The organism is Antarcticimicrobium luteum (genome assembly GCF_004358185.1).
In the GTDB taxonomy this organism is placed as follows: domain Bacteria; phylum Pseudomonadota; class Alphaproteobacteria; order Rhodobacterales; family Rhodobacteraceae; genus Antarcticimicrobium; species Antarcticimicrobium luteum.
In genome coordinates this window covers 1-57249 of sequence record NZ_SMUV01000055.1, presented here as the reverse complement: position 1 = coordinate 57249, position 57249 = coordinate 1, and the positions used below count along the sequence as shown (strand labels likewise).

Genomic DNA, 57249 nt, shown 5'->3' with positions numbered 1-57249 from the left:
GACACCCCGGCATGATCTCGGCCGAGGTGCCCGACCGCGGCCATGTCCCCTTTCTCGACGAACCGCAATCGCTGGCGCTGATCCGCCGCCTACTGGAAGACGCAAGATGAGTAACATCGACATGATCGAGGCCGCCGCCGGGCGGCTGGCCGGCCACGCGCGGCGCACGCCGCTTCTGTCCTCGCCGTTTCTGGACGAGATCGCCGGCCGCCGGGTGCTGGTGAAACCCGAATGCCTGCAACACACCGGCAGCTTCAAGTTCCGCGGCGGCTGGTCGGCAATCTCGGCGCTGGCGCCCGAGGTGCGGGCGCGCGGCGTCATCGCCTTTTCCAGCGGCAACCATGCCCAGGGCGTGGCCTACGCGGCCAGGCTGCACGGGGTTTCGGCGGTGATCATCATGCCGTCCGACGCGCCGAAGATGAAGATCGACAACACCCGCGCGCTGGGGGCCGAGGTGGTGCTCTACGACCGCGCCAACGAGGACCGCGATGCGCTGGGGGCGAAACTGGCGACCGAGCGCGGGCTGACGCTGATCAAGCCCTTTGACGAGCCGCTGGTGATCGCGGGCCAGGGCACCACCGGTCTGGAGATCGCCGAACAGGCCGCCGACGAGGGCGTGAGCCAGGCCGATGTTCTGGTGCCCTGCGGCGGCGGCGGGCTGACCGCCGGCATCGCGCTGGCGCTGGAGGCCCGCGCGCCGGGCCTGCGTGTGCGCCCGGCCGAGCCCGAGGGGTTCGACGACACCGCCCGCTCCCTCGCCTCCGGCAAGATCGAGCGCAACAAACGGCTGTCGGGATCACTCTGCGATGCGATCATCACGCCGCAACCGGGCGAGATCACCTTTCCTATCAACAAGCGTCTGTGCGGCCCCGGCCTCGTGGTGACAGAGGACGAGGCGCTGCATGCCATGGCACTGGCTTTCGCCCGGCTCAAGATCGTGATCGAACCGGGCGGCGCGGTGGCGCTCGCCGCCGCCCTGTTCCGTCCCGACCGGATCGCCGGCGATGCGGTGATCGCGGTGGCCTCGGGCGGCAATGTCGATGCCGGCGTGTTCCGCGCCGCGTTGGAACGCTTCTCCGAGCAGGGCGCGCCCTGAGCGAATGATGCGGCCTGCATTCCACTTGTTGAAACCGTTTGATTCCGATCAAGGCGCGTACAGTCCCCCCCATTCATGATGAGCGCGCCAGGAAAAACCGGGCAGATCCGAGGGAGTACTGAGAGAAATGGTTGATTTTACCGTAAACGGGCCTGTTCTGGAAACGGTCATAGGAACCGCAGGCGAAGACCGCCTGACCTATAGACTCGTCTCCGGCCCCGGGGGTGTGATCCTGGATTCGCTGACGCTCAGCGCCGGCGGCGGTTATGACGGCAATTTCCAACCGACCGACGGCGATGCCACGTCCTTTACCGGGATCGAGCATTTCACCTTTATCGACAAGGTTGGCGGCGACGACGTCATAACCACCGGCGACGGCATCGACATCCTGAGGGGCCAAGGCGGCAAGGATGTTCTGAACGGCGCCGGAGGCAGCGACGAGCTCTCCGGCGGAAAAGGGCGGGACAAGCTCTATGGCGGCACCGACGGTGACACGCTCGAGGGCGGCAACGCAAATGACCGGCTGTTCGGCGAGGCCGGCCATGACTCGCTTTACGGCGATGCCGGCAATGACCGGGTCTATGGCGGCGCCGGCAACGATTTCATTGTCGGGGGGGCCGGCGACGACCGGCTGTTCGGCGGCGCTGGCGACGACTTCATCATCGCCGACGACGGGGCGGATGTGGTGGATGCCGGCCTGGGCAACGATCAGGTCGAAATTGCCTTCGACGCCCTCAAAAGGCTGGAAGGTGCCGCAGGCCGTGACATGCTGATGGCCTTTTATGACGGCACAGCGACCGACGCCCTGACCTTCAACATGGCGACCGGGCAGTTCAAATCGACGGACGCCAATATCGACGACAGCACCGCGCTCCGCTTCGAGGATTTCGCCTTCAACGGCGACATCGACGCAAAGGTGATCGGGACCGACGGCCGCAACGAGATCATCGGCGGCTTTGGCGACGACACCCTGTCGGGCAAGGGCGGCAAGGATACGCTCTTTGGGGACGAGGGCGACGATACCCTGCTGGGCAACAAGAAGGCCGACGTGCTGGACGGCGGGCTGGGTGACGATCTGCTGACCGGAGGCGGCGGCGCGGATTTCTTCGACTTCAGCGGCGGCTCCGACACCATCACGGATTTCACCGATGGCATCGACACGGTCAGAATCTACAGCAGCCTGCTGGACGAGGGCACCACGGTCTCTGACCTGATCGACAGCGCCGCCGTCGTCGGCGGCGATACCGTGCTCGCACTGGGGGGCGGAAATGTTCTGACCATCAAGGGGCTGAGCGATCCCGCGCTGCTGACCGGCGATCTTCTGATCGTCTGAGGCCGGAAAGGCAGACCGCCCCGCCGCGCAACCTGTCGCCCGGCGGCGCGGATCCTGCCGACCTTTTCCGCCCCCTTTGCCCCGCCCCGACAAGCGGCTAAAAGGCAGGGACGCAAACAAGGGGGGCGAGGATGCAATTAGCCGATCTGGGCGACGTCCGGCTGCATTACCGGATCGACGGCGACCCCGCCGGCGCGCCGGTGGTGTTCTCCAATTCGCTGGGCACCGATCTGCGGCTGTGGGATGCTGTGCTGCCGCTGCTGCCGCAGGGGCTGAAATTCATCCGCTACGACATGCGCGGCCACGGGCTGTCCTCGATGCCCGAGGGGCCTTATGCGATGGGCGCGCTGGTGCGCGACGCCGAACGGCTGCTCGACCATCTGGAGGTGCGCGACTGCGTCTTTGTCGGCCTCTCCATCGGCGGCATGATCGCCCAGGGGCTGGCGGTCAAGCGGCTGGACCAGATCCGCGCGCTGGTGCTGTCGAACACCGGCGCCAAGATCGGCACCAAGCAGATGTGGGACGAGCGGATCGCCCAGATCCGCGCCCACGGGCTGGACAGCGCCGCCGACGCCACCATGGAGCGCTGGTTCGGCAAGGCATTCCGCGAAAGCGCCGAGATCGCGCTGTGGCGCAACATGCTGACGCGCCAGCCCTTGGATGGCTATCTGGGCTGCGCCGCCGCCATCGGTGGCACCGATTTCTATACCCCCACCAGCGGGCTGCGCCTGCCCGCCCTGGGCATCGCCGGCGATGCCGACGGCGCCACCCCGCCCGATCTGGTGCGCGAGACCGTCGATCTGATCCCCGGCTCGACCTTCCACCTGATCCGCGGCGCCGGGCACCTGCCCTGCGTCGATCAGCCCGTGGCCTATGCCGGGGCGCTCACCGGTTTTCTCACCCAGATCGGTCACGTCTGACCGGAAAGGATCCAAGCAATATGGCCGATTTCCTTCTGATCCACGGCTCCTGCCACGGCGCATGGTGCTGGCGCGACGTGATCCCCGCGCTCGAGGCTCTTGGCCATACCGCGCGGGCGATCGACATGCCCAGCCATGGCGACGATCCCACCCCGATCGAGGAAGTCACGCTGGAGGGGTGCCGCGACGCCATCCTGGCCGCCAGCACGCCCGAAACCATCGTGGTCGGCCATTCCTGGGGCGGCTACCCGATCAGCGCGGCGGGCGAGGCGGCGCCGGACAGGATGCGCGCGCTGATCTACCTCTGCGCCTATGTGCCGGTCTCGGGGCTGTCGATGATCGACATGCGCAAGCGCGGCCCGCGCCAGCCGCTGATGCCCGCGGTACGCCGGGCCGAGGACGGGCTGTCCTATACCTTCGATGCCGACCGGGTGCCGGAGCTGTTCTATCACGACTGCCCCGACGAGGCGGTCGCCTATGCGATGCCCCGGCTCTGCCCGCAGGCGACGCGCCCGCAGACCACGCCGCTGACCCTGAGCGCGCGGTGGGAGGGCCTGCCCAAGGCCTATATCCGCTGCGCCAACGATCAGGCGATCCCGCCGGAATATCAGGCCGAGATGGTGCAGGACTGGCCGCGCGACCGGGTCGCCTCGCTGCCCACCTCGCATTCGCCGTTTTTCGCGGACCCCGCCGGGCTGGCCGCGCTGATCGACCGGCTCGCCGCCGGGTTCTGATCCGCGCTATCCCAACCGGTGCGGCGCAAAGGCCGGGACCGGGGCGGAATAGCCCTTCAGCGGGATCGGCTCCAGGGTGTCGAACCCGACCCCCTCCAGCCCCTCGGCGGCCTGCCGGGTGGCCTGATCGACCAGAACCTGCCCCGGCGCCGCCTTGGAACAGAGCCGCGCCGAGAGGTTCACAGTGGACCCCAGCACGGTGAAATCCATCCGCGCTTTGGCCCCCATCGCCCCCATCACCACCTCGCCCGAGGCGATCCCGATGCCGACATGCAGGTTGTAATCCGGATATTCCTCGAGCAGGCGCGCCATCGCGGCGGTGATCTCCACCGCGCAGCCGACCGCGCGCCGTTCCATCTCATCGCCCTCGAACACCGCCACCAGCGCATCGCCGACGAATTTGTCCACATCACCGCCAAAGGCCTCGACGATCCCGGTCTGCACGTCGAAATAGCTGTTCAGCGCCTCAATCACCACCTCGGGCGAGACCCGTTCGGAAAACTCGGTATAGCCCCGGATGTCGGTAAAGATGACCGACACCCGCCGCCGTTCGCCGCCCCTGTGCATGCCCTTTTCCTGCGCGCTCTGAATCGCCGAAACGGTTCCGCGCGAGACGAACTTCATCAGCTCCAGCCGCTCGCCCAGCTCGCCGATCATGCGGTTGAACCGGTCGGCCAGGTCGCCGATCTCGTCGCGGGCGCGCACCCCCTCGACGCGGGCGGCGAAATCGCCCTCCCCCACACGCTCGGCCACCGCGCCGATCTTGAGGATCGGCCGGGTCAGCTGGCGGGCAAAGATCAGCGCGCCCAGCCCCGCGATCACAAAGCCCACCAGCCCCACGATCAGGATCTGCCGGGTGATCGCGTTGACCACCGCATAGGCGCTGTCCTCGCTCAACTCGGTGATCACCGCCCAGGGAAACCAGTCGGGAAAGGCATAGGCCGCCAGCATCGCGGTGCCGTCAGGGCGCACATAGGGCTCCAGCGCATCCGCCCGGGCGCCGGCCACGATCAGCGGCTGCGCCGAGGCGACAATCTGACGGACGGTCAGCAGATCCTGCCGCTCGCCCAGCGCCCGCCGCCCGGCTTGGTCGATCACGGTGATCTCGCCGCGCTGGGCAAAGGGATGCCGCCGCACCATTTCGCCCAGAACCGACAGTTCGATCTTGGCCGCCATGGTCACCTGCCGCCCGGCGATCGTCGTCTCCAGCGGCAGCGCCAGCGTGGCGATCCAGTCCCCGGTCTCCTCCAGCCGGCCAACCACCGGGCGGCCGAACTGGCCGGTCTCGCCGATCGCCTTGATCAGATCGGCGGACGTGGACAGCGTTTTCACCGGGTTCAGCCCCGCCGCAGCCAGCTTGGCCGCGAACCCCTCGTTGGTTACCAGGATCGGCAGGTCGGAACCCTGCACGGAGAGCTGGAGCGCCACCACCTGCGGCAACTCCTCCAGCCCCAGCGTCAGCAGCGACACCTTTTGCTGCACCCCCAGCTCGGCGCTGTCGATGCCGTTGCGGATCACCATCAGCGGCGTCAGCCACCGCCCCCGGAAGGTGTTGTCGAAGGCCCCGCGCAGCTCGGTCGCGACCGTGGTCAGATCCTCGTTCGCCGCGCTCTTGAGCTCGTCGCGGGTCAGCTGCGTCAGGTTCTGCCCCACCATCACCAGCGGCGCCACCGCCAGCAATGCGGAAAAGGCAAAGAACTTGAGGCGCAGCGGGAACCGCATCGGCGCGCTACTCGTCGCGTGGCCGCGCGGTGATCAACGCCGTGTCGCGCGCCACCCCGCAGACCAGACCGGTGGTGTCCCGCGCCTCGACCGTCACGGTATAGTCGCCCGGCGCAGCGTAGCCGTGCCGCGCCACCGCGCCCGAGGCCCCGGCGCCATCGCCGAACTGCCAGCTCACCCGCACGCCCTGCCCGTCCGGATCGCGCGTGCCGCTGGCGTCAAAGCGCACCACATCGTGCGCCGCGCCCACCGGCACCGTGCGGTCCGGCCCGGCGTCGACGCTCGGTGGCGCATTGACCAGGATGCGCGCGGTATCGCTGCCGGTATCGCAGGCGGCCGCGCCGCTGTCGTCGCGCACGGTCAGCCGCACCTCCAGCGCGCCCGAGGCGTCAAAGCTGCGCTCAACCTGCGCCCCCTCCAGCGTCACACCGTCGCTGAACGTCCACTCATAACCGATGAGCTGGCCATCCAGATCGGTCGAGGGGCCGGCGTCAAACACCACCGCCTCGCCCGGGCAGACCACCCGGTCCGGCCCCGCCAGCGCCGAGGGCGCGGCGTTGACGCGGGCATAGACCTCTTCCGAGCGGCGGCTGCTCAGCAGGCCGGCGCCATCGTCCAGCGTCACCTGCACCGGGAACAGCCCGGGGCGGTCGAACTGGTGGCGCACCTCGGCCCCCTCGGCCGCCCGGCCGTCGCCGAACACCCAGCGCACCTGCGTCTGCGGCGCGGCATCGACCTGCCAGATCACCGGCTCGGCCGGGCAGATCGGCGGCGGCGCATCCAGATTGGCCACCGGCACCGGCCGCACCGTGATCTGCTTGGTCAGGGTCGCGCTGCTGTTCCCGACGCCGGCATCGTCGCGCACCGTCAGCCGCAGATCATAGGTGCCCGGCTGCGCATAGCTGTGCGCCGCCTGTACGCCGCTGGCCACCGCGTTGTCGCCGAAATCCCAGTCATAGGACAGGATCGCCCCGTCGCTGTCGGCCGACAGGCTGGCGTCGAACCGCGCCTCCTGCCCCACCGCCAGCACCGCCGGACCGTCGATCAGCGGCTCCGGCGCGGCATTGGCGACAATGCGATGCACCGCCTCGAGCGCGCCGCAGCCTTCGCCGCCGCCCTCAAGATCGCTGCGCAGCATCACCCGGTAGCTGCCCGGCTCGGCCCAGACATGGCTGACCTCGATCCCCTCCGCCGTGGTGCCATCGCCAAACTCCCAGGTGAAGTTCTTCGGCGTGCCGCCCCCGGACTCGGAAACCTGCGCCCTGAGCGTCACGGACGTGCCGACCGCGGCCCTCTCCGGCCCCGCCACCAGCAGTTCCGGCGCCGGGATCACCTCGACCAGCGCCGTGTCGGTATCCAGCGGGCTGCAGGCGCCCTGCGCCTCGCCGGTGATGGTCAGCGTCACCGTGTAGCTGCCCGGCCGGGTAAAGATGTGTTCCGGCGTGTCGCCGCTGCCGGTGCCGCCATCGCCGAAGGTCCAGCTGAATGCGTTCACCGCCCCGTCCGCATCGGTCGAACCCGAGCCGTCGAACCGCACCTTGGCATTGGCGCAGACCTTCAGATCGGCCCCCGCGTTCGCGATCGGCCCCTCGCGCACCAGCGCCGCGATCCGGTCCAGATCGGTGCCGTAGTCTGTGCCGGTCTCGTTGCGTACCCGCAGCGTCACCGGATAGACCCCCGGCAGTTCATAGGTCTTGGTCGGATTTATCAGGTCCGAGGCGCTGCCGTCGCCGAAATCCCAGGAATAGAGCAGCAGACCGCCATCGGGATCGACACTGTCCGAGGCGTCGAACAGGATCGGCTCGCCCGAGCAGACATCGCGGTTTCCGCCGGCCTCGGCCAGCGGACGGGCCCGGATCGTCACCGCGGTGGCGTCGATCGCCCGCGCATTGGCCAGCCCGGTGCCGTCATCCACCCGCAACGTCACCGGATAGACCCCCGGGTGCGGATAGACATGGGTGACCCGCGCGCCAAAGACCGGGGGCGATCCGTCGCCGAAATCCCAGCGATGGATCAGCGCATCGCCATCGGCGTCAGAGGAGCCGGTGCCGTCGAACTCGACATAGAGCCGCTCGGAGGTCACCGGCGGGCCGGCCTCGGCCAGCGGCGCATTGTTGACGCGGATCGTCACATCGTCGCGCGCGGTGCCATTGCCCACACCGCTGTCGTCGGTGACGATCAGCTGCGCCGACCAGACCCCGGGCGTGACATAGGCCCGCTCGACCGTCGGCGCGTCCAGCGGACTGCCCAGATCGTCGAATTCCCAGCGATAGGCCACTAGCCGCCCGTCCGGGTCAAAGGACTGGCCCGCGTCGAACATCACGCTGTCGCCCGGCGCGATCAGCATGTCCGGCCCGGCCACCGCCACCGGGGCGGCATTGACGGTGATCAGCACCTCGGAATCGTCCTGCGCCGCGCCGCCGCGGAAATCGTCCGCCACGGTCAGCCCGACCCGCTGCAACCCGGGGGCATCAAACACATGCGCCACCCGCGGGCCTTCTTTCCCGGTCCCGTCCGGGAAGCTCCAGCGATAGACCGCGATCTCTCCGTCGGGATCGAGCGAGGCGCGCCCGGACAACACCACATCTTCGCCCGGGGCCACCACCTGCGGCGGGCCGGCATCGGCGATCGGCGTCGCGTTCACCACCACCCGCATGGTGTCACGGTCCACGTTCAGCGGCGCGCCGCTGTCGTCGCGCACAACCAAGGCCACCTCATAGGTGCCGGGCCGCTCATAGGCATGTTCGGCGGTCTGGCCGGTGGCAGAGGCGCCATCGCCGAAATCCCACGTCCAGCTGGCCACACTGCCGTCGCTGTCGGTGGATCCGCCGCCGTCGAACTGGACCACGCTGGTGGTCACGAACTGATCCGGTCCGGCCTCGGCCACCGGCGCGGCATCGACCCGCACCACCTGCGAGGCGGTCTGCACCGCCGAGGCGGTGCCGCTGTCATCGATCACCGTCAGCGTCACGGTAAAGGCGCCCGGCCGGGTCCAGGCATAGTTGACAACCTGCCCCTCGCCCGTGGCCCCGTCACCGAAATCCCAGATATAGGACAGGATCTGCCCGTCCGCGTCGGTCGAGGCCGAGCCGTCCAGCACCGCCAGTTCCGACACCGAGACCGGGCGATCGGGGATCGCAAAGCGCGGCTCGGGCGGGGCATTCACCACGACTGTCATCCGGTCCTGCGCGCTGCCGTTCACCACGCCGCTGTCATCGGTGACCCGCAGCACCACGGAAAAGGTGCCCGACGCGGTAAAGGTATGGGTGACGGTTTCGCCCTCCAGGCGGGCGCCGTCGCCCATCTCCCAGACATAGCTGTCGACCAGCCCGTCGATGTCATAGCTCGCCCCGGCGCTCAGGATCACCGGCTGACCGACCACCGCCTGCCGATCGGCGCCCGCCTCGGCCACTGGGGGGAAGTTGACCGCCACCCGCCGCGTCTCGACCCCGAAGTTGCAGGGATGATCGATACCGTCCTCCACCCGCAGCACGGCGCGGTACTGTCCCGGTGCGGCATAGGCGTGGCTGGCGCGCGCGCCCTCGGCCGTGACGCCATCGCCAAAGCTCCAGCGATAGCGGGTGATCGGGCTGTCCGAGGGCTGCGAGCCGCTGCCGTCAAAGCTGACCGGCTGGCCGGGGGCCACAACGATATCGGGGCCCGGCACCGCCACCGGCGCGTCGCGCACATGCACCGGCAGCGCCAGCGCCGCGCCGCGACCCGGCCGGGTGCCGTCCTCGACCACCTCCAGCCGCGCGGTATAGCGGCCCGGGGCCTCATAGCGATAGGCGATCACCGCCTCGTCCGAGGTGTTGCCATCGCCGAAATCCCACAGGTGGGACACCAGCCCGCCCGCCGTCGATCCGCTGCCGTCAAAGGCGACAGACCGGCAATCGGCCAGCGGCCGGGCGCTGGCCTGAACCGTGGGGCGCGCGGAGTCGGGCGCGCGAACCGGCGGCATCTGCAAGGGCAGCGGATTGCCCTCGGCATCGAACACCGCGAGCGTCACGTCATTGGGCGTTTCGAACCCGCCGCGCAGGCTGAGCGCCAGATTGCTGTCGCCGGTTTCGACACTGTCCGAGGTCCAGAAATCCTGACCCGAAACCCGCAACGGCAGATCGGTGAAATCGCTGACGATCGCCAGCTCGCCATTGGCGCCATCGAAACTCTGCACGGTGAGCGACCCGCCCGCATGGGAGAGATGCACCCAGGTTGCCGGGTTCGAGGCGGCCCAGCGCACCGTCGGACGATAGGAAAAGATCTCCAGCCCCTCGGGCGGGCGGTCACGGTCGCGCACCAGGCTGACGCCCAGCGAATAGCTGTTGCCGTCGTTGCCTTCGGTCCCCTGCACATCGAGGCGGAAATAGGCGCGCTCCCCCACCACTTCGCCCTGACGGGCGCGCAGCGCGGTCAGCGTGACCCAGCGCCCGTCCGCCTCCGGCTCGTTGCGCCAGCTTGTCTCTTTCAGCAACTCGCCCGGTCCGGTCACCGGCGCAAAGTCGATCCGCTCCGCCCGGCCTCCGTCCGCCGCCGGTTCGGGGCGCTCGGCCGCGGTAAAGGCACCTTCGCCGCCGAACAGCCGATAGGTGGTCTCGGAATCGGCGCTGCCGCCATAGGTGAAATCGCCGGTGCCGCCGGTCTCGGGATCGTAAAGTCGCAGATAGACGCGGTCACGCAGATCGGCGGGCAGGCTGAAGAAGATCTGCTCGCGGTGGTCGACATCGCCCTCGCGGCTGGCCGCGCGGCGGCCGTAGACCACCAAGAGTCCCTCTTCCGCGGCGACCGCCTGGGCCTGGGCCATCCCTGCCTCGGCCAGCATCGCCAGTCCCAGCAGCACCCCCGTCCACATCCGTGCGATCCGCATTCTTCACCCTCCGTTACCGGTCCGCGCGCGGCGGCCGGCCAGTCCTTACTCGAACGCCGCGTTCCCGGCGTAATCCTCGATACTCAGTTCGATCAGTTCCAGCGCGCCCGGCTCGGGCGGCAGGCTGGCGCGGCAGATGCCGCTGGCGCTGTCGCAGCGCAGAAAGCCCTCGACCTCCGCGCCGCCGATGGAGATCAGGAACGGCGCCGCCTGGCGCAGCCCGCTGGCGTCGCGCGCCTCGGCGACGATCTCGATCGGTCCGTCCGGCCCCTGGCTGCGCCCCAGATCGACGCGCAGGATCTCCGGCGGCTCGATATCGTACAGCGTGCGCAGCGGCGTCACCGCCACATTGCCCACCGCGTCGCTGGCCACCAGCTCAAAGGCGTTCTCGCCCGGCTTCAGCATCAGCGTCAGGTCAAAGGCGCCATCGGTCAACGGCACCTCGGTCCCGTCCAGCTGCAGCCGCACCGCGTCGCCGGCGCGCCCGCTGACCTGAACCAGATCCTCGCCGGTTGCGCGCGGCAGCGGCAGGTCCAGGGAAATCTCCGGCGGCAACCGGTCACTCAGCGCGGCGAAATCCAGCGTGCCCTCGACGGCGCCGCCCGGCGCCAGCACCTCGATCCGGTACCCGCGCGGCGCCTCGTCCACCGGCACCGTGAAACTGACGCTGCGATCCGCCGTCAGCCGGGTGCGCAGAACCTCCGCCCCGGCCTCGTCCCGCAGCACCACCTCGGCGCCGGGCTCGCCGGTGCTCTGCCCCATCACCGACAGCTTGTCCGAGCGCGCGGCGAGCGCGCCCGCCACCCGCGGGATACTGTCCGACAGGGTGATCTCAACCGCCGCCGCCGGCCGATAGACCACGTTCAGGCTGCGGGTGCTGACATTGCCTGCGGGGTCGGTCGCGGCAACGGTGATCGCGTTCACCCCCGGCGCCAGCGCCAGAGCGGCCAGAAAGCTGCCGTCGCCCGCCACCTGCAGCGGCGCGCCGTTCAGCGTCAGCCGCGCGTCCGGCTCCGAGGCGCCCAGCACCTCCACCTGCGGCGCGGTCAGGATCGTGTCCCCCGCCGGCGACAGCAGCGTCAGGAACGGCGGCGTCTCATCCACCCGCAGGGTGAAATCGCGCGGCGTGCTCCACGCGCCGGGCAGGCCCAGCTTGTCCAGCGCCGCCACCCGCCAGTGATAGCGCGCCGGCGCCAGCCCTTCGGCCAGGAAACCACTGTCGCGGATTCCCCATTCAGTGACTTTCATCTGGTTGAACCCCGGGTCTGCCGCGACCTCCAGCCAATAGCCCTCGGCGCCCTCCTCCGGCTCCCAGTCCAATGTGGCGGCGGCGGTATAGATCACCTCGCCCACCGCCGGCGCCGCCAGGAGCGGACTGTCCAGAACCTGCGCCCGCTGCGCCCCGGCGCCGGTCAGAACGACACCCTCGTTCTGGCCCACAACGATGGTGTCGCCGTCGCGGGCAATCTCCAGCCCGGGGCTGTCGTAATTGACGAACCGGGCGCCGCTGGCATCGTTCTTGATCCAGAAATCGGCCGAATTGGTGGTCGTCTCCACCCCCGGCACCTCGATCTCGAACGCGGTCTTGTCCGAAAGCTGGTTCAGCAGCGCATAGAAATCCCCCTCGGCCAGCGACACCTTGGTCACCTCGCCGCCGGTCAGCGGGTCGGACCGCATGCGCTGGATGGTGGCGTTGGAATTGGGGTTCAGCCGCAGCCGGCTGAGATCGCGGAACGTCACCTGGGTGGTCGAGTTGGACAGGGTGCGCAGCCGCTCGAACTCCACCAGAATGTCATCGAGCGCGCGGTTGGACCAGGTCGGCTCGGCCGGTGCACGCCCCTCGACCCGCCCCTGCACGTCCGAGACCACCGCCTCGGCCGCGCGGTCGCGCTGCGCGATCGAGATATCCAGCGCCTCCTCGGCATAGCCGGTCGCCGCCCCGGCAAAACTGACCACCTGCCGCCATGCCCCCTCCTCGCGGTGGGACATTGCCGTGTCGCGGCTCTCGATGGCGCTGCCGATCTCGGTCGGCGCAAAGATCCGCGCCCCCTCGGCGGTGGCCCTCTGGATCGCCTGCAACGAGGTCAGAAGCGCGCTGTCGGCGGCAAACACCTGGCGCACCGGCAGCGCCAGATTGATCCCCGGCACCAGATCGGCGGGCGAGGCGATATTGTTCAACGCCAGCACCACCGGCCATAGATCGGGATCGCGCAGATATTCCCCAACGATGCCGCGGATGGTGTCGCCGTCGGAAAACCGGACCATCTCGGGCGGGGCGTCGATCGGGTCTGTCTCGGCCGCGGCGGGCAGCGACAGGGCGATCCCCGCCGCGCAAAGCGCAATCATCGCCGGAACCCGGCGGCACCCGAACCATAAAGAGACCCTGCGCAATTTCAAGTCTCTGCCCCCCCAATGCGGGCCAAACTATGGAAAATAATCTGTACTTTGCGCACATCTTCACGCAACGGCAGTCGCTGAGGCAAGCAAATTCGGTTAACAATGGCCTAGCATCGTCCCACACCGCCTGAGCCTCCACAACAGCCAAAGCAAGCGGGGATCGTTTTCACCCTGGAAACAATACCTACCGGGAAACCGGCCGATTCCGCTTGATCGTGCGCAGCACCACATTGGTCTGCGCACTGCTTACCGCCGGCAGGCGGAACAGGAACCCCTCCAGAAACCGGTTGTAGGCCTCCAGATCGCGGCACAGCACCCGCAGGTGATAGTCGGCCTGCCCGGTGGTGGCATAGCATTCCTGCACCTCCGGGCTCGCCTCCACAGCGCGGATGAACTCGACGATCCTGTCCGGGTCGTGCCGGGTCAGATGCACATGCACGATAGCCTCGAACCCCAGCCCCATTTCACCGGGGTTCACCACCGCGCCATAGCGCTCGATCACCCCGGCCTCTTCCAGCGCGCGCACCCGCCGCCAGAGGGCCGAGGCCGACATGCCCACCGCCTCGGCCAGGTCGGCATTTGATCTGCGGCAATCCTCCTGCAACAGCCTGAGAAGGTGGAGATCCCGTTTATCCAGCTCCATGCGCGTGACACCCTATTTCAGAAATCCGTAAATTTTGGGAAGTCTAACCGATAAATCACCAAAACCCATGAAATATGAAACATTTTTCCGGCTCCGGCGGGCCATGATCCCTTTCTAGCCGAATCCGCCGAGGAAAATCCGCCATGACCCGCCCCGAAACCGCGTTTCGCACCTATCAGCTCGACGACCGCTACGACTTCACCTCCGGCCGCGTTTTCCTCACCGGCACCCAAGCGCTGGCGCGGATCATGATGGACCAGGCCCGCCGCGACCGCGACGCCGGGCTCAACACCGCCGGATTCGTCTCCGGCTACCGCGGCTCACCGCTGGGGGGCCTCGATCTGGAACTCTGGCGTGCCCGCAAACGGCTGGAGGCCGACCGCATCACCTTCATGCCCGCCGTGAACGAGGATCTGGGCGCCACCGCCGTTCTCGGCGCGCAGCAGGCCAGCCTCGATCCCGATTGCGAATACGACGGCGTGTTTTCCATGTGGTACGGCAAGGGCCCGGGGGTGGACCGCTCCGGCGACGCGCTGAAGCATGGCAACGCCTATGGCTCGGCGCCAAAGGGCGGTGTGCTGGTGGTGGCGGGCGACGATCACGGCTGCGTCTCCTCCTCCATGCCGCACCAGTCGGACGTCGCCTTCATGGCCTGGTTCATGCCGACGCTGAACCCGGCTTCGGTCGAGGAATATCTTGAATACGGCGAATACGGGCTGGCGCTGTCGCGCTTCTCCGGCACCTGGGTGGGGTTCAAGGCGATCTCGGAAACCGTGGAATCCGCTCGCTCGGTCACCCTGCAACCCGACCGCGCCTTTACCCTGCCCCAGATCGACCTGCCCCCCGGGGGCCTGCACGTCCGCGCCGCCGACCTGCCCAGCGCCGAGATTGAGACCCGCATCCACGCCAAGCTCCACGCTGTCGAGGCCTTTGTCGAGGCCAACCCGATCGACCGTGCGGTCTACGACATCCCCGACGCGCGCTTCGGCTTCGTCACCACCGGCAAGGGGCATCTGGACCTGATGGAGGCGCTGCGCCTTCTCGGCCTGGACGAGCCCGCCTGCCGCCGGCTCGGCATCGACATCTACAAGGTCGGCATGGTCTGGCCGCTGGCCCGCCGCGACGCGCTGAACTTCGTGCGGGAGAAGCGCGAAGTGCTGGTGGTCGAGGAGAAACGCGGCATCATCGAGAGCCAGTTCAAGGAATATTTCTACGACTGGCCCGGCCACAAGCCCGAGAAGATGGTCGGAAAATACGACAGCCAGGGCACCCCGCTGATCCCCTGGACCGGAGAGCTCGACCCGCTGATGCTGGTCCCGATCGTGGCCGCGCGCCTCGACCGTTTCTTCCCCGAAGAGGGCCTGCCGGCCAAGGCCAAGGCGCTCACCGACACCCCGCCCACGCTGCTGAACGTCAAAGGCGCCACCCGCACCCCCTATTTCTGCTCAGGTTGCCCGCACAACACCTCGACCAAAGTGCCCGACGGCTCACGCGCCGCCAGCGGCATCGGCTGCCACGTCATGGCAAGCTGGATGAACCGCGACACCTACGGTTTTGCCCAGATGGGCGGCGAGGGCGTGCCGCATGTGGCGGCCAGCAAGTTCACCGGCGGCAAGCATATCTTCCAGAACCTGGGCGAGGGCACCTGGTATCACTCCGGCAGCCTCGCCATCCGCCAGGCGGTGGCGGCGCGCACCAACATCACCTACAAGATCCTCTATAACGACGCCGTCGCCATGACCGGCGGCCAGCCCGTCGACGGGCCGGTCAGCGTGCATGGCATCGCCCAGACCTGCCGCGCCGAGGGGGTGAGCCGGATCGCGCTGATCTCCGACGACATCGGCAAGTTCAGCCGCGCCGATTTCCCAGCCGGCACCAGCTTTCACGACCGCGCCGAGCTGGACGCCGTGCAGCGCGATCTGCGCGAGATCCCGGGCGTCACCGTGCTGATCTTTGAGCAGACCTGCGCCACCGAGAAACGCCGCCGGCGCAAACGCGGCACGATGGACGACCCAAAGCGGTTCGCCTGGATCAACGATCTGGTCTGCGAGGGCTGCGGCGATTGCTCCATCGCCTCCAACTGCCTCAGCGTCGAGCCGCGCGAAACCCCGCTGGGCCGCAAGCGCAAGATCAACCTGAATTCCTGCAACAAGGATTTTTCCTGCCTGAACGGCTTCTGCCCCAGCTTCGTCACCGTCGAGGGCGCCACCCGGCGCAAGCGCGCGGCGGCCGATCTGGATTTCCTTGGGCTGGAGGGCAGCCTGCCCGCCCCCGACCTGCCCGCGCTCGACACCCCGTTTGATCTGCTGGTCACCGGGGTCGGCGGCACCGGCGTCGTCACCGTCGGCGCACTGATCACCATGGCCGCGCATCTTGAGGGCAAGGGCAGCTCGGTGCTCGACTTCACCGGGTTCGCACAGAAATTCGGCACCGTGCTCAGCTACATCCGCCTGGGCAAGAGCCCCGAGGCGATCAACCAGGTGCGCATCGGGCCGGGCGCGGCGGATGCGGTGATCGGCTGTGACATCGTCGTCAGTTCCGCCTCCAAGGCCAGTGCGCATTACCGCAAGGGCACGAAAATGGCGCTGAACCGGGCCGAGATGCCAACCGGCGATCTGGTGCTGCACCGCGACGCGCAGCTCAAGGTGGACCGCCGCGAAGAGGTGATCGCGGGCGTCGTGGGTGCGCACAACCTCTCCACCCTCGACGCCAACGCGGCCGCCGAAAAGCTGCTGGGCGAGTCCGTCTTCGCCAATGTGATGATGCTGGGTTTTGCCTGGCAAAACGGGCTGGTGCCGGTCAGCGCCGAGGCTCTGAACCAGGCGATCGGGCTGAACGGCGTACAAATCGAGGCCAACCGCACCGCCTTTGCCATCGGCCGAATTCTGGCCGCGGCGCCCGACAAGCTGGCGGCGGCCTATCACGAGGACAGGCCCGAACCGGAAACGCTCGCGCAGATGATCGACCGGCGGTCAGGGTTTCTGGAGGAATACCAGAACGCCGCCTATGCCACCCGCTACCGTACAAAACTGGACAAATTCCGCACCGAATGCCCCGGTGCGCCGGAGGATATGCTGCGCGCCGCGGCCAAATCCCTGTTCAAACTGATGGCCTACAAGGACGAGTTCGAGGTCGCCCGCCTGATGGCCGACCCGAAATTCGCGGCCGAGCTGAACCAGCAGTTCGACGGCGATTTCAAGGTGCACTACCATCTCGCCCCGCCGCTGCTGTCCCGCGGCAAGGACGCCCGCGGACGCCCGCTGAAACGCCGGTTCGGGCCGTGGATGGGCAAGGGTTTCCGCCTGCTGGCCCGGATGAAGGGCCTGCGCGGCAGCGCACTCAACCCTTTCGGCCACCACGCCGAGGCGCGGCTGCACCGCGAATTGCTGGCCTGGTACGAGGGCGCGCTCGACCGGGTCGCCGCCGCCTATGCGCCCGAGCGCGCAGAGGCATGCACCGCCATCCTCAACGCCCCGATGGACATCCGCGGCTATGGCCCGGTGCGGATGCAGGCGGCGCAACAGGCGCGTCGCGACGCCGAGGCAGCGCTCCAGCGCCTGCGCTAAGGCCCCGGAAAACGGGCGCGGTCAGAGCGCCGCGCTCGGCCGCGCCCTGATCCGCTCGAACCAGTCCAGCGTCGCCGCGTTGCCCTCCGGAATCCGTGTTCGGATCACCCGGGCGAAATCGACGAAGACAAATCCGGTGATATCGGCCAGCGAAAAGGTGTCCCCCGCCAGATAGGGGCTTTGCTGCAACCGCTCCTCCAGCTGGTCAAAGAAAAAGCCGACGCGCGCGCGGCCCCGCTCGGCCAATTCGGGGATCTGTTCGAAATCCAGCGGTCCGGGGATGGCGCGGCCCTTCATGTGCGGGCTGGTGTTGCGCAGCACCTCGGCGATCGGCAGCCCGCCCTGCTGCTCGACAATGGCGTTCCACATCATCACCATCCCCTTTTCCTCGGGGCTGACACCCATCAGCGGCGGCTCGGGGAAAGCGGCCTCCAGATAGGCGGCGATGCCGAGGTTCTCGGCCAGAACCGTGCCGTCGTCGGTGACCAGCACCGGGATCGTGCCGCGCGCATTGACCTTGAGGAACTCCTCCGACAACTGCTCGCCCTTGGCGATCGAGATGTCGCGGGTCTCGATCGCCAGCCCCTTTTCGGCGATGAACATGCGGGCCCGGCGCGGGTTGGGCGCGGTGGAACAATCATAGAAAATCATGCGCGTCTCCTCCTGTTCGGGGCAGGATAGACGCGCGGCGACGCCGGGATAAGCCCTTCATGCGAAGGTGACGGGACGTCCCTTCACCCTGCCAGCGCGCGGCTCACCGCACGGGCGATCACCTGTTCCTCGTCGGTGGGGATCACCAGCACCTCGACCGGGCCGGTGCCGATGCGGGTGGCATCGCTGGCATTGGCCCCGGTATCGAGATCCAGCCCGAGAAACCCCATCCCCTCGATCACCCGGGCGCGGATTGGCGCGGCATGTTCGCCGATGCCGCCGGTAAAGACGACGCCGTCGAGCCCGCCCAGAACCGCCGCCATCGCCCCCAGCTCGCGCCGGATGCGAAAGACATAGTATTCCACCGCCTCGGCCGCGCGCGGATCGTCGCTGGCCAGCAGGGTGCGCATATCGTGGCTGATCTCGGACAGCCCCTTGAGGCCGCTGTCGTGATAAAGGATGCGCTCGATTTCGGCCGCGCCCATGCCCTGCGCCATCAGGTACAGCAGCACCCCCGGGTCGAGCTGGCCGCAGCGGGTGCCCATCGGCAGCCCGTCCAGCGCCGAGAACCCCATGGTCGAGCCGACGCTGTGGCCATCCCGGATGGCGCACATCGAGGCGCCATTGCCCAGATGCGCCACCACCACCCGGCCCTTTGCCAGCCCGGGCCAGTCCCGCTTCAGGCAGGAGGTGATGTAATCATAGCTCAGCCCGTGAAACCCGTAACGCCGCACGCCCTGATCGTAGAACCGGCGCGGCAGCGCGAAGGCGTCGTTGACGAACGGGTGGCCGCGATGAAAGGCGGTATCGAAACACCCCACTTGCAGCGCCTCGGGAAAGGCCGTGCGCGCCGCGTCCACGGCGGCCAGGTTATGCGGCTGATGCAGCGGCGCCAGCGGCTCAAGCGCCCGCAACTGGTCGATCACCCCGGATGTCAGCTCCACCGGGTCGCCAAAGCTCTTGCCGCCATGCACGATCCGGTGACCGACGCTCCGCACCTCACGTCCCTCCAGCACCGGCGTCACCGCCCGCAGGATCGCCTGCAACGCCACGCCGTGATCAGCCGGCCCGATCTCCTGCACCGGCGCGCCGGCGAGGCTCAGCCGCGCCAGCGGCCCCAGGTTCTCGACCTGCCCCGAGGTCAGCAACGGCGGCTCGTCGCCGGTCTCATGCACCCCGAACTTGATCGAGGAACTGCCCGCGTTCAGCGTCAGGATCACGCTCATCCGCCCGCCCTCGCCGCGAACTCCGCCGCCAGCGCCGCCACCGCGCAACTGGCCAGCCGCGCCTTGTCGTCATCGGCCCGGCTGGTCAGGATGATCGGACATTTGGCGCCCATCACCACGCCGCCGGCCTCGGCATGGGCGAGAAAGGTCAGCTCCTTGGCCAGCATGTTGCCCGATTCCATATTGGGCGCGACCAGGATATTGGCCCGTCCCGCCACCAGCGAGCGGATGCCCTTGGTCGCCGCCGCGCCCAGATTGATCGCGTTGTCCATCGCCAGCGGCCCGTCCACCAGCCCGCCGGTGATCTGGCCGCGCTCGGCCATCTTCGACAATGCCGCGGCGTCCAGCGTCGAGGGGATCGCGGGATTGACCGTCTCGATCGCCGACAGCACGCCGACCCGGGGCTCTTCGATGCCCAGCGCCAGGGCCAGATCAATGGCGTTCTGCACGATATCGGCCTTGGTGGCGAGGTCGGGGGCGATGTTGATCGCCGCGTCGGTGACCATCAGCAGGTAGTCGAGCCCCGGCACATCCATCACGAAGACATGGCTCAGCCGCCGGCCGCCCTTGCGCAGCCCACCGTCGCGCTTGACCACCTCGCTCAGCAGGATGTCGGTGTGCAGATGCCCCTTCATCAGCGCCGCCGCCTCATGCGCCAGCACCATGCGCACCGCCTCCTGCGCCGCCAGCCGGTGATCGCGCACATCGACGATGCGATAGGGCGTCAGGTCGATCCCCCCTTCTGCGGCCGCCTCGGCGATGCGCTCGGCATGGCCGATCAGGATCGGATCGATCAGCGTATGTTCGGCGGCCAGGATCGCACCGGCCAGCGCATCGGGTTTTTCCGGGGCGACCACCGCGGTGGGAATCGCCGGCAGCGGCTCGGCCATCGCCAGCAGCCGGTCGAAATGCACATGCCGCTGCAGCGTCAGCCCCGGCAGATCCCCGGCGGAAAAGCTCAGCGCCTTTTCCGGGGCAAAGACCTGCGCCTCGCCCTCCAGGATGCGGACGCCGGTCTCATTCTCGATCCAGGTGTCGAATGTCACCAGCCGGTCGGGCGCCATTGCGGTCAGCCGCACCCGGACGGTCAGCGTGTCGCCCGCATGGGCCCGGCCGACAAACCGCAGCGTCTGACTGTGATAGAGCGTGCCCGGCCCCGGCAAATCGCACCCCAGCACCGCCGAGATCAGCGAGGCGACCCACATCCCCGGCGCAACCGCCTCGGGCTTGCCGTCGCCGTCGCCGTCCTCGTCGGGAAGGTGCATCGGGTTCACATTGCCCGAACTGCTGGCAAAGATGAACAGATCCTCGGCCCGCAGGGTGCGGGTCCGCGCCGCCTCCATGCCGATTTCGAGCTGGTCGAAGGGCACATTATGAATGGGCGTTGCCGTCATCGCCTCGGCCTCCTTGTCCTGTCCTCACCCCGGCTACCGTGCGCGAGTGACAGTTCCGTTAAACCGGCCCCGGGACGATCCGGCAAGGGCGCGCGCGCCGCCGGGGTGGCGACAGGGTGCACGACGATGCGGCGCCGGGCGTTCTGCCGCCTATTTCCGATAGATGAAACAGCGCCCCGGCACCGCGCCCGGCGGCAGCGGCCGGTCCTCCAGCGCATCGAAATACATCCGGTCCGACGAGACCATCAGCCCGCCCTTGGCCAGCAGAGGCTCGATCAGCGGCGAGACCTTGCGGGCAAAGGCATCGTTCTTGGCCAGGTTATGCCCGCCCAGGTCGGCATGGATCAGGCTGGCGGTGGGGCCGAAGCGCGCCAGCGTCTGCGGCAGCGTCGCCATCACATCGCCGAGAATGGCGAAGGCCTCGTCCGGCGTCGAATCGGGGTGCGAGGCGATGGCGCGCTCGAACACGTAGATGTCGCGTCCCGCCACCTTTTCGCGCAGGTGATGATAGGTGCGTCCGTTGCCCAGGCCCAGCTCGAACACCGGCCCGGGCAGCGCGGCGGTCTCGGCGATGGCGAAATCCAGGCAGGCGCGCTGCGACACCATGCGGTCGATGAAAACATCCAGTCGGCTCATCCGGGGGGCTCCTTGCGGCGATGACTGCCCCCTCATGCCAAATGCGCGGCCCAATGTGTAGCCCGGTATCGTCATCCTGTGTCCCGCAGGCGGCGGGCATTGGTGACAGCCGGGCGAAACCGGCAATTGGGGTTTGACTAGTTGGCCGCCGTCACGCGAAGGTACGCCAAAGGCACCTGCAGGGGGTAAGAGATTGCGGCTGAACAAAGATAATCCGGGCGGGCGGCGCTGAATGCCCCCCCTGCTGTCAGTCGAGAATCTGAGCATCGGCTTTGGCAAGGGCGAGGCGGTCGTCCGCGACGTCAGCTTTGCGCTGAACCCCGGCGAGACGCTGGCGCTGGTTGGCGAATCCGGATCGGGCAAGACGGTGACCTGCCGTGCCGTACTGCGAATCCTGCCGCGCGTCGCGCAGATCCGCAGCGGCCGCATCAGCCTGCATACCGGCGGCAAGACGCTGGATCTGACCGGGCTGAGCGAACGGCGCATGCGCGATGTGCGCGGTAACCAGGTCTCGATGATCTTTCAGGAGCCGATGCGCTCGCTCTCGCCGCTGCACCGGATCGGCAACCAGGTGAGCGAGGTGCTCTGGCTGCATCGCGGCGCCTCGGACAGCGACGCCAAACGCCAGGTGCTCGATACCTTCGAACGGGTCGGCTTCCCCGACCCCGAGCGCGCCTTCCGCTCCTACCCGTTCGAGCTCTCCGGCGGTATGCGCCAGCGGGCGATGATCGCCATGGCGATGGTGGCCAAGCCCGATCTGCTGATCGCGGACGAACCCACGACTGCGCTCGACGTGACCACCCAGGCGCAGGTTCTGGGGCTGATCAAGGATCTGCAGCGGGAAACCGGCATGGGGCTGATCCTGGTCACCCACGATCTTGGCGTGGTCGCCAACATGGCCGAACAGGTGGTTGTGATGCATCGCGGCGCGGTGATGGAGTCCGGCGCCGCCGAGGCGGTGCTGCGGGCGCCCGCGCACCCCTATACCAAACAGCTGTTCAACGCCGCGCCCTCGATCCCGGCCGAGGCGTCGCCGGCCCCGCCGCTGGACAAAGAGGATCTGATCCTCGAACTGAAACATGTCTCCAAGACCTATACGATGCGCGCCGGCTCGGCCTGGCGACCCGACATCCAGATCCACGCCTGCCGCGGCATCGATCTGAAGCTGCCGCGCGGCAAGACCCTCGCCATCGTCGGCGAAAGCGGCTCGGGCAAGACCACGGCGGCGCGCATCGCGCTGGGGGCCGAACCGCCCGATCCGGGGGGCGAGGTTCTGTTCCGTCCCGATCCGAACCGCGACGCGGTCACGGTGCACGCCATGACCCGCGCCCAGCGCACCGCCTTCCAGCGCGAGGCGCAGATGGTGTTCCAGGATCCCTATTCCTCGCTCTCGCCGCGGATGCGGGTGCTCGACGCGCTCACCGAACCGCTCGAGATTCATGGCATCGGCACCCGGGCCGAGCGGCGCGACCGCGCCGCCGCGATGCTGCAACAGGTCGGGCTGAGCGGCGACATGCTGCAACGTTACCCGCATGCCTTTTCCGGCGGCCAGCGCCAGCGCCTGTCGATCGCGCGGGCGATGATGCTCGACCCCTCGCTGATCGTCTGCGACGAGCCGACCTCGGCGCTGGATGTCTCGGTGCAGGAACAGATCCTGACGCTGCTCGAGGACATCCGCGACCGCATGGGCCTGTCCTATCTGTTCATCAGCCACGATCTGGCGGTGGTCGCCCGCATCGCCGACGAGGTCGCGGTGATGCGCCAGGGTCTGGTGGTCGAACAGGCCCCCCCCGATACGCTGTTCTACAACCCCAAACACCCCTATACCAAGGCGCTGATCGCCGCCCAGCCAACCCCGGACATCGACCGGCCCATCGACCTGAAGCTGGTCGCGCTCGGCGCCGGCGCCCCCGAGAGCTGGCCCGACGCCTTTCGTTTTTCCCAGACCGTGATACCGTCGCTTACCGAATTGGAACCCGGCCACAAGGTACGTTGCAATGTTTGACTGCCCCCGCAGGTTCGTCCTGTTCTCTGCCGCCGCGCTGGCCGCCGCGCTGGTCCCGCTGGCCGCCGCCGCCCTGCCCCCCTTGCAGGAAAGCGTCTTCTGGCAGGAGGAGGTCACCGCCGGCGATCTGCCCCCGGTCCAAGAGCGGATCCCGCAAACGCCGCTGGTGGTGGACCTGGAGGCAAGGGGCCGCGCGCTGGGAACCCCCGGCGGCACCCTGCGCACCATGGTCACGCGCAGCAAGGACATCCGCCAGATGGTGGTCTACGGCTATGCCCGGCTGGTGGGGTATGACGAGAATTACAACCTTGCCCCGGACCTGCTGGAAAGCTTCGAGAACGAAGGCAACCGCACCTTTACCCTGCATCTGCGCCCTGGGCACAAATGGTCGGACGGCGCCCCCTTCACCTCGGCCGATTTCGCCTATTGGTGGGACGACGTCGCCAACAACTCCGCGCTCAGCCCCGCCGGTCCGCCCGATTTCCTGCGCGTGGAAGGCCAGCTGCCGCAGGTCAGCTTCCCCGACGAGACCACAGTGGTTTTCCGGTGGAGCGCGCCCAACCCAAGTTTCCTGCAGACGCTGGCCCAGGCGCGGCCGCCGTTCATTTTCCGGCCGGCGCATTTCCTGAAACAATATCATGTGAAATACGCCGACCCCAAAACGCTGAAAGAAGCGGTCAAGGACGCCCGGGTGAAAAGCTGGGCCGCGCTGCACAACAAGCTCGACAATATGTACAAGTTCGACAACAGCGCGCTGCCCACCCTGCACCCCTGGATGAACGCCACCTCGGGCAAGAAGATCCGCCACCTGTTCGTGCGCAACCCGTTCTATCACCGCATCGACGCCAACGGCGTGCAGCTGCCCTATATCGACGTGGTCGAGATGGAGATCGTCGCCGGCGGCCTGGTCGCGGCCAAGGCCAACGCCGGCGAGGCCGATCTGCAGGGCCGCGGTCTGGATTTCCGCGACATCTCGATCCTGCGCAAGGGCGAGGCCGATGGCGGCACCTACCGCACGCTGCTCTGGCCCACCGGCGTGGCGTCGCAGATCGCCATCTATCCCAACCTGAATTACAACGATCCGGTCTGGCGCGCGGTGCTGCGCGACGTCCGGGTGCGCCGGGCGCTGTCGCTGGGCATCGACCGCGGCACGATCAACCGCGCGCTCTATTTCAAGCTGGCCAAACCCGGCGCGATGACGGTGCTGCCGAACAGCCCGTTCTTCGACGAGGCGCTGCGCGCGGCCTGGGCCGCCTATGATCCCGATCAGGCCAACGCGCTGCTGGACGCCGCCGGGCTCGACCAGCGCCAGGGCGACGGAACCCGCCTGCTGCCCGACGGGCGCCGGATGGAGCTGGTGATCGAAACCGCCGGCGAGCGGCAGGAGGTCGAGAACGCGCTGCAGATCATCACCGATACCTGGCGCGAAATCGGGGTCAAGCTGGTGATGCGCCCGCTCGACCGCGACATCCTGCGCAATCGGGTCTTCGCCGGCACCTCGATGGCCTCGGTCTGGTATGGCTGGGACAATGGCATCCCGCAGCCCTATACCTCGCCCGACTATCTGGCGCCGCGGCAGCAGGAGTTTCTGGCCTGGCCGAAATGGGGCCAATACTACCAGACCGGCGGCGAGGCGGGCGAGCCGCCCGACATGGAACCGGCGCAACGGCTGATGGAACTGGCGCATGACTGGGAACAGGCCAGCACCGACGAAGAGCGCAGCGCAGCCTGGCGCGAGATGCTGGAAATCCATGCCGAGCAGGTCTATGGCATCGGTATTCTGGCCGAGGCACCGCAGCCCATCGTGGTGAGCAAACGGCTGCGCAACGTCCCGGAAAAGGGCCTCTGGGCCTGGGATCCGGGGGCACATTTCGGCATCCACCGGCCGGATGAATTCTTTTTCGCCGACGGCGGCTGACGAGGGCGGCGAATGCTTATCCTGCGCTATGCGATCTATCGGTTTGCCACCATGCTGTTGACCCTGCTGGTGGTCTCGGTGCTGGTGTTCGTGATCATCAACCTGCCGCCGGGCGATTACCTCAGCAACCAGATCGCCGAGCTGCGGGCCAGCGGCCAGGAGGCCGGCGTCGCCAAGGCGGAGTTCCTGCGCAAGGAATACGCGCTCGACCGCGCGCTTTGGGAACAATACATGATCTGGGTCGGCTTCATGCCCGGCCCCAACGGGTTTTCCGGCCTGATCCAGGGCAATTTCGGTTGGTCCTTCGAATTTGACCAGCCGGTGTCCGAAATCGTCGGCGAAAGCCTGTGGCTGACCGTGCTGGTCAACCTCGCCGCCGTGCTCTTCGTCTATATAGTGGCGTTGCCGCTGGGGGTTCTGGCGGCGGCCAAATCGAAAACCTGGATCGATTACACCTCGGCCTTCGTCGGGTATCTGGGGCTGGCCACGCCGAACTTCCTGCTGGCGCTGATCCTGTTCTATTACGGGCACAAGTATTTCAACCTGCCGATCGGCGGGCTGATGGACCCCGCCTACGAGGGGCAGCCGATGGGCTGGGACAAGGCCAGGTCGATCCTGATCCACCTGATCGTGCCGACCTTTGTCATCGGCACCTCGGGCGCCTCGGCGATGATGCAGCGGCTGCGCGCCAACATGCTGGACGAGCTGGGCAAACCCTATGTCGAGACCGCCATCGCCAAGGGCATGAGCCCCAGCCGGATGCTGGCGAAATACCCGCTGCGGGTGGCCTTCAACCCGTTCGTCGCCGACATCGGCAACCTGCTGCCGGCGATGGTCTCGGGCTCGGTCCTGGTCTCGGTGGTGCTGGGGCTGCAGACCATCGGCCCGACGCTGCTGACCGCGCTGAAAACCCAGGACCAGTTCCTGTCCGCCTTCGTGCTGATGTTCGTCGCCCTGCTGACACTGATGGGCACGATGATTTCCGACGTGCTGCTGGTCCTGCTCGATCCGCGCATCCGATACGAGGGGCGCGACGCATGACCCAACTCCCCGACGGACGCTATGTCGACGACGCCCCCTATGATCCGCAGGCCAGCATCCAGCAGCTCGAGCGGCGCGATCTCGACGCGCCCAACTGGCTGCTGATCTGGCGCAAGTTCCGCCAGCACAAACTGGGGCTCTATTCCGGCATCTTCCTGCTGCTCAGCTACCTGATGCTGCCCTTTGCCGGGTTCATCGCGCCCTATACCCCGAACGAGCGGCTGTCCGAGCATCTCTATGCGCCGCCGCAGAGCGTGAATTTCTTTCACGAGGGCGCCTTTATCGGCCCCTTCGTCTATCCCATCGTGGCCGAGGCGGATCTGGAAACCTTTCAGTGGAAATTCCTGGCCGACGAAACCCGCCCGATGCCGCTGGAGTTCTTCTGTGCCGGCGGCAGCTATCGGCTGGCCGGGCTGATCGAGAGCGACACGCATCTGTTTTGCGCGCCGGAGGGGGCGACGCTGTTCCTCTGGGGGGCCGACCGCCTGGGGCGTGACGTGTTCAGCCGCATCCTCTATGGCGCGCAACTGTCGCTGACCGTGGGTCTGATCGGCATCACCGTCTCCTTCGTGCTGGGCATCAGCTTCGGCTCTGTCGCGGGCTATTTCGGGGGGCGGATCGACTGGGTGATCAACCGGGTGATCGAGATTCTGCGCTCTCTGCCCGAACTGCCGCTCTGGCTGGCGCTGTCGGCGGCGGTGCCGTCGAACTGGGGGCCGGTCGCGGTGTTCTTCATCATCTCGGTGATCCTCGGCATTCTCGACTGGCCGGGGCTGGCCCGTTCGGTACGGGCCAAATTCCTGTCGCTGAGAGAAGAGGAATATGTCCGCGCGGCCGAAATGATGGGGGCCAGCTCCGGCCGGGTGATCCGCAAGCACCTGCTGCCCAACTTCATGTCGCACCTGATCGCCTCGGCGACGCTGTCGATCCCGGCGATGATCCTGGGGGAAACCGCGCTGTCCTTCCTCGGGCTCGGGCTGCGGGCGCCGGCGGTGAGCTGGGGGGTGATGCTGAACGACGCCCAGAACCTCGCCTCGATCGAGATCTATCCCTGGACCGCGATCCCGATGCTGCCGATCATCGTGGTGGTGCTGGCCTTCAACTTCCTCGGCGACGGGCTGCGGGATTCGCTGGACCCCTACGAGAGCTGAGCGACGCCCCGCCCTGCACCACGGGCGGGCACTGGCTATGGGTATAAGACCCCTGCGCGGAACAAGGCCGCAGGGCGCCTCTCGTGCATTGCATGCAATCGCCGAGAGACGCGCTAGCGCCGGACTTCACCGTCCCTGCAACGCCGCCCTGACCTCATCGTTCAACGCCGCCACCTCTTCGGCTTTTGGCACCACGCCGGTCAGGCAATAAAGGTAATCCCGGCTCCGGCTCAGCCGCGTCTGCCAATCCTCGCGCCGGTCCAGCGCGTCATATCCGAACTGATGGAAATACAGGATCTGGCCGCGCACCTCCGCCTCCGCCGCCGGATAGCCGAACCGCGCGAACATCCCCGCAATCGCCGCGATCCGCGCCGCATCCGAGGCCTGCACCGCCCGCCGCACCCGCGCCGACCGCCGCGACCAGTCGCGCACCGCCAGATCCAGCGGGGTGTCGAATTGCCCCGGCCCCACCCAGCGCGCCATCAGATGCGCCACCGCGAAATTTATCGTCTCCGCCGGGGCCCCGGCGCTCTCCACCAACGCCCGCGTGTTGGTCGACTGCCAATGCGCAAGCAGCGCGTCGAGCAGCGCATCGCGATTCTCGAAATACCAGTAGAAACTGGAGCGCGCGCAATCGAGCTTGCGCGCCAGATCCAGCACCCGCACCCCGTCGATCCCGTCCGTGACCAGCACCTCCAGCGCCACCCGCAGCCAGTCCTCCCGCGTGGTGCGCCCGGGCCCCCGCCCGCGTTTCCTGCCGCCGTCGCTCACCACGCCCCCCCTTTTTCTCGCAATTATGTACACAGTTGAACGTAATCGAGCACCCGCCTATGCTCAACCCGGATCGGGAGAGACTCGACCGGGCGACCACGGGGACACCATGAGCAAGCGATATTCCGCCCTGACCCTGCTGCGCGAGGGGCTGCGCGGCCATCGCGGCTGGGCCCCGGCCTGGCACATGCCCGATCCGAAACCGCGCTATGACGTGATCGTCATCGGCGGCGGCGGACACGGGCTGGCCACCGCCTATTACCTGGCGAAAAATCACGGCGTGACCAATGTGGCGGTGCTGGAAAAGGGCTGGCTCGGCGGCGGCAACACCGGGCGCAACACCACGGTGATCCGCTCGAACTACTACTATCCGGCCAGCACGGCACTGTACGATCTGTCGGTCAGACTCTACGAAACCCTGTCGCGCGAGCTGAACTTCAACATCATGTTCTCGCAGCGCGGAATGCTGGTGCTGGCCCATTCCGAGCCGGAGATGGAAATGGCCGCCCGCCAGGTCAACGCGATGCAGCTCAACGGCACCGATGCCGAGCTTCTGAACGCCGATCAGGTCCGCAAGCGCGCGCCGCTGCTGAACTTCGCCCCCGACGCCCGCTACCCGATCCACGGCGCCACCTGGCAGGGCCGTGCGGGGACCGCGCGCCACGATGCGGTGGCCTGGGGTCTGGCGCGCGGCGCCGACCAGCTCGGCGTCGACATCATCCAGAACTGCGAGGTGACGGATGTGATCACCGAGGCCGGCCGCGCCGTGGGTGTCGCCACCACCAGGGGAGAGGTCCGCGCGGATCGCATCGGCGCGGCGGTGGCGGGCCATTCCTCGGTGCTGGCGAAACTGGCGGGCTACACATTGCCGATCCAGTCCTACGCGCTGCAGGCCTTCGTCTCCGAACCGCTGAAGCCGGTGATCGACACCGTCGCCTTCTCTCCCGCCTATGGCACCTATTTCAGCCAGTCGGACAAGGGCGGGCTGGTGATCGGCGGCGGACTCGACCGCATCCCCTCTTACGGACAGCGCGGCAACCTGCCGGTGCAGGAGGATGTGCTGGGCGGCCTGATCGAGATGGCGCCGATGCTGGCCAAGGTGAAGCTGTTGCGCCACTGGGCCGGGATCGTCGATGTCACCCCCGACAGCTCCCCCATCATCGGGCCATCGGAGGTCGAGGGGCTTTACGTCAACTGCGGCTGGGGCACCGGCGGGTTCAAGGCGATTCCGGCGGGCGGTTACCTTTTTGCCCATCTGCTCGCCACCGGCGCGCACCACGAAATCTCCCGCCCCTTCGACAAGGCCCGCTTTGCCGGCGGCCACCTGATCGACGAGGGCGCGGCATCCGGCATCGCGCATTAGGAGGATAAGATGCAGCTGTTCCCCTGCCCCTTCTGCGGCCCGCGCGACGAGCGGGAATTTCACTTCGCGGCCGAGGCCGGCAAGACCCGGCCCGACACCACGGGCGCGGTCAGTGAAGCCGATTGGGCCGCCTACCTCTATGACCGGCGCAACGACAAGGGCCGGGTGCGCGAGGTCTGGATGCACCTGCCCTGCCGCGAAGTCTTCGTGATGGAGCGCGACAGCGTGAGCATGGAGGTGCTCGGCACCACCGCGTTCCGAAAGGCGGGCGCATGACCGGGCGGCGAACAGAGAGCGGCGGGCTGATCGACCGGGGCACCACCCTGCGTTTCCGCTTCGACGGGCGCGCCTATACCGGCCATCCCGGCGACACGCTGGCCTCGGCGCTGCTGGCGAACGGGGTGAGGGTGCTGGGGCGCAGCTTCAAGTACCACCGCCCACGCGGCGTCTGGGGGGCGTGGTTCGACGACCCGAACGCGATCTTCGATGTGGCGCTCGAAGGCAACGAAATCCCAAATTGTCCCGCCACCACAACGCCGCTGGTCGAGGGCATGGAGGCCCGCGTGGTCAACGCCTGGCCCAGCGCTCGGCGCGACGTGAAAGGCGGGCTCGACCTGCTGCACCGCTGGCTTGGGGCAGGGTTCTATTACAAGACCTTCATCTGGCCCGACTGGCACCTGTTCGAGCCTTCGATCCGGCGCATGGCGGGCCTTGGCGCGCTCGACGGCAAGGAAATCCCCGATTACGTCGCCGATCAGATCCATGACGCCTGCGATCTTCTGGTGGTCGGCGGCGGCGCGGCCGGTCTGGCGGCGGCGCGCGCAGCCGCAGAGGCCGGGCAGGACGTTGTTCTGGTCGAGGATCATCCCGAGCTGGGCGGCGGGCTTTACCGCAGCGGCGAGTCGGTCGAGGGCAAAGCCCGGGCGGAGTGGGTCACCGAGCAAGGAGCCACCATTGCCAAAAATGGTGGCCGCATCCTGACGGGCACCACCGCCTTCGGTGTCTACGATCACGGACTTGTCGGGCTGGCCACCGAGCGCGGTTTCGCCCGCGCGCCGCGCCTCACCCGGATGCGGGCGCGGCGCGTGGTGATGGCCACCGGCGCGCTCGACCGCCCCATGACCTTTGCCGACAACGACCGCCCCGGGGTCATGTCCCTTCAAGCCGCCGCCGAGTATCTGACCCGCTATGGCGTGCTGGTGGGCCGGCGCATCGCGGTGCTGTCCAACAACAGCGCGGGGGAGGCGGCAATCGAGGCCCTGCGCGCGGCAGGCGCCGAGGTGACCGAGGCCGACCCGGGCGCAGGCCCGATCCGCGCCCTCGGCGGCAAGCGTCTGAGCGGGGTGCGGATGGGCGAGAAGCGCCTCGAGTGCGACACGCTGCTGGTCTCCAGCGGGCTGACCCCGGTGGTGCACCTGTGGCGCCACGCGGGCGGCAAGCTGGACTGGAGCGACGAAAAATCCGCCTTCGTCCCCGGCGCTGCTCCGCAAGGGATGATGGCCATCGGCGCAGCGAACGGCACATTCGATCTGGAGCCTGCGCTGGCGGAGGCCCGCGCGGCGGCTCTGGGCAAGCCCGCTGCGCCCACTGGCAACAGCTATTCCATCCGTCCGCTCTGGCCCGAGCCGGGGACGAAGGGGCGGCAATGGATCGACTTCCAGCACGACGTCACGCTGAAGGACGTCGAACTGGCGGCGCGGGAAAACTACATCTCGGTCGAGCATCTGAAGCGCTACACCACCCTCGGCATGGCCGGCGATCAGGGCAAGACCTCGAACATGGCCGGTCTGGCGGCGATGGCAGCCATTCAGGGCAAACCGATTCCAGAGGTGGGCACCACCACCTTCCGCCCGCCCTTCGTGCCGGTTCCGCTGGAGCTTTATCACGGGGCGCGGCGCGGGCAGCTTCTGAACCCGCTGAAACGGCTGGTTCTGGAGCCGCAGCACCGGCAGGCGGGCGCGGCGCTGGGCGAATACGGCGGCTGGCTGCGGCCCGGCTGGTACGGGCCGAAACCGGCCGATCAGGCGGTGCGGGATGAGGTTCTGATGGCGCGGAAAACCGCGGGGATCTTCGACGGCTCGCCGCTCGGAAAAATCGAGGTGATGGGGCCGGATGCGGAGGCTTTCGTCAATTTCATCTATTACAACACCATCGCCACGCTGCAGCCGGGCCATATCCGCTATGGCTTCATGCTGACCGAAAGCGGCGCGATCTATGACGACGGGGTGATCGCCCGGCTGGGGCCGGAGCGGTTCGTGATCTCCTGCTCGTCCGCCCATGTCGATGGCGTCGAGGCGATGCTGGAGAGCTGGCGGCAGGACGGCAACGATCCGGACCGCCTCTTTGTCCATGACGCGACGCAACATTGGGCGACGGTCACGGTGACCGGCCCCAAGGCGCGGGAGATCGTCGGCGCGCTGGGGCTGCCACTGGACCTGACCCGTGCGGCCTTCCCGCATATGACCCTGCGCGAGAGCGACTTCGCGGGCAGCCCGCTGCGCGTGGCGCGGGTGAGCTTCACCGGCGATGTGAGTTTCGAGCTGTCGCTGCGCGCCACGAAAGCCGCCGATCTCTGGACCGCGCTGATCGACGCCGGGGCGCAGCATGACGCCGGGCCAATCGGGATCGAGGCGCTCTCGGTGCTGCGGGCGGAAAAGGGCTTTATCGTCGTCGGCAAGGATACCGATGGCGAGACCATGCCGCAGGATCTGGGCTTTGGCATTCCGCGACTGAAGAAAAAGAGCGCCTTCGTCGGCGACCGGGGCCTGCATACCGAGGCGGCCAATGACCCGAACCGTCGGCAACTGGTCGGGCTGACTGCGCCCGAAGGCTCGCCAACCCTGCCGACCGGCGCGCATCTGGTGACCGGCGACAGGCCGCGATCGGAGGGGATCATCACCAGCAGTTATTTCAGCCCGACGCTGGACCGCCCCATCGCGCTGGCGCTGCTGGAACGCGGCGCGGCGCGGCAGGGCGAAACCGTCACCGTCTGGCATATGGGGCAGGTCCGCACCGCGACCGTCGCGCCGCCCTGCGCGCTGGACCCGGAAGGAGGGCGGCTCGATGCGTGACGACAGCCGGAAATGGGACGCGCCGCCGGATGACAGCCAGCCGCTGACCGGCATGGGCATGACCGTGGCGCGGGTGTGGCCGACGCGGCAACTGCTGATCAGCGCGCCGGATGTGCTGGCGCGGATGCCGGGGGCAGGCTGGCCGGATGTGGTGACGGGCGCGCCCTATACCCTCTGCCTGCGCCGCGACCGGGTGCTGGAGGTGGACGGCCCCGCTCGGGAAGAGGGCTGGGACGGAGTGCAGGCGGTGACCGATGTGAGCGACGCCTATGCGGTGTTCCGGATCGAGGGACCGCAGGCTCTGGCGCTCTGCCGGAGGGGGACGGAGGTGTCGCTGGCGCGGCCCTCCCGCTCGGTGGCGAGACAGATGTTCGGGCTTTCGGCCTTTCTCTACCCCTGGGAAAATGAGGAGCGCTTCTGTCTGCATGTCCCCCGCGCCCATGCGCAGGCGCTGTGGCAGATGCTGGCGGCGCATATGGGACAGATGCAGCGGTCCGCATAAGCCTCTGAGCCGCCCTCCAAGCTAAGCACCCCAGCGCGGAATCAAGCCCGCAGGGCGCCTCTCGTGCATCGCAGAGCAATGCACTGTCGGCAGGCGATTGCATTGCACGCAATCGCCGAGAGACGCGCAAGCGCCCCCGCGCCCCTACCGGTCGTCGCCGTGGCCGCCGTCCTCGTCCAGCATGTCCTCGTCTATCGCGGCCTGCACCGCGCCCACGGCGGCCTTCTTCTGCTCCGGCGTCGCCTCTCCGGTCTGATCCCCGGCCAGCCTTACGGTCACCTCGCGGTGGGCGAACCTGATGCCCTCGCGGGCGAACAGCTCACGAATATCCTCATAGACCTTCTTGCGCACCAGCCATTGATCGCCCGGCTTGGTCATGAATTTCACCCGGATGATCATGGCGCTGTCCTGCATCTCGATCACGCCCTGGGATTTCAGCGGCTGGATGAAATTGTCGCCGATCACCGGATCGCTCAGCAACTCCTGCCCCAGCTTCTTGATCAGTTTGCGGACCTTTTCCACGTCGGTGTCATAGGTCACCCGCAGCGGCAGCTTCATGATCACCCAGTCGCGGGAATAGTTGCTCAGCACCTTGATCTCGCCGAACGGGATGGTGTGCAGAGCGCCCAGATGGTGGCGCAGCTGGAACGAGCGGACCGAGATCTTTTCCACCGTCCCCTTCACCTCGCCCAGATCGATGTATTCGCCCTTGCGAAAGGCATCGTCGAACAGAAAGAACGCGCCGGAAAAGATGTCGCGTACCAGCGTCTGCGCGCCAAAGCCCACGGCCAGGCCCACCACGCCTGCGCCGGCGAACAGCGGGCTGACGTTGATGCCCAGCTCCATCAGCGCGATCAGCGCGACCGAAACCACCACGACGGCCAGGATCGCGCCGCGGAACAGCGGCAGCAGCGTCGCCAGCCGGCTCGCCCCCGTCGCGCCGCCCTCATCGCCCAGCTCGGCGGCCGCGTCATCGCCGCTTTCCTCGGCGATGCGGCTGTCGATCCAGATACGAAACAGGTGATAGGCGATGTAACCGATGAACAGGATCACGGTCACATCCAGCAGGTTGCCCACCACCGGGTTAGACATCACGCGGTTGTCGCTGTCCCAGAGCAGCACCAGCGCATAGACCCCGGCGACAAAGGCCAGAATGCCCGAGACCCGGCGCGCCAGCGCCTCATAGGTGGCGATGGCGTGGCGCGGACGCTCCGGCGCCGGCATGCCGCCGTCGGCCTCGCGCGCCTCGGCCTCGGCCAGTCCCTCATTCAGCGCCTCGCGGCTGCGCGCGCGGGCGAAATAATGCTCGATCCCGTAGTTGATCACACCATAGACCACGATGATGGCGACAAAGCTGGAATAGGCCGCCACGATCGGCGGGATGCCGGTGGGCTGTTCCAGCACCAGATCAAAGGACAGCTGCAACCAGCCAACGATGAAATAGCCGATCATCACCGGCGCCCAGGCATAGGAAACGCTGCGCGTCAGCCAGGGAATGTCGGCCGGTGCGCGGCCGCCGCGGATCGCACTGGTGATCGCCCGCCCGTTCCACAGCAGCATCAGCACATTGCCCAGCGTCGCCACCAGCGTCAGCGCCCCATAAAGCAGCGCGTAGACGTTATAGTTCAGGCCGAAATCGGCGATCCAGGTGCTGAACACGATCGAGGTCACGTTGAAGGCGATCAGCACCGTCGCCCAGTAATAGAGGTGCCGCGCGTCCCGGTCAGGGAAATGCGGCATCCGGTACTGGCCAAGGAACGGCGACAGGATCATCCGCCACAGATCCGACACGCTGCGGGCGATAAAAAAACTGGCAAGGATCGCCGTCGTGGTGAACTGGATCGACAGATCGTCTGGGTATCGGATGATCAGCGCCCCCAGGATCAGCGCGATCAGCAGAACGAACAGCGATCCGATCACCCCCGCGGAAAAGCGGAACACCAGGAAGGGCATCTTTTCCAGGTACCCTTGCGGGGCCTCCTTCACCCGCGGAATGACGAACCGGCCAGCGATCTTCGGCCCATAGACAAAGCGTGCGAACAGGTAACCGATCCCGAGGAACAGGAGGTTCCAGAGCAGCACCTCCACATAGGTCATGATGCGCCCGTCGGGACTGGTGGCGCGCAGGATATAGCGCACCTCGTTCAGGGAATTGGGCAGCGCGTCGAGCCGCTCGCGCAGGGTTTGGCGGAAGGTCTTGACCCGGGCCTGCGCCTTCATCAGCGACGAGGCGCCCTCCATCATCGCCTCGCCCGCGGCGGGCTCCACCGGCGGGGCCTGGTCCGGCACGGTGCCGACCAGGGCGCCGCCGGCATCCACCACCACGACGCCGACCCCCGCCTCGGCCGCCTGTTTCAGCGCCTCGGCCAGCTTGTCGGTGTCCTGCCCGGAAGAGGACGCGGCGCCTGTTCCCAGCGAAAGGACCGATTGCGCGGGCGCCGGAACCGGCGTCAGAACCAGCACCGACAGGACCAGTAGCAGGCGAAACAGCGTCTTGGTCATGGCTTTGGTCCCGGCCCGATGCGTCTGGCGCAGGCTACAAGAGCGCAATTGCCAAGGCAAACGCGCAAAGGCCCCGGCGCCAAAGGATTTCATGCCCGGCAGAAACCTGTTTGCATTCGGGTGCGATTTCACTAGTAGGGGCATGGCCGCAAAGGCCATATGGTACTTGCGGACCAGCGGCCCGCGCGGGCGGACGGAATAGAGACGGGCGATGGCCAAGCAAGGCAATCAGGACAAGATCGCGGTGCTGGGTCTGGGCTATGTCGGACTGCCGCTTGCTGTGGCGCTGGCCCGAGCCGGCCACAACACGCTTGGCTTCGATACCGACAGCGCCCATATCGCGGCGCTGCGCCACGGCCAGGACCGCAACGGCGAGGTGTCGGAGACATCGCTGGCCGCGGCCGGGGCGCGGTTTTCCGACGATACCGCGGATCTGGCCGGGTGCACCGCCTTCATCGTCGCCGTGCCCACCCCCATCACCGATGCCAAGACCCCGGATCTGGAGCCGCTGCGCGCGGCCTGCCGGGCGATCGCGCCGCATCTTGTGCCCGGCGCGCTGGTGGTGGTGGAAAGCACCGTCTATCCCGGTGTGACCGAAGAGGTCTGCGGCCCGGTGCTGGCCGCCGGCAGCGGCCTGACCCTCTATCGGGACATCAAGCTTGCCTATTCGCCCGAGCGGGTGAACCCCGGCGACGCCGAACATTCGCTGGAGAACGTGGTCAAGATCATCTCGGCCCAGGACGACGAGACGCTCGACCGGGTGGCGGCGCTCTATGCGCCGGTGGTCCGGGGCGGGCTGCACCGGGCCGGCTCGATCATGACCGCCGAGGCCGCCAAGGTGATCGAGAATACCCAGCGCGATCTGAACATCGCGCTGGTGAACGAGTTTTCGCTGATCTTCTCGCGCCTCGGACTCGACACGCTGGAGGTGCTGGAAGCGGCAGGGACCAAGTGGAATTTCCTGCCCTTCAAACCCGGGCTGGTGGGCGGCCACTGCATCGGCGTCGATCCCTATTATCTGACCTACCGCGCCGAACAGCTTGGCTATCACCCCGAGGTGATCCTGGCCGGGCGCCGGATCAACGACCAGATGGGCAAGCACGTCACCCATGAATTGATCAAGGCGCTGCTGGCGCGCGGCGCCAATCTGGCGCAGGCGCGGGTGCTGGTGATGGGCTTCACCTTCAAGGAGAACTGCGCCGACACCCGCAACACCCGCGTCGCCGATATCGTGTCCGAGTTGGAGGCCTATTCGCTGCAACCGGACGTCTACGACCCCTGGGTCAATGCGCAATCGGTCGCGGAGGAGTACGGCATTTCCCCCGTGACGACCCCGGATTGCGGTGCCTATGATGCCGTCATCGTCGCCGTTGCGCACAGGGAGTTCGTCGAGATGGGCAGCGCGGCAATTCGAGCCTTGGGCAAACCGGGCGCGGTTCTGTATGATATCAAGGGTATTTTCGGCAAATCGGGCGCGGACCTGAGGCTTTGACAGCATGATGAGCGGCATGACATTCCAGAGCCAGGCGCAGCGCACCGACCGTGCGCCGCGTGTCATGCTCTACAGTCATGACACCTACGGGCTGGGCCATCTGCGCCGCTCGCGCGCGCTGGCCGGCGCGATCACCCGGGCAAATCCCGCCGCCTCGGCGCTGATCCTGACCGGCTCGCCGGTCGCCGGGCGTTTTGCCTTTCCGCGCCGCGTCGATCATATCCGCCTGCCCGGCGTGACCAAGCGCAGCGACGGATCCTATGTCGCCCAGACCCTGGGCATGGACATCGAAGAGATCACCGAATTGCGCGCGGCGCTGATCGAAACCTCGGCGCGCCAGTACGATCCCGACATCCTGATCGTCGACAAGGAACCCTCGGGCTTTCGCGGCGAGCTGCTGCCGACGCTGGACTGCCTGCAGACGGCGGGCCGCGCGCGGCTGGTGCTGGGGCTGCGCGACGTGCTCGACGACCCCGAATTGCTGGCCGCCGAATGGGCGCGCAAGGGCGCGGTCGAGGCCATGCGGACCTATTACGACGAGATCTGGGTTTATGGGCAGCGCGATTTCTACGATCCGGTGGCCGGACTCGACCTCGGCCCCGAGGTGCGCGCGCGGATGCACTGGACCGGCTATCTGCGGCGCGAGCTTGGCCCCTCCGGCCCGCCGCCCGAGGAAGGCCCCTATATCCTGATCACGCCCGGCGGCGGCGGTGACGGCGAATTCATGGTCGACCTCGTGCTCTCGGCCTATGAGCGCGACGCGACCCTGGCGCCGCGGGCGGTGATCGTCTACGGCCCGTTCCTGTCGGGCGAAACCCGCGCCGATTTCGAGGCGCGCGTGGCGCGGCTGAAGGGGCGGGTGAGCACGGTGGGCTTCGAATCGCAGATCGAGTCGCTCTTTGCCCTTGCCCGGGGCGTGGTCTGCATGGGCGGCTACAACACTTTTTGCGAGGTGCTGTCCTTTGACCAGCGCGCGGTGATCGTGCCGCGCACCCTGCCAAGACTGGAACAGTGGATCCGCGCCAGCCGCGCCGAGGAGCTGGGTCTGGTGCGGATGCTGGAGAACGGCCGCGACGGGCTGACGCCCGAGGCGATGATCCGCGCCATCCGCGACCTGCCGAACCAGCCGCTGCCGTCACAGGCGATGCACGAGGGGCTTCTGGGCGGGCTCGACTACGTGACCGGGCGTGTCGCCGTACTTCTGGCCGAACGGCGCGGACAGGCCGCGGAATGAGCGCCGCGCCATCGCTGGCGGTGCTGGTGAAAGGCTGGCCGCGGCTGTCGGAAACCTTCATCGCGCAGGAGCTTGTCGCGCTGGAACAGGCCGGACTGCATTTCGACATCTGGTCGCTGCGTCACCCCACCGACACCAAGCGCCACCCGCTGCATGACCGGCTTCGGGGAAAGGTGCATTACCTGCCCGAATACCTGTTCGACGAACCCGCGCGGCTCAATCGCGCCCGCACCGCCGCCCGCGCCCTGCCGGGCTACGCCGAGGCCTACAAGGTCTGGCGCGCCGATCTGCGCCGCGACGGCACCCGCAACCGGGTGCGCCGGTTCGGTCAGGCCTGCGTGCTGGCGACCGAACTGCCGCAGGAGACCCGCGGGCTCTATTCCCATTTCCTGCACACGCCCTCCTCCGTCGCGCGCTATGCCGCGATCATGCGCGGCCTGCCGTGGAGCTTTGCCGCCCACGCCAAGGACATCTGGACCTCGCCCGAGTGGGAAAAGCGCGAAAAACTCGCCGGCCCCCATGCGGCCGTGTTCGGCGCCACCTGCACCGCCTATGGTGCCCGCCACCTGCGCGAGCTGGCCGACGATCCGGCCCGCGTCGACCTGATTTATCACGGGCTGGACCTCGGCCGGTTTCCTGCCCCGCCCGCGCGCCCGCCGCGCGCGCCGGGCGATCCGCTGCACATGCTCTCCGTCGGACGGCTGGTGGAGAAAAAGGGGTTCGACCGGCTGATCGCCGCGCTGGCGCTTCTGCCCGAGGATCTGAACTGGCGCTGGACCCATATCGGCGGCGGCACCCTGCACGGCGCGCTGGAGGCACAGGCGCAGGCGGCGGGCATCGCCGCACGGATCGACTGGCGCGGGCCCTGCGACCAGCCCGAGGTGATCGCCGCGATGCGCGCCGCCGACCTTTTCGTGCTGCCCAGCCGGATCGCTGCGGACGGCGACCGCGACGGGCTGCCCAATGTGCTGATGGAGGCGGCCTCGCAACTGCTGCCGATCATCTCCACCGCCGTGGCGGCGATCCCGGAATTCATCGAGAGCGGCACCCATGGCCTGCTGGCCGGGGACGATCCCGAAGAGCTCTCCGCCGCCATCGAAACCCTCGCCCGCGACCCGGCCCGGGCACGGGCCATGGCCGAGGCGGCGCGCGCCCGGCTGATCGACGACTTCGCCATGCAGCCCGGCATCGACCGCCTCGCCGCCCGGCTGCGCACCATGCTGGGCGATCCAGCCCCATGACCCGCATCGCCTTTTATGCGCCGATGAAACCGCCCGGGGATCCGATCCCCTCGGGCGACCGGGAAATGGCGCGCAACCTGATCGCGGCCATCGGCGCGACAGGCGCAGACGTCGAGGTGGTCTCGGAGCTGAAGCTGCACGAAAAGGCCGGTGATCCAGCCCGGCAGGCAGAGCTGCGGCGGGCGGCGGCGGTAGAGGTGGCGCGGCTGACAGGAACCCTCGCGGGCCGGGATATTGCCCTTTGGGTCACCTATCACAACTACTACAAGGCGCCCGACCTGATCGGCCCCGCAACCTGCGCCGCGCTGGGTCTGCCCTACGTTCAGATTGAATCCACCCGCGCCAGGAAACGGCTGACCGGTCCCTGGACCGATTTCGCCCGCGCCGCCGAGGCCGCCTGCGATGCCGCGCGGGTCATCTTCTACCTCACCGCCAACGACCTGATCACGCTGGACCGGCACAAGGCGCCCGGCCAGCGGCTGATCCACCTGCCGCCTTTCCTGCCCGCCGAGACCCTGCCGCCCGCCGCCGATTGCAGTGGCCCGATGTTGACCGCCGGGATGATGCGGGCGGGCGACAAGCTCGCCTCTTACGAAATCCTGGCGCAGACGCTGGCGCATCTGACCGGCGACTGGCGGCTCGATATCGCGGGCGACGGCCCGGCGCGGGCCGAGGTCGAGGCGCTGATGGCCCCCTTTGGCGCCCGCGTCCGTTTCCTCGGCCAGCTCGACCGCGCCGCGCTGGCGCGGGCCTACCAGCGCGCGTCCCTGTTTGTCTGGCCCGGCGTCAACGAGGCCTTCGGCATGGTCTATCTTGAGGCGCAGGCGGCGGGCCTTCCGGTGGTGGCGCAGGACCGCCCCGGCGTCCGCGACGTGCTGCTGCCGGGTGACTACCCCGCCCCCGAGGACGGCGCGCCGGCGCTCGCCGCCCAAATCTCCACCCTGCTCGCCGACCCCGGGCTGCGACGGGACTGCGGCGCGCAAGGGCGCACGATGATCGCCCGCGCCCATCTGCGCGCCGCCGCGACCGAACGGTTCTGGTCCGCCGTCGCGCCGCTGCTGGAGAGCGCCGCATGATCCGCCTCGCCCTGCTGCGCCACGGCCACACCGAATGGAACCGCATGGGCCGCATTCAGGGCGCCAGCGACATCCCGCTCGACGATGCCGCCCGCGCCGAGCTTTCCGCCCAGCGCCTGCCCACCCCCTGGGACGCGGCCGAGCTGTGGTCAAGTCCGCTCAAACGCGCCGCCGAAACCGCCAAACTGGTGGCCGGCCGCGCCCCCCGCACCGCGCCCGAGCTGACCGAGATGAACTGGGGCGTGTGGGAGGGCAAGCGCGGCCTCGACCTGCTCGCCACGCCCGGCAGCGGCTTTCGTCATATCGAGGACTGGGGCTGGGATTACCGCCCGCCCGGCGGCGAAAGCCCGGGCGAGGTCTGGACCCGGCTGCGCCGCTGGCTCGCCCGCCGCGACCGCGATGCACTCGCCGTCTGCCACATCGGCATCATGCGGGTGCTGCTGGCCCGCGCTTACGGCTGGGATTTCGACGGCCCCGCCCCCTTCAGGATCAAGCGCAACCGGCTCTATGTCCTGATGATCGACGGCGAGACCCTGATGCCGGAGGGCGAGCCGATCCGCCTGCTCCCGGCGGGGGAGGCGGCATGAAGGCGATGATCGTGGTCACCCACTTGCTCGGCACCGGCCACCTGAGCCGGGCGCTGACGCTGGCCCATGCCTTCGACGCCGCCGGGCATGAGGTGCTGGTCGTCTCCGGCGGCCGCCCAGCGCCGCATCTGGACGCCGGTCACCTCGGCTGGCTGCAACTGCCCCCGCTGGCCTCGGACGGGGTGGATTTCGCCCGATTGCTGGACGACCACGGGCAGGCGGCCGGCGCGGGCTACCTGGAGGCCCGCATGGTGGCCCTGCGCCACGCGCTGACCGAGTTCGCCCCCGACATCCTGATCACCGAGCTTTACCCCTTTGGCCGCCGGGCGCTGGCGGGCGAGTTCCTGTCGCTGCTGGAGGCCGCGCAGGACCAGCGCCGCCGCCCGGTGGTGCTGTCCTCGATCCGCGACATCCTGGCGCCGCCGTCGAAACCGGCCAAGGCGCAGCGCACCGAAGAGATCGTGATGCGGTACTATGACGCCGTTCTGGTCCACTCCGACGACCACGCGACCCGGCTGGAGCAGAGCTGGCCCGTCACCCCCGCGCTGGCGGAAAAGCTGCGGTATACCGGCTATGTTGCCCCCCCTGCCCCCGCGCCGCATCCCCAGGGTCTGGGCGCGGACGAGGTGCTGGTCAGCGCCGGCGGCGGCGCCGTCGGCGGGCCGCTCTACCGCGCCGCGTTGACGGCCGCCGCCCTGCGCCCCGCCCTGCGCTGGCGTCTGCTGGTGGGCGGCAACGATCCCGCCCTGCTGGCTGATTTGCAGGCCCAGGCCCCCGCCAACGCTGCCGTCGAACCGGCCCGCCCCGATTTCCGCCGGACGCTGCCGCGCGCCGCCGCCTCGGTCAGCATGTGCGGCTACAACACCGCGATGGACCTGCTGCAGGCCGGCACCCCCGCCGTGCTGATCCCCTTCGACGCCGGCAAGGAGGTGGAACAGGGCCTGCGCGCGACCAGCCTTGCCGGCCTTCCCGCAATCGAGGTGCTGCGCAGCGGCGATCTGACCGCCGAGGCGCTGGCCGGGGCGCTCGACCGGGTTCTCGCCGCCGGCCCCCGCCGGGGCAGCGGTTTGAGGTTTGACGGCGCGGCGCAATCCGTGGCAATCGCCACAGACATGGCAAAGGCACGCATATGACCTGGGACTGGACCCCGCTCGACCGGGAGTTTGACCGCTGGCGACAGGCGGGAATGACGCTGCCGCTGTGGTGGCGCGACGACGACGCCATCGCCCCCAGTGCCGCGCTGGACGAACTCACCGCGCTGGCTGATGAGGTGGCCTTGCCGGTGCATCTGGCGGTGATCCCCGCCGCTGCCGACCCGGCGCTGGCCGGGGCGGTCAGGGCGCACCCGGGGCTGATCCCGGTGGTCCACGGCTGGGCGCATCGGAACCACGCCCCCGAGGGCGCGAAAAAGGCCGAGTTCGGCGCCCACCGCCCGCTGCCCGTGATGGCGAAAGAGGCGCGCGACGGGCTTGCCCGGCTGCGCGCGCTGTTCGGCCCGGCGTTGCGGCCGGTCTTCGTGCCGCCCTGGAACCGGATCGCGCCGGAGCTGCTGCCGGCGCTGCCGGGGCTGGGCTATGCCGCAATCTCGACCTTCACGCCGCGAAAATCGGCACAGGCCGCGCCAGGACTGGTGCAGGTGAACACCCATCTCGACCCGATCGACTGGCACGGCAGCCGTTCCCTCACCGATCCCGCCGCGCTGATCGCGCAACTGGCCGCCCAGCTCGCCGACCGGCGCGAGGGACACACCGACAACGGCGAACCCTATGGCCTGCTGACCCATCACCTGGTTCATGACGCGGCGATCTGGGCGTTCACCCGCGCCCTGCTGGGCCGGTTGCGCGCCGGGCCGGTCACCCCCTGGACAGCCTCAAGCGAACCGAAGGACACCCCATGAGCCGACTGGATTCCATGCTGCGCCGCCTTGCCGCCCAGCGCGACGGGCTGAACTGGGCGGCCGAACAGATCGCCGTCCTGCCCGGCGACGTGGTCGATCTGGGCCTCGGCAACGGCCGCACCTATGACCATCTGCGCGAGATCCTGCCGGACCGGCGCATCTGGGTGGTCGACCGGGTGCTGCAATGCCACCCCTCCTGCACCCCGCCAGAGGCGGATTTCCTGCAGGGCGAGGCCGAACCGATGCTGCGCAAACTGGCGCAAACCGGCGCCCGCATCGCGCTGGCGCACTACGATTTCGGCTTTGGCATCAAGGAAAAGGACGTGGCAGAGGCCGCCCGCCTGTCGCCGCTGATCGCCGCCGTGATGCAGCCCGGCGGGCTGATCGTCTCGGGCCAGCCGCTGGTCGGCTTCGAGCAGCTCACCGGGCCGGACACCATCGCGCCCGACCGCTACCTGTTCTACCGCGCCTGAGCTTGGCAACACCCGCCCGCGGCGCGGGCCTCCGGCGGCCGTCGTTGAAAAGAGAAGACGCGGCAGGCAGAGCGTGCCGCCCGCCGGGCGGCCTCAGGCCACCCGCTGCCCCTTCGACCAGACCCCGGTCAGCGCCGGCACGTCGCCGCGCAGGCGAAACCGGACCAGATCAGCGCGCCTGCCCAGTTCCAGCGTGCCGCGATCGCCCAGCCCCACCGCCTGCGCCGGCGCCTGTGTCACCGTGGACAGCCCGCGCGCCATATCGCCCCACAGCTGGCCCAGACGCACCGCCGCGAACAGCAGCGCCGACGGCACGTAATCCGACGACACAATGTCGAGCAGATCAAGCTCCGCCAGCTCCGCCGCCGCGACGTTGCCCGAGTGCGAGCCACCCCGCACCAGATTCGGCGCCCCCATCATCACCGCGATGCCGTGGTCGCGGCAGGCGCGCGCGGCCTCGACCGTGGTGGGAAACTCCGCCAGGCGGATGCCGTAACCCGCCGAGGTTCCGACCTGCGCCTCGGTGGTGTCGTCATGGCTGGCCAGCACCGCGCCAAAGCGCCGCGCCTCGGCGACCGCGCCGTGTTCGTGGGTGTCGCCGACCTTGTCGCGCAGCGCCCTGAGCTGGGCGACATGCTGAAGGAAATCGTCATCGCTCATCGCGTGCTTTCCCTTCATGTAGGCCTCCAGCTTGGAGATGTCGCGGAACTGCCGTTGGCCGGGGGTGTGGTCCATCAGGCTGACCAATCCGACCCGGTCGTCCGCGCCGAACTCGGCCAGCTCCTCCAGCAGGGTTTCCGAGCAGACCTCGGCGCGCAGGTGCAGGAAATGGCTGATTTTCAGCGCCTCGGCGGCGCGCAACTCCAGCAGTTCGCTGGCCAGCCCGCGCGCATATTTCAGATAGCGCCCCTTGCCGCTCGGGATCGAGCCCACCCGCAGCGCATCGAACACGGTGGTGATGCCGGTGCCGGCCAGCTCGGCGTCATGGGCGATCAGCGCGGCGGCATGCGGCCAGTCGACCTTGGGGCGCGGCTGGATGTGCCGTTCCAGATTGTCGGTGTGCAGCTCGATCAGCCCCGGCGCGATATAGTCGCCGCCGCAGTCCACCGCGCCGCGCGGCACGGCGCTGCCGCTTTCGATCGCGGCAATGGTTCCGTCGACCACCCGGAGGCTTCCCATCCGGGTTTCGCCGGGCAGGACCAGGGTGGCATTGGCAAGGCATAATTCTTCTGTCATCTGAGCATCGCATGATTTGAGGAACGGAACAGCCAGCCGAGGCCGACATGGAATTTCAGCGCTACGCCATCTATTATGCCCCGCCCGCCGAGGCGGCATGGGGACGCTTTGCCACCGGCTGGCTGGGCTGGGACATGGAGGCCGGGGCAGAGGTGCCGCACCCGGCGGTTGCCGGCCTGCCGCTGCCGGTGGAGGAGATCACCGCGACCCCACGCAAATACGGGGCGCACGCCACCCTCAAGCCGCCGTTCCGGCTGGCCGAGGGGAAAACCCGCGCCCAGCTGGAGGTGGCCTGCGCCGACCTCTGCGCCATGCTCGCGCCGCTGCGCCTCGACGGGCTGGCGCTGGCGCGTCTGGGCCGGTTCCTGGCGCTGCGCCCGCTGGGCGGGACCGAGGCGCTCAACGCATTGGCCGCGCGCGCGGTCGAGGCGCTGGACCCTTTCCGCGCCCCGGCGTCCGAGGCCGAGCTGGCCCGCCGCCGCGCCGCCGGCCTGAGCCCGGCGCAGGAGGAGAATCTGGCACGCTGGGGCTATCCTTACGTGATGGGCGAGTTCCGCTTTCACATCACCCTGTCGGGCAAGCTTGCCAAGCCCGCGCTCGGCACGGTCGAGGCGGCGCTGGCGCGCGACCTGGGGCCGCTGTTGCCGGTCCCCTTCGGGATCGACGATCTGGCGCTGATGGGCGAGGATGCGGCGGGGCGTTTTCATCTGATCCACCGCTACACGCTTTCCGGCTGAAGCCGGGCCAGGACGGTGTCGACCGTGGTGGCCAGCGGGCCGCTGTTGTCCACCTCGATCACCCGGCGCAGCCCCTCGGGCAGCGGCGTCGTGGCACGGTCGAGGCGCCGCGCGCGCTCGGCCGCATCCTCGCGCCCGCGCGCGGCGAGACGGCCCGCCAGCACCTCCGGCGCGGCGGTGAGCGACAGAACGATCAGATCGCCGAACCGTTCCTGCGTCTCCCCCAGCACCGCGCGGGAAAGGTTCACCAGCACCGCCCGCGCGCCCCGGCGCAGATTGTACAGTTCGGACGGGATTCCATACGACAGCCCATGCGCCTGCCAGCTCAGCGCGAAATCGCCGGCCGCCTGCATCCGCGCAAAGACCTCCGGCGTGACGCCGGTGAACTCCTCGCCGCCCGCATCCGCGGGCCGGGTGATCACCCGGCGCTGAATGCGAAACCCCGGATCGCGGTCGGCCAGCGCCTGCATCACGCTGTCCTTGCCGACGCCAGAGGGGCCGACGACAGCGATGATCGGCGCGAGGGAGGCCGGATCGCTCATGCCGCCGCCTGCGGGGTGAACACGGACACGTCTTCTTCCCGGTCGCAGACCCGCGCGCGCGCCTCGGCGTCGTGAAAGATGCCGACGATCGCCGCGCCGCGCGCCTTGGCGGCCTCGATCAGCTCCAGCACCACGGCGCGATTCACCGGATCGAGGCTGGCGGTAGGCTCGTCCAGCAGCAGCGCGGGGTAGTCATGGGCAAAGCCGCGGGCGATATTGACCCGCTGCTGCTCGCCGCCGGAGAAAGTGGTCGGGCTCAAGGGCCACAGCCGCTCCGGGATGTTCAGCCGCGCCAGCAGCTCCGCCGCCCGCGCCCGCGCGCTCTCCTCTGCCACACCCAGCGCCAGCAAGGGTTCGGCCACCACATCCAGCGTCGGCACCCGCGGCACCACGCGCAGGAACTGGCTGACATAGCCCAGCACCTCGCGGCGCAGCGCGATGATCTCGCGCGGCTCGGCGCTGGCCACGTCGGTGCCGCCGACCATGATCCGGCCGGCATTGGCGCGGTAATTGCCGTAGATCATGCGCATGAGCGTGGATTTCCCCGCGCCCGAGGCGCCGGTCAGCGCCACGCATTCGCCCGGCGCGACGCTGAGGTCGGCGCCCGCCATCACCGGGATCACCGCGCCGCCCTGATTGTGCAAAACGAAACTCTTGGCCACGCCGGACAGCTCAATCATCGGCATCTTCTTCTGTGCTGAAATACTCATATCCCGCCCCTCACACCTGCAACACCGACGAAACCAGCAACTGGGTATAGGCATGCTGCGGATCGTCCAGAACCTGATCGGTCAGGCCGCTTTCCACCACGTGGCCGTCCTTCATCACCATCAGCCGGTCGGCCAGAAGCCGCACCACGGCGAGGTCATGGGTGACGATCAGCGCGCTCAGCCCCATCTGCCGCACCAGCCCGCGCAACAGGTCCAGAAGCCGCGCCTGAACGCTGACGTCGAGGCCGCCGGTGGGCTCGTCCATGAAAACCAGACGCGGTTCGGTCACCAGGTTACGGGCGATCTGCAGCCGCTGCTGCATCCCCCCCGAGAACGCGCTGGGGCGATCGTCCACCCGGTTCTCGGCGATCTCGACCCGGTCGAGCCAGTCGACCGCACGGTCGCGGATATCGCCGTAATGGCGCGCGCCCACGGCCATCAGCCGCTCGCCGATATTGCCGCCGGCGCTGACGTTCATGCGCAGCCCGTCGCGGGCGTGCTGGTGGACAAAGGCCCAGTCGGTGCGCCCCAGCATCCGGCGCGCGGGTTCCGACATGGTGACGGTATCCACCGGCCCGTCCGCACGAGTGTCGAAGATCACCTGCCCGGCATCGGGGGCCAGATGCCCCGCCAGACAGTTGAGCAGCGTCGACTTGCCCGAGCCGCTTTCGCCGACGATGCCCATCACCTCGCCGGGGTAGAGATCGAAATTCACATCCGCGCAGCCGATCCGCGCGCCGTAGCGCTTTTCGATGCCCTTCACTTGCAGCAGCGGCGTCATTGGTTTTCCTCCCGACAGAGGGTTTCATCGCCCGGAATTTTCAAAAATTCCGGGGAAAATTCTTCGAAGAATTTTTCAGTACCATGCATCACGCCGCCTCCTCGCCCAAACGGCCCACATGGCCGGCCTCGCGCCGCGCGCGGCAGTAATCGGTGTCGGAGCAGACGAACATCCGGTTGCCGGCATCGTCGAGGATCACCTCGTCGAGATAGCTGTCCTCGGCGTCGCAGAGATCGCAGGCATGATCCGCCTTGGTCGCCTCGAAGGGGTAATCCTCGAAATCGAGGCTCACCACCGGGGTCCAGGGCGGCACCGCATAGATGCGCTGTTCGCGCCCCGCGCCAAAGAGCTGGATCGCCGCCATTTCCAGTTTCGGGTTGTCGAACTTCGGGATCGGCGAGGGGTCCATCACGTAGCGGTCCGACACCTTCACCGGATAGGCGTAGGAGGTGGCGATGGCGCCATGCTGGCTGATGTCCTCGTAAAGCTTCACATGCATCAGCCCGTATTCCTGAAGGGCGTGCATCTTGCGCGTCTCGGTCTCGCGCGGCTCGAGGAACCTGAGCGGCTCGGGGATCGGCACCTGATAGACCAGGATCTGATCCTCGGTCAGCGCGGCCTCGGGGATGCGGTGGCGGGTCTGGATGACGCTGGCCTTTTCCGTCTCTTCGGTCACCGCGACCCGGGCGGTCTTTTCAAAGAACTTGCGGATCGACACCGCGTTGGTGGTGTCGTCGGAGCCCTGGTCGATCACCTTGAAGGTATCTTCGGGCGTCAGCGTCGCCGCCGAGACCTGCACGCCGCCGGTGCCCCAGCCATAGGGCATCGGCATCTCGCGGCTGGCGAAAGTCACCTGATAGCCCGGCACCGCCAACCCCTTGAGGATCGCCCGGCGGATCATCCGCTTGGTCTGTTCGTCCAGATAGGCGAAGTTGTAGTCAGACATGGCTGGTCCTTTCAGCCCGCGAGTTTTCGTTCAATTGGCTCACTTGTTCCCCGGCGCGCATCACTCCGCCGCCTCCCGGACCTCTTCCACCCCAGCCTCCCGGCGCAATTTCCGCACCAGCTCCAGCTCGGACTGGAAATCGACGTAGTGGGGCAGCTTGATATGCTCCAGAAACCCGGTCGCCTGAATGTTGTCGGAATGGGACAGCACGAATTCCTCGTCCTGCGCCGCGGCGCCCAGATCGTCCTCGCCCAGCTCGCGCCAGCGCAGCGCCCGGTCGACCAGCGCCATCGAGATCGCCTTGCGCTCGGTCTGACCGAACACCAGCCCGTAGCCGCGGGTGAACTGCGGCGGCTCGGTCTTGGAGCCGGCGAACTGGTTCACCGTCTCGCATTCGGTCAGCTCGACCTCGCCGATCTCGATGGCGAAGCCCAGTTCGGGGATTTCCATCTCGACCGCCACGGTGCCGATGCGCAACTCGCCGACAAAGGCGTGGTTGCGCGCATAGCCCCGCTGGGTCGAATAGGCGAGGCCGAGAACAAAGCCCTCGTCGCCGCGCGTCAGCGATTGCAGGCGGATGTCGCGGCCCGACGGATAGGACATCGGCTGGCGCGTCAGATCGCCCGGCGTGGCCTCACTTTCCGGCTCGCGCTGGATGATATCCTCGCCCTGCAGGAACTCGGTGATATGCGGCGTCGGCTCATGGCGCGGCTCGGCGGTGGGCGCCTCCGGCACCTCGCCCTCGGCGGTCAGTTTGAAATCCAGCAGACGGTGAGTGTAATCGAAGGTCGGGCCCAGCACCTGCCCGCCCGGCGCATCCTTGAAGGTGGCCGAGATGCGCCGGTCGCAGGCCATCTTGCCGGTCTCCACCGGATTGGTGGCGCCGAAGCGCGGCAGGGTGGTGCGATAGGCGCGGATCAGAAAGATCGCCTCGATCAGATCGCCGCGCGCCTGCTTGATCGCCAGCGCCGCCAGATCGGGGTCATAGAGCGACCCCTCGGCCATCACCCGGTTCACCGCCAGCGAGAGCTGCTCGCGGATCTGCGCGACCGCCAGCTCGGCGACCGAGGTATCGCCGCGGCGCTCCTCGGCCAGCCAAGCGTGGGCGTTCTCGATGGCGCGTTCGCCGCCCTTGACTGCAACATACATCGCCTAGCCCTCCGAAATCGCGGTGCTGCGCGGCAGCGCGGCCACCTTGCCGCCGCAGGTGAAGAAGAAATCGAGCCCCAACGGATAGAGCATCGCATTGCCCGCCAGCGCCGCCGCATCGGGCAGCGACAGCGTGGCGCTGTCCTTGATCCCCGGTCCCCGCAAAGTGGCACCCGCCTGCTCCAGTGCGTCCATCTCGACGATCAGCGTGGCAGAGCGGTCGGGGTATTCCGACGTGCCGATACGGTACGGGTCGAGCGGCATCAGCTCCGCCCAGGTACCAACCGCGAAATCGGCCTCCGCCGCCGCCACCACCGGCGCGCCGGTATGAAAGGCGAGCCAGCCGCGCAGCTCGGGCGTGTCGCAGGCCCCGGCGAGATAGACGCCGGTCTCGGGATCGCAAAGCGTCAGCAGCAGCGTGCCTGCCGCAGCGGACAGCGGCGCAGGCGGTTGGGCGGAGTCCAGATCGCGGATCTCGCCCGGTTTGGCCATCACGTTCATTGCCGCGCGAAAGGCGCGGGCCGAGTCGACCGCCGGATCGGCAAAGCCGCCGCCATAGGCCCTGTTCAGCGATACGCTCATCCGTCCTCTCCCCGCACCAATGTGAAGAAATCGACCTTGGTCGCCGCCGCCCTGGCCGCGCGGTCCTCGCGCGTGGTCGCCATCGCCTCGGCCAGAGGGTCGAGAATGGCTCGGCGCACCGCGCTCGCGGCCCCGGTCTGCATCAGCGCGTCGATCAGCGCGGCGGCCTCTGCCCTGGCCTTGCTGCGCCCCTGAACATAGCCGTGTCCCACCGTGCCATCCTGTAGCGTCAGCGCGCAGCGGGTCACCGTCATCTCGCCCAGATTGAAGGGCGCGCCGGTGCCGCCCATGCGGCCCCGCACCATCACTGCCCCGGTTTCCGGCCGGCGCAGCCAGTCGAAGGACGGGCTCGCGCCGTAGCCCGACCAGAGCGCCAGCAGCAGCGTTTCCGGCGCTCGGGCCAGAAGGCTCATCCACCCGCGCCGCGCCTGTTGCCCGGCGCCGGTTTCAGCCCCGGTTTCGGTTTCGATCTCGGCTTCGGTGCCATTTTTTTTCTGTATCGCCATGAATGCCTCTTGGCCGGGTTGTCTATGTTCACTATACAACTATACAAATATTATCCCGCCCATCCCTCGGGCGCAATCCACCGCGTTGTGAAGATTTAATGACATGGCCCGCACCCCACTCTGGAAATCCATCGCCATCGCCTTGACCGCCGATATCGCCGAGGCCCGCTATGCCACCGGCGACCGGCTGCCGACCGAGGCGCAGCTGGCGGCGAAATTCGGCGTCAACCGGCATACGGTGCGCCGGGCGCTGGCGGAAATGGCCGATCAGGGGCTGGTGCATGCGCGCCGCGGCGCCGGGGTGTTCGTCGCCGCCCGCCCCACCGACTACCCGATCGGGCGGCGGGTCAGATTCCATGGCAATGTCGCCGCCGGCGGTCAATTGCCCGCCAAAAAGCTGCTGTCGCTGGATGCCCGCGCCGCCGACGCGCGCGAGGCCGATGCGCTGGCGCTCGCTCCGGGTGATCCGGTGCTGGTCTACGACGGGCTGTCGCTGGCCGATGGCGCGCCCATCGCGCTGTTCCGCAGCACCTTTCCCGGCGAGCGGTTTCCGGGCCTGCGGGACGCGCTGAGCGAGACCCGCTCTGTCACCGAGGCGCTGGCCCGTTGCGGGGTCGCGGACTACACGCGGCAGCAGACCCGGATCACCGCGAAACAGGCCAATGCGACCCAGGCCCTGCACCTGCGGGTGGCCGAGGGAGCCCCGATCCTGCGCACCGTCGGAGTTAATGTCGACGCCGACGGCGCGCCGGTGGAATATGGCCGCACCTGGTTCGCGGGCGACCGGGTCACCCTGACCGTGGACGGTGCCTGAGGGCGCCTGAGGGCGGCCGCGCCTACCCGCCGAAGCCCGTTTTCAGGATCACCGGCACGACGATCTCTTCCTCGTCCTCCAGATGCCGGTGCAGCATCCGCCCGAATCCGTCCAGATGATCGGCCAGACGTCCCGGCGCACCGCCCGCCAACGCCGCGTTCGCGGCCGTTGCCATGTCATTCAACAGCCCGTCCAGAGCCTGGTGGTCGGCGTCAAGCAGGTCGAAACCGGCCCCGATCCGCGGATCGAACCGCGCGAGAAGAGGGAAATAATGCTGATCCTCAATCTGGTGATGACCGTGCAGCTCGTTCACCAGCAGCCCGCCTAACCGCGACAGCCGCGGCGCATAGACCTCGAACGGGATCTGGCCGTCGATCAACGCCTGCACATCCGCCTCCAGCGTCGCCAGCAGGCGGCGGAACAGGAGATGACGCTCCAGCCAGAACGCGACAAGGCCGCCGAAATCGGGATGCGCCTGCCAGGCGTCGCGCGGGATCTCCTCGACCAGAACCCGCAGCGCCTCGGGCAGGCCGGACCGGGCATGAAGTGAAAGGTCGGGATCGGACATGAACCAGAGGTAGATCCGTGCCGCCCGCCGGGCAAGCCCTCGATCAGGCGTATTTCTCCAGAAACGCCTCGGCGCTCATCTCCCGGAAATCGGGCAGCGCGGCGCGCAGCCGATCGTGGCTCCAGTCCCACCAGGCCAGCTCGATCAGCCGCTCGGCGATTTTAGGCGGCTGGCGGCGGCGCATCGGTTTGGCAGGCAGGCCGGCGACGATGGTATAGGGCTCCACATCCTTGGTCACCACCGCGCCCGAGGCCACAACGGCGCCGTCGCCCACCGTCACCTCGGGCTTAATGATGCAATTGTGGCCCAGCCAGGTGTCATGGCCGATGGTGGCCCGGCGCGACTTGCGATGCGCGAAAAAGCCCTCATCGAATTCCGTATTGTCCCAGTAATCCGCCGAGCGATACAGGAAATGATGCAGGCTGGCGGTGTGCAGCGGATGATCGGTCGGCCCGATCCTCGTGTAGCTGGCGATATTGGCGAACTTGCCGATGGTCGCATTGGCGATATCGGTCGAGCGGTCGGTATAGGAGTAATCCAGAAACTCCGAATTCTGCACCCGGCTGCCGCGGCCCAGCTCGCAATAGGCGCCGAAGGTGGTGTTCACCACCTCGCAATCGGGATGGATAACGGGGTCCGTGGGGCTGAGGCGCGGCATCAGGGAAGCCTTTCGACTTGTCTATGAATTTCATACAACTAGACAAATCATATCCACCCGCGCCGCCGACGGCAATTTCTTTGCCGTGAACATTTTGTGACGCGCATAACGAAAAAGCAGGGCAAACCCCTGCTTCTTCTCGGCCCAAATACTCCCGCCGGCGGCGGAAGACGGCCGCCTCAGTGCCCGCTCTCACTGCCGGCGATCAGCTTGCGCCGCAGCCAGCCCGAGAACCAGTCCATCACCATCACCATCAGGATGATCAGCACGATGTAATAGGCGACCTCTTCCCAGTCCTTCTGGGTGATGATCGCCTGGGTCAGCAGCAGGCCGATGCCGCCGCCGGTGATCGCGCCGATGATGGTGGCGCTGCGGGTGTTGGATTCGAGGAAATAGAGCAGCTGGCTCAGCAGCACCGGGGTCACCTGCGGGATCACGCCAAAGCGATACCGCTGGATCGGTTTCGCCCCGGTGGAGGCGACGCCCTCGATCTGCTTTTCGTCGATGTTCTCCAGAGCCTCGGAAAAGATCTTGCCGAAGGTGCCGGTATCGGTGACCAGGATCGCCAGCGCGCCGGTCAGCGGCCCGGGGCCAAAGGCGCGGGCCAGCACGATGGTCCAGATCAGCGCATCGACACCGCGCAGGAAATCGAACAGCCGGCGCATGGCAAACCGAACGCTGCGCAGCGGCGTAAAATTCCGCGAGGCCAGAAACGCCACCGGCAGCGCCACCAGACCCGCACCCATGGTGCCCAGGAACGCCATCAGGATGGTCTCGAACAGGGCCCAGGCCACGTCCCGATGCCGCCACATGGCGTTGTTCCAGAAATCCGACCAGATCGCACCGGCCTCGCCCGAGAACGCATGGCGCAGCAGCGGGACGGGCCCCATCCCGTGATACGGGCTGTCGAGGGTGAACCAGAACAGTTCCCAGCCGGTGAAATAGCGGAACACCTCGGCGCGGTTGCGGGTCACGGTCAGCCGTCCGGCGTCGGTCTTGATCGCCAGACGATTCCTGGACTGGTTGATCCAGTCGGGCACGGCGCCAGACCGCAGTTCGGCCTCCACACCGGCGCTGCGGCTGGGGGTGGCGCGAACCAGACCATAACCAGGAATGTCATATTCCACAATTTCGGGGCCGAACCGTACGATATGACCGTTCCCGAGGTCGATCACCGTGGTCTCGCCCAGCGCCACCCAGTCGGGGCCGGTGCCCTCGGGGTAGCTGCCCTTGCGCTCTCCCTCGATGGCGACGCTGACCACGCCGTTGCGGTTGTCGCGGGTGACATGGGTCTTGTAGCTGTAGCTGTCGGCGACCAACGTGCGGGCATTCTCCAGGCTGGCGCGCTCATACAGGCCAGGCACGTCGAAGGCGAAGATCACGTAAGCGAGATAGGTCAGCACCAGAATCGGCAGGCCGAAATTCATCAGCCGCTTGCGGGCGAACAGGCGGTCGGCCTGCGCCTTGAGCCCCTCGGCGCCGGGATCTGTTGCGAATACGGTCATGTCCGGGCTCCATGGGTCAGGCGGTCGCGCAGGCGGCCGGAGAGCTGATCGACGATCACGATGGTCAGGAACAGCAGGATGAAGATCGCCGCCGCCTCGTCATAACGCCCCTGCCCCCAGGACATGGAGTTGCGCAGCTCGTATCCGATGCCGCCGGCGCCGACAAAGCCGAGGATGGCCGAGGCGCGGATATTGATCTCGAACCGCAGCAGCGCATAGCTGACATAGTTGGGGCCGACCTGTGGGATCACGCCCAGGTACATCCGCTGGGTCCAGTTCGCGCCGACCGACTGCAACCCCTCGACGGGCTTGAGCGAGGCGTTCTCGTTCACCTCGGAAAACAGCTTGCCCAGCGCGCCCGAGGTGTGAATGGCGATGGCGATCATCGCCGGCACCGGGCCGCCGCCCAGCACGAAGATCAGCACCAGCGCGATGACGATCTCCGGAACCGCGCGCGAGATGTCCATCAGGCGGCGGAACACCGGGATCAGCATGGGCCAGCGCGCCAGGCCGCGGGTCGAGAGCAGTGACAGCACCGTGCCCAGCAACGCCCCGATCAGGGTCGAGGCGGCGGCGATGTTCAACGTCTCGACCAGCGCGGGAAAGAAGTGAACGATGTGACCGGGCAGTTGCGCGGCCTTTTCGGCGGCCTCGCTCAGCACCTCGGCGGGGTAATCGAAGACATGGGCGATCCCGTCGCGGAAATTCCCGGCGTTGCGGTCGTCGGCGGTGCGGAACCCGGCAGCCATCAGGGCCACGAAGAGGATCAGCAGCAACCCGCCATAGACGCGCTTGCGCCGCGTCATCTCGATGTAGGCGCTGCGAATGTCCGAAACCCCTGCGGGATCGGCGGTGAGATCGGCCATTTGGGTGCCCCCGGTTCGGTAAACGGGGCCCGGCATAATGCCGGGCCCCGCAGAAAGGATGGTCTGGATCAGTTGGACTTCAGCCGGCGCGCCTCGATGATCACCTCATAGGCGTCGTGGGTGATCGGCATGAAGCCCTTGGCCTCGCCCGCCGCCACACCATAGAAGCACTCCGCGTCCATCGACTTCAGCGAGGCCATCAGGCCGGTCATCTTGACCTTCACGTCCTCGGGCAGCGCCTTGCGCAGCACCACCGGACCCTCCGGGATCGGCTTGGATTTCCATATCTGCACCAGGTCGTTCATGTCGACCAGACCCGCGTCCACGGCCTTGCGCAACGCACCGGAGTTATAGCCGTCTTCCCAGTTGCCCAGGCCGTCGGCCCAGGTCACGCCGGCATCGACGTCGCCGTTGTTGACCGCGACGATGGTCTGCTCGTGACCGCCGGTGAACTTCACTTCCCCAAAGTAATCGCCCGAGGTCATGGTGGCGCCGATGGCCTGCGGGATCTCGATCGACGGGATCAGAAAGCCGCTGGTCGAATTCGGATCGCCAAAGCCGAACACCTTGCCCTTCACATCTTCCAGCGAGGTGATGCCGCTGTCCTTGCGGGCGAAGCCCAGCGAGTAATAGCCGTAGCTGCCGTCGGTGTTGACCTTGACCAGAACCGGCTCGACCGCTTCGGGATCCGACAGCCAGGTCTTGGCATAGCCCGAGGCGCCCAGCCAGGCCATGTCGATGGTGCCGCCCAGCAGGCCCTGGATCACACCGTTGTAATCGGCCGGGGCGAACAGCTTGGTCTCGACGCCCAGCAGCTCCTCGGTCTTGGCGCGCAGGCATTCGTTATTGTTCATGCGGTCCTGAGCGTTCTCGCCGCCCAGGATGCCGATGCGGAATTCGCTGATGCCCTCGGCAAAGGCCGGGGCGGTCAGGGCGGTGGTCGCCACGATGGCGGCAAGCAGGTTCTTCATCTTGGTGTCTCCAGGTTGTTGGACCCGGCCCCCATCGGCCCGGGCGTGGAAATTCGCAGGTCAGATCAGCGCCTCGGCCTCGCGCAGCGCGCCACGCGCCGGAGCGTCCAGCGCCGCGATCTCGGTCGAGGTCGCCGACTCGGAAAAACTGGCATCGGCGCCGTAGATTTCGCGCGCCACACCGGTTGTCAGCTGTTCTGGCAGCCCGTCGAACACGATGCGCCCGTCGCGCATGCCGACCACCCGGTCGCAATAGCGCCGGGCGGTATCTAGCGTGTGCAGGTTGCAGATGACGGTGCGGCCGTCCTCCTCGTGGATGCGGCGCAGCGCCTCCATCACGGTCTGGGCGTTCATCGGATCGAGGCTGGCAATCGGTTCGTCGGCGAGGATGATCCGGGGATCCTGCATCAGCGCGCGGGCGATGGCGACGCGCTGCTGTTGCCCGCCCGAGAGCGCCTCGGCCCGTTTCGGGGCATGCGCGGCGATGCCCAGCCGGTCGAGGATGTCGATGGCCCGATGGATGTCCCCGGTCGGGAAAAGGTTGAACATGGTGGCCAGCGTCGAGCGGCGGTTGAGCGTGCCGTGCAGCACGTTCGAGACCACGTCCATGCGCGGCACCAGGTTGAACTGCTGAAAGATCATCGCGCAGTCGGACTGCCAGGCGCGCCGGGCCTTGCCGGTCAGGCCGGTCACATCGCGGCCCTCGAACAGGATCCGCCCCCCGGTCGCGTCGGCCAGCCGGTTGATCATCCGCAACAGCGTGGACTTTCCCGCACCCGACCGCCCGATGATGCCGACCATAGCCGGTTTGTCGATATGCAGGTTCGCCGCGTCCACCGCGGTATTTTCGCCGAACCGTTTGGTCAGTTTCTCGATACGCAGCACGGGCCACCCCTTTTCATCTCCGGGTCCGCCTATCGCGCCTGTCCAAAGGGTATGTGTCAGGGGGATGAAAGTTTCATGACGCGGCGGACCGGCCATTCGCGCCCCTGCGGGTCGATTCGCCCCTACCGTCCGAGGCGCAGGCGGCCTATATGCAGGTCAGGCCAAGTGGAGATGCATGAGATGAGCTTCGACCGTTCCATCAAGATCGCGCCGTCGATCCTGTCCGCCGATTTCGCCAACTTCGGGCAGGAGATCCGCGCCATCGAGGATCAGGGCGCCGACTGGGT

At 67.9% G+C, this 57249-nt stretch carries 48 protein-coding genes and 1 pseudogene (1 of these 49 only partly in view); 25 read left to right on the top strand and 24 right to left on the bottom strand.

Translation table 11 applies throughout. From position 1 onward, the window contains the following. From E1832_RS06065 to E1832_RS06045, 5 genes are all read left to right on the top strand, one after another. On the top strand, positions 1 to 110 hold the end of the coding sequence (locus E1832_RS06065) for an alpha/beta fold hydrolase (protein ID WP_133358841.1). The gene continues 721 nt to the left of window position 1, outside the view; 110 of the gene's 831 nt are visible here — the last part of the coding sequence; the start codon falls outside the window, past its left edge; its stop codon occupies positions 108 to 110. Further along, positions 107 to 1096 (top strand): threonine ammonia-lyase, encoded by a 990-nt coding sequence (locus tag E1832_RS06060; protein ID WP_133358840.1) that lies wholly within the window; start codon positions 107 to 109, stop codon positions 1094 to 1096. The genes E1832_RS06065 and E1832_RS06060 overlap by 4 nt, the downstream gene beginning before the upstream one ends. A gap of 127 nt (positions 1097 to 1223) precedes the next feature. Next, the gene (locus E1832_RS23095; RefSeq protein WP_133358839.1) at positions 1224 to 2429 is read left to right on the top strand and encodes a calcium-binding protein; all 1206 of its coding nucleotides are present in this window, start codon (positions 1224 to 1226) and stop codon (positions 2427 to 2429) included. A 131-nt stretch (positions 2430 to 2560) separates the two neighbouring features. After that, positions 2561 to 3349 carry a 3-oxoadipate enol-lactonase gene (gene pcaD / locus E1832_RS06050; RefSeq protein WP_133358838.1) on the top strand — a complete coding sequence of 263 codons (789 nt, stop codon included), beginning with the start codon at positions 2561 to 2563 and terminating at the stop codon, positions 3347 to 3349. A gap of 20 nt (positions 3350 to 3369) precedes the next feature. Beyond that, on the top strand, positions 3370 to 4083 hold the full coding sequence (locus tag E1832_RS06045; RefSeq protein ID WP_133358837.1) for an alpha/beta fold hydrolase: 714 nt from the start codon (positions 3370 to 3372) through the stop codon (positions 4081 to 4083). A 6-nt stretch (positions 4084 to 4089) separates the two neighbouring features. Here E1832_RS06045 and E1832_RS06040 read toward each other — a convergent pair whose 3' ends face one another. From E1832_RS06040 to E1832_RS06025, 4 genes are all read right to left on the bottom strand, one after another. After that, positions 4090 to 5805 (bottom strand): adenylate/guanylate cyclase domain-containing protein, encoded by a 1716-nt coding sequence (locus E1832_RS06040; RefSeq protein ID WP_133358836.1) that lies wholly within the window; start codon positions 5803 to 5805, stop codon positions 4090 to 4092. A gap of 7 nt (positions 5806 to 5812) precedes the next feature. After that, complete coding sequence (locus E1832_RS06035; RefSeq protein WP_133358835.1) at positions 5813 to 10669, bottom strand: PKD domain-containing protein; 4857 nt, start codon at positions 10667 to 10669, stop codon at positions 5813 to 5815. Positions 10670 to 10714: 45 nt separating this feature from the next. Beyond that, complete coding sequence (locus E1832_RS06030) at positions 10715 to 13015, bottom strand: FecR domain-containing protein (RefSeq protein ID WP_133358834.1); 2301 nt, start codon at positions 13013 to 13015, stop codon at positions 10715 to 10717. Between the two features lie 235 nt (positions 13016 to 13250). Beyond that, a complete protein-coding gene (locus E1832_RS06025; protein WP_133358833.1) occupies positions 13251 to 13709 on the bottom strand; it encodes an Lrp/AsnC family transcriptional regulator in 459 nt (152 codons plus the stop codon). Between the two features lie 143 nt (positions 13710 to 13852). Between E1832_RS06025 and E1832_RS06020 the strand changes: the two genes are divergently transcribed. After that, positions 13853 to 17275 (top strand): indolepyruvate ferredoxin oxidoreductase family protein, encoded by a 3423-nt coding sequence (locus E1832_RS06020; protein WP_133358832.1) that lies wholly within the window; start codon positions 13853 to 13855, stop codon positions 17273 to 17275. Positions 17276 to 17296: 21 nt separating this feature from the next. Here the strand turns inward: E1832_RS06020 and E1832_RS06015 are convergent, their stop codons facing one another. The 4 genes from E1832_RS06015 to E1832_RS06000 form a co-directional block, all read right to left on the bottom strand. Continuing rightward, entirely contained in the window at positions 17297 to 17926 is a 630-nt protein-coding gene (locus E1832_RS06015) for a glutathione S-transferase family protein (protein ID WP_133358831.1), read from the bottom strand. An 83-nt stretch (positions 17927 to 18009) separates the two neighbouring features. After that, on the bottom strand, positions 18010 to 19152 hold the full coding sequence (locus E1832_RS06010) for an acetate/propionate family kinase (protein ID WP_133358830.1): 1143 nt from the start codon (positions 19150 to 19152) through the stop codon (positions 18010 to 18012). Continuing rightward, positions 19149 to 20546, bottom strand: a complete 1398-nt coding sequence (locus tag E1832_RS06005) for a bifunctional enoyl-CoA hydratase/phosphate acetyltransferase (RefSeq protein WP_133358829.1) — start codon at positions 20544 to 20546, stop codon at positions 19149 to 19151. Before E1832_RS06005 ends, E1832_RS06010 begins: the two co-directional genes overlap by 4 nt. 150 nt (positions 20547 to 20696) lie before the next feature. After that, positions 20697 to 21182: a class I SAM-dependent methyltransferase gene (locus E1832_RS06000; RefSeq protein ID WP_133358828.1), complete on the bottom strand. Its 486-nt coding sequence runs from the start codon at positions 21180 to 21182 to the stop codon at positions 20697 to 20699. 232 nt (positions 21183 to 21414) lie between these two features. Between E1832_RS06000 and E1832_RS05995 the strand changes: the two genes are divergently transcribed. Genes E1832_RS05995 through E1832_RS05980 form a run of 4 tightly spaced genes read left to right on the top strand, consistent with a single transcriptional unit; the run spans position 21415 to position 27297 of the window. Continuing rightward, the gene (locus tag E1832_RS05995; protein WP_133358827.1) at positions 21415 to 23187 is read left to right on the top strand and encodes an ABC transporter ATP-binding protein; all 1773 of its coding nucleotides are present in this window, start codon (positions 21415 to 21417) and stop codon (positions 23185 to 23187) included. Continuing rightward, entirely contained in the window at positions 23180 to 25105 is a 1926-nt protein-coding gene (locus E1832_RS05990; protein WP_133358826.1) for an ABC transporter substrate-binding protein, read from the top strand. The genes E1832_RS05995 and E1832_RS05990 overlap by 8 nt, the downstream gene beginning before the upstream one ends. A 12-nt stretch (positions 25106 to 25117) precedes the next feature. Continuing rightward, the gene (locus E1832_RS05985; RefSeq protein ID WP_133358825.1) at positions 25118 to 26146 is read left to right on the top strand and encodes an ABC transporter permease; all 1029 of its coding nucleotides are present in this window, start codon (positions 25118 to 25120) and stop codon (positions 26144 to 26146) included. Further along, the gene (locus E1832_RS05980) at positions 26143 to 27297 is read left to right on the top strand and encodes an ABC transporter permease (RefSeq protein ID WP_133358824.1); all 1155 of its coding nucleotides are present in this window, start codon (positions 26143 to 26145) and stop codon (positions 27295 to 27297) included. Before E1832_RS05985 ends, E1832_RS05980 begins: the two co-directional genes overlap by 4 nt. 126 nt (positions 27298 to 27423) lie before the next feature. Here E1832_RS05980 and E1832_RS05975 read toward each other — a convergent pair whose 3' ends face one another. Further along, the gene (locus E1832_RS05975; protein ID WP_133358823.1) at positions 27424 to 28068 is read right to left on the bottom strand and encodes a TetR/AcrR family transcriptional regulator; all 645 of its coding nucleotides are present in this window, start codon (positions 28066 to 28068) and stop codon (positions 27424 to 27426) included. Between the two features lie 109 nt (positions 28069 to 28177). Between E1832_RS05975 and E1832_RS05970 the strand changes: the two genes are divergently transcribed. Genes E1832_RS05970 through E1832_RS05955 form a run of 4 tightly spaced genes read left to right on the top strand, consistent with a single transcriptional unit; the run spans position 28178 to position 33004 of the window. After that, on the top strand, positions 28178 to 29431 hold the full coding sequence (locus E1832_RS05970) for a sarcosine oxidase subunit beta family protein (RefSeq protein ID WP_133358822.1): 1254 nt from the start codon (positions 28178 to 28180) through the stop codon (positions 29429 to 29431). A 9-nt stretch (positions 29432 to 29440) separates the two neighbouring features. Next, on the top strand, positions 29441 to 29707 hold the full coding sequence (locus tag E1832_RS05965; protein WP_133358821.1) for a sarcosine oxidase subunit delta: 267 nt from the start codon (positions 29441 to 29443) through the stop codon (positions 29705 to 29707). Then, positions 29704 to 32502 carry an FAD-dependent oxidoreductase gene (locus E1832_RS05960; protein WP_133358820.1) on the top strand — a complete coding sequence of 933 codons (2799 nt, stop codon included), beginning with the start codon at positions 29704 to 29706 and terminating at the stop codon, positions 32500 to 32502. The genes E1832_RS05965 and E1832_RS05960 overlap by 4 nt, the downstream gene beginning before the upstream one ends. Then, the gene (locus E1832_RS05955; protein ID WP_133358819.1) at positions 32495 to 33004 is read left to right on the top strand and encodes an aminomethyltransferase family protein; all 510 of its coding nucleotides are present in this window, start codon (positions 32495 to 32497) and stop codon (positions 33002 to 33004) included. The genes E1832_RS05960 and E1832_RS05955 overlap by 8 nt, the downstream gene beginning before the upstream one ends. A 144-nt stretch (positions 33005 to 33148) precedes the next feature. On the opposite strand, the gene E1832_RS05950 is transcribed toward E1832_RS05955, so the two are convergent. Further along, complete coding sequence (locus E1832_RS05950) at positions 33149 to 35506, bottom strand: mechanosensitive ion channel family protein (protein ID WP_133358818.1); 2358 nt, start codon at positions 35504 to 35506, stop codon at positions 33149 to 33151. Between the two features lie 211 nt (positions 35507 to 35717). On the opposite strand from E1832_RS05950, the gene E1832_RS05945 reads away from it, so the two are divergent. From E1832_RS05945 to E1832_RS05910, 8 genes are read left to right on the top strand one after another with little or no spacing between them, the layout of a single operon-like run. Beyond that, a complete protein-coding gene (locus E1832_RS05945) occupies positions 35718 to 36998 on the top strand; it encodes a nucleotide sugar dehydrogenase (RefSeq protein ID WP_133358817.1) in 1281 nt (426 codons plus the stop codon). 16 nt (positions 36999 to 37014) lie between these two features. Beyond that, positions 37015 to 38232, top strand: coding sequence for a glycosyltransferase family protein (locus E1832_RS05940; RefSeq protein ID WP_133358869.1), 1218 nt, complete (start codon positions 37015 to 37017; stop codon positions 38230 to 38232). Then, positions 38229 to 39473: a glycosyltransferase family 4 protein gene (locus E1832_RS05935; protein ID WP_133358816.1), complete on the top strand. Its 1245-nt coding sequence runs from the start codon at positions 38229 to 38231 to the stop codon at positions 39471 to 39473. The genes E1832_RS05940 and E1832_RS05935 overlap by 4 nt, the downstream gene beginning before the upstream one ends. Then, entirely contained in the window at positions 39470 to 40549 is a 1080-nt protein-coding gene (locus tag E1832_RS05930; RefSeq protein WP_133358815.1) for a glycosyltransferase family 4 protein, read from the top strand. The genes E1832_RS05935 and E1832_RS05930 overlap by 4 nt, the downstream gene beginning before the upstream one ends. Continuing rightward, positions 40546 to 41136, top strand: a complete 591-nt coding sequence (locus E1832_RS05925; RefSeq protein WP_133358814.1) for a histidine phosphatase family protein — start codon at positions 40546 to 40548, stop codon at positions 41134 to 41136. Before E1832_RS05930 ends, E1832_RS05925 begins: the two co-directional genes overlap by 4 nt. Continuing rightward, positions 41133 to 42269: a glycosyltransferase family protein gene (locus tag E1832_RS05920; RefSeq protein WP_133358813.1), complete on the top strand. Its 1137-nt coding sequence runs from the start codon at positions 41133 to 41135 to the stop codon at positions 42267 to 42269. The genes E1832_RS05925 and E1832_RS05920 overlap by 4 nt, the downstream gene beginning before the upstream one ends. Further along, positions 42266 to 43033, top strand: a complete 768-nt coding sequence (locus tag E1832_RS05915) for a polysaccharide deacetylase family protein (RefSeq protein WP_133358812.1) — start codon at positions 42266 to 42268, stop codon at positions 43031 to 43033. The genes E1832_RS05920 and E1832_RS05915 overlap by 4 nt, the downstream gene beginning before the upstream one ends. After that, a complete protein-coding gene (locus E1832_RS05910; RefSeq protein WP_133358811.1) occupies positions 43030 to 43506 on the top strand; it encodes a class I SAM-dependent methyltransferase in 477 nt (158 codons plus the stop codon). The genes E1832_RS05915 and E1832_RS05910 overlap by 4 nt, the downstream gene beginning before the upstream one ends. A gap of 93 nt (positions 43507 to 43599) precedes the next feature. On the opposite strand, the gene E1832_RS05905 is transcribed toward E1832_RS05910, so the two are convergent. Beyond that, positions 43600 to 44742, bottom strand: coding sequence for an alpha-D-ribose 1-methylphosphonate 5-triphosphate diphosphatase (locus E1832_RS05905; protein WP_133358810.1), 1143 nt, complete (start codon positions 44740 to 44742; stop codon positions 43600 to 43602). A gap of 47 nt (positions 44743 to 44789) precedes the next feature. Between E1832_RS05905 and E1832_RS05900 the strand changes: the two genes are divergently transcribed. After that, a complete protein-coding gene (locus tag E1832_RS05900; RefSeq protein WP_133358809.1) occupies positions 44790 to 45479 on the top strand; it encodes a DUF1045 domain-containing protein in 690 nt (229 codons plus the stop codon). Here the strand turns inward: E1832_RS05900 and phnN are convergent. The 7 genes from phnN to phnG form a co-directional block, all read right to left on the bottom strand. Then, entirely contained in the window at positions 45461 to 46021 is a 561-nt protein-coding gene (gene phnN, locus E1832_RS05895) for a phosphonate metabolism protein/1,5-bisphosphokinase (PRPP-forming) PhnN (RefSeq protein ID WP_133358808.1), read from the bottom strand. The genes E1832_RS05900 and phnN overlap by 19 nt on opposite strands. Then, positions 46018 to 46701: a phosphonate C-P lyase system protein PhnL gene (phnL, locus tag E1832_RS05890; protein ID WP_133358868.1), complete on the bottom strand. Its 684-nt coding sequence runs from the start codon at positions 46699 to 46701 to the stop codon at positions 46018 to 46020. The genes phnN and phnL overlap by 4 nt, the downstream gene beginning before the upstream one ends. 40 nt (positions 46702 to 46741) lie before the next feature. Further along, positions 46742 to 47512 (bottom strand): phosphonate C-P lyase system protein PhnK, encoded by a 771-nt coding sequence (gene phnK / locus E1832_RS05885; protein WP_133358807.1) that lies wholly within the window; start codon positions 47510 to 47512, stop codon positions 46742 to 46744. Between the two features lie 88 nt (positions 47513 to 47600). Next, on the bottom strand, positions 47601 to 48458 hold the full coding sequence (locus E1832_RS05880) for an alpha-D-ribose 1-methylphosphonate 5-phosphate C-P-lyase PhnJ (RefSeq protein WP_133358806.1): 858 nt from the start codon (positions 48456 to 48458) through the stop codon (positions 47601 to 47603). A 60-nt stretch (positions 48459 to 48518) separates the two neighbouring features. Continuing rightward, complete coding sequence (locus E1832_RS05875; protein ID WP_133358805.1) at positions 48519 to 49607, bottom strand: carbon-phosphorus lyase complex subunit; 1089 nt, start codon at positions 49605 to 49607, stop codon at positions 48519 to 48521. Between the two features lie 3 nt (positions 49608 to 49610). After that, positions 49611 to 50189: a phosphonate C-P lyase system protein PhnH gene (phnH, locus tag E1832_RS05870; protein ID WP_133358804.1), complete on the bottom strand. Its 579-nt coding sequence runs from the start codon at positions 50187 to 50189 to the stop codon at positions 49611 to 49613. Next, the gene (phnG, locus tag E1832_RS05865) at positions 50186 to 50695 is read right to left on the bottom strand and encodes a phosphonate C-P lyase system protein PhnG (protein ID WP_133358803.1); all 510 of its coding nucleotides are present in this window, start codon (positions 50693 to 50695) and stop codon (positions 50186 to 50188) included. Before phnG ends, phnH begins: the two co-directional genes overlap by 4 nt. Positions 50696 to 50798: 103 nt before the next feature. Here phnG and phnF point away from each other — a divergent pair, with 103 nt between their 5' ends. Continuing rightward, complete coding sequence (gene phnF, locus E1832_RS05860) at positions 50799 to 51509, top strand: phosphonate metabolism transcriptional regulator PhnF (protein WP_133358802.1); 711 nt, start codon at positions 50799 to 50801, stop codon at positions 51507 to 51509. Between the two features lie 22 nt (positions 51510 to 51531). Here the strand turns inward: phnF and E1832_RS05855 are convergent, their stop codons facing one another. The 6 genes from E1832_RS05855 to phnC form a co-directional block, all read right to left on the bottom strand. Beyond that, complete coding sequence (locus tag E1832_RS05855; RefSeq protein WP_133358801.1) at positions 51532 to 52077, bottom strand: hemerythrin domain-containing protein; 546 nt, start codon at positions 52075 to 52077, stop codon at positions 51532 to 51534. Positions 52078 to 52120: 43 nt separating this feature from the next. Continuing rightward, positions 52121 to 52735 (bottom strand): DapH/DapD/GlmU-related protein, encoded by a 615-nt coding sequence (locus E1832_RS05850; RefSeq protein WP_133358800.1) that lies wholly within the window; start codon positions 52733 to 52735, stop codon positions 52121 to 52123. 179 nt (positions 52736 to 52914) lie between these two features. After that, positions 52915 to 54240, bottom strand: a complete 1326-nt coding sequence (gene phnE, locus E1832_RS05845) for a phosphonate ABC transporter, permease protein PhnE (RefSeq protein ID WP_133358799.1) — start codon at positions 54238 to 54240, stop codon at positions 52915 to 52917. After that, a complete protein-coding gene (phnE, locus tag E1832_RS05840) occupies positions 54237 to 55106 on the bottom strand; it encodes a phosphonate ABC transporter, permease protein PhnE (protein ID WP_133358798.1) in 870 nt (289 codons plus the stop codon). The genes phnE (E1832_RS05845) and phnE (E1832_RS05840) overlap by 4 nt, the downstream gene beginning before the upstream one ends. Positions 55107 to 55174: 68 nt before the next feature. Next, positions 55175 to 56077, bottom strand: coding sequence for a phosphonate ABC transporter substrate-binding protein (gene phnD, locus E1832_RS05835; protein ID WP_133358797.1), 903 nt, complete (start codon positions 56075 to 56077; stop codon positions 55175 to 55177). 60 nt (positions 56078 to 56137) lie between these two features. After that, on the bottom strand, positions 56138 to 56962 hold the full coding sequence (gene phnC / locus E1832_RS05830) for a phosphonate ABC transporter ATP-binding protein (protein ID WP_133358796.1): 825 nt from the start codon (positions 56960 to 56962) through the stop codon (positions 56138 to 56140). Positions 56963 to 57142: 180 nt separating this feature from the next. On the opposite strand from phnC, the pseudogene E1832_RS22870 reads away from it, so the two are divergent. Next, positions 57143 to 57249 (top strand): annotated as a pseudogene (locus tag E1832_RS22870) (ribulose-phosphate 3-epimerase); the annotation flags it as partial.

Bases quoted from the DNA above. Each gene is read 5' to 3' on its own strand.
- E1832_RS06060 (WP_133358840.1), top strand. From the start codon at position 107: ATGAGTAACATCGACATGATCGAGGCCGCCGCCGGGCGGCTGGCCGGC.
- E1832_RS23095 (WP_133358839.1), top strand. From the start codon at position 1,224: ATGGTTGATTTTACCGTAAACGGGCCTGTTCTGGAAACGGTCATAGGA.
- pcaD (WP_133358838.1), top strand. From the start codon at position 2,561: ATGCAATTAGCCGATCTGGGCGACGTCCGGCTGCATTACCGGATCGAC.
- E1832_RS06045 (WP_133358837.1), top strand. From the start codon at position 3,370: ATGGCCGATTTCCTTCTGATCCACGGCTCCTGCCACGGCGCATGGTGC.
- E1832_RS06040 (WP_133358836.1), bottom strand. From the start codon at position 5,805: ATGCGGTTCCCGCTGCGCCTCAAGTTCTTTGCCTTTTCCGCATTGCTG.
- E1832_RS06035 (WP_133358835.1), bottom strand. From the start codon at position 10,669: ATGCGGATCGCACGGATGTGGACGGGGGTGCTGCTGGGACTGGCGATG.
- E1832_RS06030 (WP_133358834.1), bottom strand. From the start codon at position 13,015: ATGATTGCGCTTTGCGCGGCGGGGATCGCCCTGTCGCTGCCCGCCGCG.
- E1832_RS06025 (WP_133358833.1), bottom strand. From the start codon at position 13,709: ATGGAGCTGGATAAACGGGATCTCCACCTTCTCAGGCTGTTGCAGGAG.
- E1832_RS06020 (WP_133358832.1), top strand. From the start codon at position 13,853: ATGACCCGCCCCGAAACCGCGTTTCGCACCTATCAGCTCGACGACCGC.
- E1832_RS06015 (WP_133358831.1), bottom strand. From the start codon at position 17,926: ATGATTTTCTATGATTGTTCCACCGCGCCCAACCCGCGCCGGGCCCGC.
- E1832_RS06010 (WP_133358830.1), bottom strand. From the start codon at position 19,152: ATGAGCGTGATCCTGACGCTGAACGCGGGCAGTTCCTCGATCAAGTTC.
- E1832_RS06005 (WP_133358829.1), bottom strand. From the start codon at position 20,546: ATGACGGCAACGCCCATTCATAATGTGCCCTTCGACCAGCTCGAAATC.
- E1832_RS06000 (WP_133358828.1), bottom strand. From the start codon at position 21,182: ATGAGCCGACTGGATGTTTTCATCGACCGCATGGTGTCGCAGCGCGCC.
- E1832_RS05995 (WP_133358827.1), top strand. From the start codon at position 21,415: ATGCCCCCCCTGCTGTCAGTCGAGAATCTGAGCATCGGCTTTGGCAAG.
- E1832_RS05990 (WP_133358826.1), top strand. From the start codon at position 23,180: ATGTTTGACTGCCCCCGCAGGTTCGTCCTGTTCTCTGCCGCCGCGCTG.
- E1832_RS05985 (WP_133358825.1), top strand. From the start codon at position 25,118: ATGCTTATCCTGCGCTATGCGATCTATCGGTTTGCCACCATGCTGTTG.
- E1832_RS05980 (WP_133358824.1), top strand. From the start codon at position 26,143: ATGACCCAACTCCCCGACGGACGCTATGTCGACGACGCCCCCTATGAT.
- E1832_RS05970 (WP_133358822.1), top strand. From the start codon at position 28,178: ATGAGCAAGCGATATTCCGCCCTGACCCTGCTGCGCGAGGGGCTGCGC.
- E1832_RS05965 (WP_133358821.1), top strand. From the start codon at position 29,441: ATGCAGCTGTTCCCCTGCCCCTTCTGCGGCCCGCGCGACGAGCGGGAA.
- E1832_RS05960 (WP_133358820.1), top strand. From the start codon at position 29,704: ATGACCGGGCGGCGAACAGAGAGCGGCGGGCTGATCGACCGGGGCACC.
- E1832_RS05955 (WP_133358819.1), top strand. From the start codon at position 32,495: ATGCGTGACGACAGCCGGAAATGGGACGCGCCGCCGGATGACAGCCAG.
- E1832_RS05950 (WP_133358818.1), bottom strand. From the start codon at position 35,506: ATGACCAAGACGCTGTTTCGCCTGCTACTGGTCCTGTCGGTGCTGGTT.
- E1832_RS05945 (WP_133358817.1), top strand. From the start codon at position 35,718: ATGGCCAAGCAAGGCAATCAGGACAAGATCGCGGTGCTGGGTCTGGGC.
- E1832_RS05940 (WP_133358869.1), top strand. From the start codon at position 37,015: ATGACATTCCAGAGCCAGGCGCAGCGCACCGACCGTGCGCCGCGTGTC.
- E1832_RS05935 (WP_133358816.1), top strand. From the start codon at position 38,229: ATGAGCGCCGCGCCATCGCTGGCGGTGCTGGTGAAAGGCTGGCCGCGG.
- E1832_RS05930 (WP_133358815.1), top strand. From the start codon at position 39,470: ATGACCCGCATCGCCTTTTATGCGCCGATGAAACCGCCCGGGGATCCG.
- E1832_RS05925 (WP_133358814.1), top strand. From the start codon at position 40,546: ATGATCCGCCTCGCCCTGCTGCGCCACGGCCACACCGAATGGAACCGC.
- E1832_RS05920 (WP_133358813.1), top strand. From the start codon at position 41,133: ATGAAGGCGATGATCGTGGTCACCCACTTGCTCGGCACCGGCCACCTG.
- E1832_RS05915 (WP_133358812.1), top strand. From the start codon at position 42,266: ATGACCTGGGACTGGACCCCGCTCGACCGGGAGTTTGACCGCTGGCGA.
- E1832_RS05910 (WP_133358811.1), top strand. From the start codon at position 43,030: ATGAGCCGACTGGATTCCATGCTGCGCCGCCTTGCCGCCCAGCGCGAC.
- E1832_RS05905 (WP_133358810.1), bottom strand. From the start codon at position 44,742: ATGACAGAAGAATTATGCCTTGCCAATGCCACCCTGGTCCTGCCCGGC.
- E1832_RS05900 (WP_133358809.1), top strand. From the start codon at position 44,790: ATGGAATTTCAGCGCTACGCCATCTATTATGCCCCGCCCGCCGAGGCG.
- phnN (WP_133358808.1), bottom strand. From the start codon at position 46,021: ATGAGCGATCCGGCCTCCCTCGCGCCGATCATCGCTGTCGTCGGCCCC.
- phnL (WP_133358868.1), bottom strand. From the start codon at position 46,701: ATGATTGAGCTGTCCGGCGTGGCCAAGAGTTTCGTTTTGCACAATCAG.
- phnK (WP_133358807.1), bottom strand. From the start codon at position 47,512: ATGACGCCGCTGCTGCAAGTGAAGGGCATCGAAAAGCGCTACGGCGCG.
- E1832_RS05880 (WP_133358806.1), bottom strand. From the start codon at position 48,458: ATGTCTGACTACAACTTCGCCTATCTGGACGAACAGACCAAGCGGATG.
- E1832_RS05875 (WP_133358805.1), bottom strand. From the start codon at position 49,607: ATGTATGTTGCAGTCAAGGGCGGCGAACGCGCCATCGAGAACGCCCAC.
- phnH (WP_133358804.1), bottom strand. From the start codon at position 50,189: ATGAGCGTATCGCTGAACAGGGCCTATGGCGGCGGCTTTGCCGATCCG.
- phnG (WP_133358803.1), bottom strand. From the start codon at position 50,695: ATGGCGATACAGAAAAAAAATGGCACCGAAGCCGAGATCGAAACCGAA.
- phnF (WP_133358802.1), top strand. From the start codon at position 50,799: ATGGCCCGCACCCCACTCTGGAAATCCATCGCCATCGCCTTGACCGCC.
- E1832_RS05855 (WP_133358801.1), bottom strand. From the start codon at position 52,077: ATGTCCGATCCCGACCTTTCACTTCATGCCCGGTCCGGCCTGCCCGAG.
- E1832_RS05850 (WP_133358800.1), bottom strand. From the start codon at position 52,735: ATGCCGCGCCTCAGCCCCACGGACCCCGTTATCCATCCCGATTGCGAG.
- phnE (WP_133358799.1), bottom strand. From the start codon at position 54,240: ATGACCGTATTCGCAACAGATCCCGGCGCCGAGGGGCTCAAGGCGCAG.
- phnE (WP_133358798.1), bottom strand. From the start codon at position 55,106: ATGGCCGATCTCACCGCCGATCCCGCAGGGGTTTCGGACATTCGCAGC.
- phnD (WP_133358797.1), bottom strand. From the start codon at position 56,077: ATGAAGAACCTGCTTGCCGCCATCGTGGCGACCACCGCCCTGACCGCC.